A 56,316-nucleotide genomic window follows, 5' to 3' on the forward strand; every position below is an offset into this window, starting at 1 on the left:
TCGGAAAGCCGTGTGCGGGAGAACTGCATGCACGGTTTGAAGCGGCGGGGACTGGAAACGGAGCATCAGCCACCGCGCCAGTCCCCGACCCTACTCTCAGCGTTTGGTGGTGCTGTTGAACAGCGAGCGCGACCAGACATAGCCGACCAGGCTGATGCCGGCGCACCAGGCGAGCGAGATCCAGCCGTTGTCGCCGATCGCCGAGCCGGAGAGCAGGCCGCGCAGCGTCTCCGTCATGGGCGTGAAGGGCTGGTTCTCGGCGAACCAGCGCAGGCCCGGAGACATCGAGTTGGCCGGCACGAACGCGGAGCCGAGGAACGGCAGGAACTGGACCAGCAGCGGCTTGTTGCTCGCGGACTCGACGGTCTTGGAGATCAGGCCGAGCGCCGCCGACAGCCAGGTCACCGCGAACGCGATGGCCGCGAGCAGGCCCGCGGCGGCCAGCCACTCGAGCGGGCTCGCGTCCGAGCGGAAACCGACGGCGAGCGCGAACCCCACGACCAGGACGATGCTCACCATCGTCTGGATGACGCTGCCGACGACATGGCCCGTCATGAACGACGAACGGGTGATGTTCATGGTGCGGAAGCGGTTGATGATGCCCTCGGTCATGTCGGAGCAGACCGCGATCGAGGTCGACATCGCCCCGGCCGCCACTCCCATGATGATGATGCCGGGCGTCAGATACTCCAGGTAGGCGTCCCGGCCGCCGCCCATTCCGGCGCCGATCGAGTCCCCGAAGGCGTACACGAACAGCGACAGCATCAGGATCGGCATCATGGCGGCGCCGAGCGACACGCTCGGATAGCGGAGCGCGTGCTTGAGGTTGCGCCGCAGCATCGTCATCGAGTCGTGCACGGCGTAGGTGAGGGTGCTCATCGCAGGGTCTCCTTGACGTGAAGCGGGGTGCCGGTGCCGGACCTGGTGGCGCCGTCGCCGGTCAGGGCGAGGAACACGTCGTCGAGGTCGGGGGTGTGCACGGAGAAGTCGGCTGCCCTGACGTCGGCGGCGTCGAGGCGGTCGAGCAGGGCGCGCAGCGCGTCGAGACCGCCGTCACCGGCCACGCGCAGCGCGAGGTCCTCGTCGTCGCGGGCGGCGCCGGGGAAGGCGTCGGCCGCGCGCTCGTACTCGGCGGGCTCGGTGAACCGCAGCCGTACGTGACTGCCGGGGATCTGCGCCTTGAGCTCGTCGGCGGTGCCCTCGGCGACGATCCGGCCGCCGTCGAGCACGGCGATCCGGTCGGCCAACTGGTCCGCCTCTTCCAGGTATTGCGTGGTGAGGAAGACGGTGGTGCCGCCCGCGACCAGCGAGCGCACCGTGTCCCACATGGTGCGGCGGCTGCGTGGGTCGAGGCCCGTGGTCGGCTCGTCGAGGAAGATCACCTGGGGGTCGCCGACCAGCGTCATGGCGAGGTCGAGCCGGCGCCGCATACCGCCGGAGAAGGTCGCGGCCCGCTTGCCCGCGACATCCGCGATGTCGAACCGCTGAAGCAACTCCTTGGTACGGGAGCGTCCTTCGCGCTTGCCGAGGCGCAGCAGGTCGGCCATGAGGAGCAGGTTCTCCTCGGCGGTGAGCAGGTCGTCGAGCGCGGAGAACTGCCCGGTGACGCCGATCGCGGCGCGTACCCCGTCCGGTGAGGTGGCGACGTCGTGGCCCGCGACCTGGGCCTGCCCACCGTCGGCGGCGATGAGCGTCGACAGAATCTGCACGGTGGTGGTCTTGCCGGCGCCGTTGGGCCCGAGCAGCGCGAACACGGAGCCGGCCGGGATGCGCAGATCGATTCCGTCGAGCACGGTCTTGTCGCCGTACGACTTGCGCAGACCGATGGTGGAGACGGCGGCGGGCGGGTGCGGATCGTCGCCCTGCCTGGGCATGGGCATGACAGAGGAAGGCATGGAGCTCTCCCGTTCGGAGGATGGGTGAATGAGGGGCCCGAAGAGACAGGGAAGGGGGCCGGAAGAGAGAAGGCGGGAGCGGGAACGGTGGCGGCGCGGGGACGAGAGGGCTCAGGACTTGGCGCGGAGGATGTCGATGTTCCCCCAATTGCTCCGTGCGCGGACCGTGACGGTCCCCTCGGTCCGCTCCGGGGCCTCGGACGCGGCGACCATGTTGCGTACCTGCCCGCGGTTGGAACTGACGTCGAGCCAGGCGGCGGTGCCCGCACGGATGCCGACCTCGATCGAGCCGTTGGAGGTCTCCAACTGGATCTCGCCGCCGCTGACTTCGGCGAAACGAAGATGCCCGTTGGTCGTGGTTCCGGTGACCGATGCCCCGGCGCGCGCGATGTCGACGCCGCCGTTGGCGCCGCTCACCCGCAGCTCGCCGGTCACGGTGCCGACGGTCGTGGCGCCGTGCGAGTTCTTCAGGACGGCGGGCCCGTCGACCGTGCCGACGCGCACGTTGCCGGTGCTGCTGGTGATCTCGGCCATGCCCTCGATCCGGTCCACGGTGATCAAGCCGTGCGACGAGGTCAGCTTCAGCGGGCCGGTCGTGTCGAGGCGGACGTCGCCGGCCGAGGTCTTCAGGGAGACCTCGCCGAGCCGGCCCTCGGCGAGCACCTGGGTCCAGGAGCAGGTCATGTCGACCTGCGAGCCCGTGGGCAGGCCGACCGTCACATCGACGGCGCCGCTGGAACCGACCAGGTGGCGTTGCTTCGTCCTGACCGTCAGGACGCCGCTCGCGTACGCGACCTCGGTCTGCTCGGCGGCCCGTACGTCCCTGTCCTTCTTCGGGTCGAGGGGCCGCACCTCGACGACCGTGTCGGGGCGGTCGCCCGCGGTGAACCGGATGGAACCGGCGGTCACGTTGGCGGTGACCGAGATCGGTTCGGGAGTGTCGAAAGAAGGCATGGCTGTACCGTCCTCGTGAGTCCTTGAGCCGTCCCCGCAGGTGGGGCTCGGTGTGGGTGAAGTGGTCCGGGTGCGGGCGCGGCTAGCGCACCCAGCCCGTGAAGCTCTGTCCCATCGTGCGGGCCTTCTCCGTCGTGCGCGGCCGCGTGCCGCCGTCGACCGCGGCCGACACGGCCCGCACCAGCCACGCGTTGACCGACAGGCCTTCATGGTTCGCGGCCTCCTCGGCGCGTGCCTTGAGGTGGGCCGGCAGGCGCAGATTGACGCGGGCGGTGCCGCCCGCGTCGCCTTCCGCGGGTGCCTGCGCCCTGAAGGGTTCGACGGGCGCCTCGGCCGCTTGCGAGGGGGTGCCGTAAGACGGCGGCAGCGTCACCACGAAGTCGGGGTCCAGCCCGCGCAGCCGTACGTCGACCGAGCCGGGGGCGAGTTCGCGGGTGATCTCGTCCATCGCGGCGGAGAGCACATTGAGCATGGTCAGACGCGTCGCCGACTCCAGGGGAGCGGTGAGCCGCTCGGCCAGCTCACGGGCTTCTTCTCCGCCGGCTTCGGCGGCCACCGCGAGTTCGCGGCGCAAGGTGTCGACATACGGAGTGAGGTCCATGACGTCATGGTGGCACCAGTCTGGCGCCATCCGCAAGTCCAGATGGCGCTTTGGGTGGGGCGGTTTTGAAGGCGGCAGCTCTGACCTGCTGAAATGCTGGTGAGTCAACCTGAGTCACAGTGGCGCCCTGGGTGTCCGTACGCCATCCGGGGGCACGAAATGGCGCCGGGTGGCGCCATGTGACACCGGATGGCGCCAAGGGGGCGTCATCTGGTGTCATCCGGTGTCATGTGGCGCCACGTGCTGCCGTGTGCGTCGCGAGGGGGTGCTCGGTCCCGGCCTCGCGGCGCGCCGCAGGGTCGATGCCGCCGCTCCTGGCGCTCTTCCGCGTCTTCGGGTCGCCGGAGGGTGATGTGTGACATAGTACTGATGTGAGCCAGCCTTTTGCTTGCGATGTAGTAGTCGTCGGAGCCGGAATGGTGGGCGCCGCCTGCGCCCTGTACGCGGCTCGCGCGGGCCTCGACGTCGCCGTGGTGGACCGCGGCCCGGTGGCCGGCGGTACGACCGGCGCGGGTGAGGGAAATCTGCTCGTCTCCGACAAGGAACCCGGACCCGAACTCGGTCTCGCCCTGCTCTCCGGGCGTCTGTGGGCCGACCTCGCCGAGGAACACGCGGAGGCGATCGAGTACGAGGCCAAGGGCGGCGTCGTCGTGGCCTCCACGCCCGAGGGCCTGGCCGCGCTGGAGTCCTTCGCGGCGGGCCAGCGGGCGGCCGGTGTCCTGGCCGAACCGGTCGCCGCCGATCAACTGCACGACCTGGAACCGTACTTGGCTCCGGGGCTCGCGGGGGCCGTCCACTATCCGCAGGACACCCAGGTGATGCCCGCCCTGGCCGCCGCGCATCTTCTACGGGCCTCGGGGGCGCGGCTGCTGACCGGGCGCACCGTGACCGAAGTGCTGCGAGCGAGGGACGGCTCGGTCCGCGGTGTGCGCACCGACAGGGGCGATCTGCGGGCACCCGCCGTCGTCAACGCGGCCGGCACCTGGGGGGCCGGGGTGGCCTCCCTCGCAGGTGTCACCCTCCCCGTCCTGCCGCGACGCGGATTCGTCCTCGTCACCGAGCCGCTGCCGCGCCGGGTGCGCCACAAGGTGTACGCCGCGGACTACGTCGCCGACGTCGCCAGTGATTCGGCCGCCCTCCAGACGTCGCCGGTGGTCGAGGGGACCGCGGCCGGCCCGATCCTGATCGGCGCGAGCAGGGAACGGGTCGGCTTCGACCGGTCGTTCTCGCTGCCCGTCGTACGGGAACTGGCCGCCGGCGCCACGCGGCTCTTTCCCTTCCTGTCGCAGGTGCGCGCCCTGCGGACCTACCTAGGGTTCCGGCCCTACCTGCCCGACCATCTGCCCGCCATCGGCCCCGACCCCCGGGCGCCCGGTCTCTTCCACGCCTGCGGGCACGAGGGGGCGGGCATCGGACTGTCCACCGGGACCGGACACCTCATCGCGCAGGTCCTGGCGGGCCGGACACCCGACCTCGACCTCGCGCCGTTCCGGCCCGACCGCTTCTCCGAGGAGGCCGCGTGAATCCCCTGGACCTCGTACGGGCCGAGCCCGGCCCCGCGTTCACCGTCACCCTCGACGGCCGGGACATCGAAGTGCTGCCCGGGCGGACCGTCGCCGCCGCGCTGTGGGCCGAAGGAGTCACCTCCTGGCGCACGACCCGTGACGCGGGCCGGCCTCGCGGTGTCTTCTGCGGCATCGGCGTCTGCTTCGACTGTCTCGTCACCGTCAACGACCGCCCCAACCAGCGGGCCTGCCTGGTGCCGTTGGCGCCGGGCGACAGGATCCGCACCCAGGAAGGCACCGGCCACGATGACTGACGGACGCCACCTCGCGGTGATCGGCGCGGGCCCGGCCGGTCTCGCCGCGTCCCTCGCCGCGGCGGCACGCGGCATCCACGTGACACTGATCGACTCGGCCGCGGCGGCGGGCGGACAGTTCTACCGCCGGCCCGTGAGCGGTCTCGGCGCCCGGCGGCCCCGGGCACTGCACCACCAGTGGCACACATGGGAACGGCTGGAACGGGGGCTCGCCGAACACTTGGAAGCGGGCACCGTCGAGCACTTGACGGACCATCATGTGTGGCTGGTCGAACGGACCGAAGCGACGTTCGCCGGTGCCAGTGCCGGTGCCGGTGCTGGCGCTCGTGCCAGTGCCGGCGCTCGTGACGGTGACGGTGAGGAGGTTGAGGCCGGGCCCGGGGCCACCCGTCACGGCACCTCCGCCGAGCGCGCGGACACCGTCCCCGTCACACGGCCCGGATTCACCGTCCACGCCCTCCTCGGCCCCCTCCAGGAGCGCTCCGTCGCCGTGCGCGCGGACGCCGTGCTCCTTGCCACCGGTGGATACGAGAAAGTGCTGCCCTTCCCCGGCTGGACCCTGCCCGGAGTCGTGACCGCGGGCGGAGCCCAGGCCATGCTCAAGGGCGGTCTCGTCGTGCCGGGTCGGACGGCCGTCGTCGCGGGAACCGGACCGCTGCTGCTGCCCGTGGCGACCGGACTGGCCGCCGCCGGGGTCGAGGTCGCCGCGCTGGTGGAGTCCGTCGACCCGAGAGGTTTCATCCGCGGGGCAGGCGCGCTGGCGGCTCAGCCCGGCAAGCTCGTCGAGGGAGCCCGCTACGCAGCACAACTCCTGCGCCACCGCGTGCCGTTCATGGCTCTGCACACCGTCGTCGAAGCCCATGGCGAGGAGCGGCTCGAAGCCGTCACCGTCGCGGCGCTCGACCCCGGCGGTCGGGTGCGGCCCGGATCCGGGCGCCGCATCCCCTGCGACACGCTCGCCGTCGGCCACGGGATGATCCCGCACACCGATCTCGCCGAAGCGCTCGGCTGCCGCGTCGACGGGGCGAAGGTCGCCGTGGACGACGAGCAGCGCACCGACGTGCCCGGCGTCTGGGCCGCGGGTGAGACCACCGGCATCGGCGGCGCCGCGCTCTCCCTGGCCGAGGGACACCTCGCGGGCCGGTCGATCGCCGCCCGCCTCTCCGGCGCCGAACCCGACCCGCGCGCGGCCGCCCGAGCCGTCAAGTCCCGTACGAGAATGCGGTCGTTCTCCGCCGCGCTCGACGCGGTGTACGCGCCGCCCGCGCACTGGGCGGACCAGGTGACCGACGACACCGTCGTGTGCCGCTGCGAGGAGGTCACGGGTGGCCGCATCCGCGAGGCCGTCGCCGACCTCGGGGCGGGCGACGTACGGACGGTCAAACTGCTCACCCGCGCCGGGATGGGGTGGTGCCAGGGCCGGATGTGCGAACCCGCGGTCGCCGGACTCGCCGGCTGCGAACAGACGCCCGCACGAAGGCTGTTGGCACGCCCCGTACCACTCGGCGTGCTCGCCCGCGCCGGCACGGACGACGACCGAACACCGGGCGAGGGCTCACCTCCCGTCCGGCGGTGACCCGCGTCCACCCGCCTCGACGCGGGCGCCAGTCAAATGTCACACCCTATTGAGAGGGGATGTACCTCATGACCGTCACCCCGGACAGCCGTCCCTGGCGCGGAGTCCTCGTCGCCACCGCGCTCCCGCTGAACGACGACCTCTCCGTGGACTACGACCGGTACGCCGAGCACTGTGCCTGGCTCGTCGAGAACGGCTGCGACGGCGTCGTACCGAACGGTTCACTCGGCGAGTACCAGGTGCTCACGCCCGAGGAGCGCGCCAAGGTCGTCGACACCGCCGTCGCCGCGATCGGCGGGTCCCGGGTGATGCCCGGCGTAGCCGCGTACGGCTCCGCCGAGGCCCGCCGTTGGGCCGAACAGGCGAGGGACGCGGGCTGCGGAGCCGTGATGCTGCTGCCGCCCAACTCCTACCGCGCGGACGAGCGTTCCGTCCTCGCCCACTACGAAGTGGTCTCCCGGGCGGGCGTCCCGGTCGTCGCGTACAACAACCCGATCGACACCAAGGTCGACCTGGTGCCCGAACTCCTGGCGAAGCTGCACGCCGCCGGTTTCATCCAGGGTGTCAAGGAATTCTCGGGCGATGTGCGCCGCGCCTACCGCATCGCCGAACTCGCCCCGGAACTGGACCTGTTGATCGGCGCCGACGACGTCCTTCTCGAACTCGCCGTCGCGGGCGCCAAGGGCTGGGTGGCCGGCTACCCGAACGCACTGCCCCGCGCGAGCGTCGAGCTCTACCGCGCGGCGATCGCCGGTGACCTCGACACGGCGGGCAAGCTCTACCGCCGGCTGCACCCGCTGCTGCGCTGGGACTCCCAGGTCGAGTTCGTCCAGGCCATCAAGCTGTCCATGGACATCGTGGGCCGCCACGGAGGTCCGGTCCGGCCGCCGCGCGTCCCGCTGCTTCCCGAGCAGGAGGCCGCCGTACGCCTGGCCACGGACGGGGCCGTCGCCGCCGGTCTCGCCTGAGCCGAGCCGTCACCGATCTCCGTACCGCTGCCGACCCCGCCTGCCGACCCCCGACACCACCCAGGAGTTCCATGCGCAGCAAACTCGTCCTGCACGCCGTCGACTCGCACACCGAGGGCATGCCCACCCGGGTGATCACCGGCGGGATCGGCACGGTCCCGGGCGCGACGATGAACGAGCGGCGGCTGTACTTCCGCGACCACCGCGACGACATCAAGCAGCTCCTGATGAACGAGCCACGCGGCCACGCGGCCATGAGCGGTGCCATCCTCCAGCCGCCCACCCGCCCGGACTGCGACTACGGCGTCATCTACATCGAGGTGTCGGGCTATCTGCCGATGTGCGGCCACGGCACGATCGGCGTCGCGACGGTGCTGGTGGAGACCGGCATGGTCGAGGTCGTCGAGCCCGTGACCACGATCCGGCTCGACACCCCGGCGGGTCTCGTCGTCGCCGAGGTCGCCGTCGAGGACGGCGCGGCCAAGGCGGTCACGCTCAAGAACGTGCCGTCCTTCGCCGTCGGCCTCGACCGCGAGGCCACGCTCGCCGACGGGCGCACGGTGACGTACGACCTGGCCTACGGCGGGAACTTCTACGCGATCCTGCCGCTGGAACAGTTCGGCCTGCCCTTCGACCGCTCCCACAAGGACGAGATCCTCGCGGCGGGACTGGCGCTGATGGACGCGGTCAACGCCGGGGGCGAGCCCGTGCACCCCGAGGACCCGTCCATCCGCGGCTGCCACCACGTCCATCTGTACGCGCCCGGGGCGACGGCCCGCTTCTCGCGGCACGCGATGGCGATCCACCCCGGCTGGTTCGACCGCTCACCCTGCGGTACGGGCACGAGCGCGCGCATGGCCCAGCTGCACGCCCGTGGTGAACTCCCGCTGGAAACCGAGTTCGTGAACGAGTCCCTCATCGGGACCCGGTTCACCGGGCGGCTGCTGGGCACCACCGAGGTCGCCGGAATGCCCGCCGTGCTGCCCAGCTTCACGGGACGCGCCTGGATCACGGGGACGGCCCAGTACCTGCTCGACCCCTCGGACCCGTTCCCGGCCGGTTTCGTCCTGTGAGCGGCCCAGGTCCGGGACGTAGATACTGGTAGTCCGAGTAACACGTGATATGGCACAAGACCGGTGCGGCGGGACGACGACGCACCGGTCCGTACGACCCGTACGAGGAGACCCCGATGGCCGACCGGCGCAGCAGCGCACCCTCTGCCGCTCCCGACCTGCCCACGCTGGGCGGCAGGCGGAGCAGCTTTCGCGAGCGCGTGGCCGACGCACTGCGTGCCGCGCTGATCGCGGGCGAACTGCGGCCCGGCGAGGTCTACTCGGCGCCCACGCTGGCGGCCCGTTTCGGTGTCTCGGCGACTCCGGTCCGCGAGGCCATGCTCGACCTGGCCAAGGAGGGGCTGGTCGACACGGTCCCCAACAAGGGGTTCCGCGTCACGGCGGTCTCCGAGAAGCAACTCGACGAGTACACGCACATCCGCTCGCTCATCGAGATCCCCACCGTCGTGCGGCTGGCCACCACGGCGGACCCCGTCTCGCTGGAGGCGCTGCGTCCGGCCGCCCGGGAGATCGTGACCGCGGCGGCCGCCGGTGACCTCATCGCCTACGTGGAGGCGGACATCCGCTTCCACCTCGGCCTGCTGGCCCTCGCCGGCAACTCCCATCTGGTCGAGGTCGTCGGCGACCTGCGCAAGCGCTCGCGCCTGTACGGGCTCGAAGCCCTGGCCGAGGCGGGCCGCCTGGAGGCCTCGGCCAGGGAGCACCTGGAACTGCTCGACGCCCTCCTGGAGCGCGACGAGCGCGCCGTGCACGCGGTGATGACGCGCCACCTGGGCCATGTCCGCGGATTGTGGGCGGCGCCCTGAGGGATCCGGCGGCGCGAGCGTGAAGTGGCCGAACTTTTACGCAAGCAGCTTGCATTTCTTGCGCTATTCTTGCGTGTATGACGCGACGACTTGCTCAGGTGGCGAAGAAGGTCGGGGTCAGCGAGGCCACGGTCAGCCGGGTGCTCAACGGCAAGCCCGGAGTCTCCGACTCCACCAGGCAGGCGGTCCTCTCCGCCCTCGACGTCCTCGGCTACGAGCGGCCGACCCAGCTGCGCGGCGAACGCGCGCGGCTCGTCGGCCTCGTCCTTCCCGAGCTGCAGAACCCGATCTTCCCGGCCTTCGCCGAAGTGATCGGCGGGGCGCTCGCCCAGCTCGGCCTCACTCCCGTGCTGTGCACCCAGACCAAGGGCGGCGTCTCCGAGGCCGACTATGTGGAGTTGCTGCTCCAGCAGCAGGTCTCCGGCGTGGTGTTCGCCGGCGGTCTGTACGCGCAGGCCGACGCGCCGCACGACCACTACCGCCAGCTCGCGGACCGCAAAATTCCGGTGGTGCTGGTCAATGCGGCCATCGAGCACCTCGGCTTCCCGTGCGTCTCCTGCGACGACGCCGTCGCCGTCGAGCAGGCCTGGCGTCATCTCGCCTCGCTCGGCCACGAGCGGATCGGGCTCGTCCTCGGCCCCGGCGATCACATGCCCTCGGGCCGCAAGCTCGCGGCGGCCCGCGCCCTTTCACCGGGGCTCCCCGACGAGTACGTGGCGCGGGCGATGTTCTCGCTGGAGGGCGGTCAGGCCGCGGCCACCCGGCTGCTCGACCAGGGGGTCACCGGCATCATCTGCGCCAGCGACCCGCTCGCGCTCGGTGCCGTTCGGGCCGCTCGCCGCAAGGGGCTCAGCGTCCCCGGCGAGATCTCCGTCGTCGGGTACGACGACTCGGCGTTCATGAACTGCACCGAACCCCCGCTGACCACGGTCCGCCAGCCGATCGAGGCCATGGGGCGTGCCGCGGTGGAACTGCTGAGCGCGCAGATCGGCGGCAGCAGTGTGACCGCCGAAGAGCTGTTGTTCGAACCGGAGTTGGTGGTGCGCGGGTCGACCGCGCAGGCGCCCCGCGGCTGAATGCTTGGCCCAGGTGCCCAGGTGCCCAGGTGCCCAGGTGCCCAGGTGCCCAGGTGCCCAGGTGCCCAGGTGCCCAGATAGGGGCCGGGCCCGAGGTGCGCGGTTGAGGCACCCGCGAGCGACGTCGGCGGCCGAGACCGGTTGTCGGAGTCTGCAACCACCTGCCACGACACCCCCAATCGCTGTCAAATAATTACAGATTCTGCGCGACATCTTGCGGACAGATGTCGGCGGTGCTTGAGTGTGCGGCGCCAGAACACGGCGGCACGCCCGCCGTGGGCCTTCCTCGCTCCAGCCCGAAGGGGTCCACCAATGAGAAGTACCGGGTTCCGCCGTACCTTCGTCACGCTCATGGCGTCCTCCGTCGCGCTCACCGCCGCCGCCTGCGGTTCGAGCGGAGACGACGCGGCCAATGGAAAGACCCGCATCACGGTCAACTGCGAGCCGCCGAAGAGCGCCAAGGTCGACCGCTCGTTCTTCGACGCCGACACCAAGGCGTTCGAGAAGGCCAACCCGGGCATCGACGTCGCCATGCACGACGCGTTCCCGTGTCAGGACCCCAAGACCTTCGACGCCAAGCTCGCCGGCGGTCAGATGGAGGACGTGTTCTACACGTACTTCACCGACGCCAAGCACGTCGTCGACGTCAACCAGGCCGCCGACATCACGAGTTACGTCAAGGACCTCAAGAGCTACGGCACCATCCAGCAGCAACTGCGCGACATCTACACCGTGGACGGCAAGATCTACGGCGTCCCCCGCACCGGCTACTCGATGGGCCTCATCTACAACAAGAAGCTCTTCCAGCAGGCCGGCCTCGACCCGAACAAGCCCCCGGCCACCTGGGACGAGCTGCGCGCGGACGCCAAGAAGATCGCCGCGCTCGGCAAGGGCACGGTCGGTTACGCCGACTACAGCGCCCAGAACCAGGGCGGTTGGCACTTCACCGCCGAGGTCTACTCGCAGGGCGGGAACGTCGTCTCCGAGGACGGCAAGAAGGCGACCGTCGACACCCCCGAGGGCAAGGCGGTCCTGCAGAACCTCAAGGACATGCGCTGGGGCGACAACTCCATGGGCAGCAAGCAACTGCTGGTCATCAACGACGTCCAGCAGATGATGGGCTCCGGCAAGCTCGGCATGTACCTCTCCGCGCCCGACAACATCCCGATCCTCGTCAAGGAGAAGGGCGGCAACTACAACGACCTCGCCCTCGCGCCCATGCCCGGCGGAAAGGGCACGCTCATCGGCGGCGACGGCTACATGTTCAACAAGAAGGACACCCCGGAGCAGATCAAGGCCGGCCTCAAGTGGCTCGACCACATGTTCCTGACGCCCGGATCCGGCTTCCTCGGTGACTACGCCCGCGCCAAGCAGAACAACGCCCCGGTCGGCCTGCCCGAGCCGCGTCTGTTCACCGGCGCCGCGGACGCCAAGGACCAGCAGGTCAAGAAGGCCAACGCCAATGTGCCCGTGGACAACTACCAGGCCTTCCTCGACGGCAACCAGAGCCTGCAGATGAAGATCGAGCCCCCGCAGGCCCAGCAGATCTACTCCGTCCTCGACGCCGCGGTGTCCGCGGTCCTCACCAAGAAGGACGCCGACATCGACCAGCTCCTCAAGGACGCCTCCGGCAAGATCGACTCCATCCTGGCCCGAGGCTGACACCGTTCATGAAGACCGCATCGAAGCCCCCCGCAGCGCTCCCTCCGGCCGCCGTCGGCGTGCCGGAGGTGCCGCGGTCGGCCGGGCGCCGGACCGGGGGATCGTGGCGCCGGCGCCTGGCCGACCAATCCCGTGCGTACGCCTTCCTGATCGGCGGCCTGCTCTGCTTCGCCCTGTTCTCCTGGTACCCGGCGATCCGCGCGGTCGTGATCGCCTTCCAGAAGTACACGCCGGGCAGTGGCGGCGAGTGGGTCGGCACCGCCAACTTCACCCGGGTCTTCCACGACCCGGAGTTCACCGCCGCCTGGCGCAACACCCTCACCTTCACGCTGCTCGCCCTGCTCATCGGCTTCGCCGTCCCGTTCGTGATGGCGCTGGTGCTCAATGAACTGCGGCACGCCAAGGCCTTCTTCAGAGTCGTGGTCTATCTGCCGGTGATGATCCCGCCGGTGGTCAGCGCCCTGCTGTGGAAGTGGTTCTACGACCCCGGAGCGGGCCTCGCCAACGAGACGCTGCGCGCTCTGCACCTGCCGACCTCGAACTGGTCGAACGGCGCCGACACCGCCCTCGTCTCGCTGGTCATCGTCGCCACCTGGGCCAACCTCGGCGGCACCGTCCTCATCTACCTCGCCGCGCTCCAGAGCATCCCCGGCGAGCTGTACGAGGCGGCCGAGCTGGACGGCGCGAACATCCTGCAGCGGATCCGACATGTGACGATCCCTCAGACCCGCTTCATCATCCTCATGCTGATGCTGCTTCAGATCATCGCCACCATGCAGGTCTTCACCGAGCCGTTCGTCATCACCGGCGGCGGCCCCGAGGACAAGACCGTCACGGTGCTCTACCTGATCTACAAGTACGCCTTCCTCTACAACGACTTCGGAGGAGCCTGCGCGTTGAGCGTCATGCTGCTCGTCCTGCTCGGCGTCTTCTCCGCGCTGTACCTGCGGTTGACCCGCTCGGATGGGGAGGACGCATGAGCACCCGCACCCTGGTCTCCCCGCTCGCCCTGGCCCGCCCGCGCGGCAGAGCGGTCTACTGGACGGTCTTCAGCGGTGTCGTCGTGCTCTTCGCGCTGGCCTTCCTCTTCCCCGTCTACTGGATGGTGACCGGCGCCATGAAGTCGCCGGACGAGGTGACGCGCACCCCGCCGACCCTCCTACCGGACCACTGGCACCTCGGCGGCTACGCCGACGCGTGGGACCTGATGGACCTGCCCACCCACCTGTGGAACACCGTCGTCCAGGCGACTGGTGCCTGGCTGCTCCAGCTCGTCTTCTGCACGGCCGCCGCGTACGCCCTGTCCAAACTGAAGCCGGCCTTCGGCAAGGTGATCCTCGGCGGCATCCTCGCCACCCTGATGGTCCCCGCGCAGGCCCTGGTGGTCCCCAAGTACCTGACCGTCGCCGACCTGCCCGTCCTCCACACCAGCCTGCTCAACTCCCCGCTCGGGATCTGGCTGCCCGCCGTCGCCAACGCCTTCAACCTCTATCTCCTCAAGCGCTTCTTCGACCAGATCCCGCGCGATGTCCTGGAGGCCGCCGAGATCGACGGCGCCGGACGGCTGCGCACCCTGTGGTCGATCGTGCTGCCGATGTCCCGGCCCGTCCTCGGAGTCGTGTCGATCTTCGCCCTGGTCGCCGTCTGGCAGGACTTCCTCTGGCCGCTGATGGTCTTCTCCGACACCGACAAGCAGCCCATCAGCGTGGCTCTCGTCCAGCTGTCGCAGAACATCCAACTGACCGTGCTCATCGCCGCGATGGTGATCGCCAGCATCCCCATGGTCGTGATGTTCCTGGTGTTCCAGCGGCACATCATCGCCGGAATCAGCGCGGGCAGCACCAAGGGCTGACGCCTGTACGTGACTTCCTCGAACGAAAGGCAACGTACCGTGGGACAGCCCCGCCCTGCCCGAAATCAGTCCGAGTGGTGGCGCTCCGCCGTCATCTACCAGGTGTACGTCCGCAGTTTCGCGGACGGCGACGGCGACGGCACCGGCGACCTCGCGGGCGTCCGCGCCAGACTCCCGTACCTCGCCGAACTCGGCGTGGACGCCCTGTGGTTCAACCCCTGGTATCTCTCACCTCTGGCCGACGGCGGCTACGACGTCGCCGACTACCGCGCCATCGACCCGGCCTTCGGGACGCTCGCCGAGGCGGAGAAACTCATCGGCGAGGCCCGCGAACTGGGTATCCGCACCCTGGTCGACATCGTGCCGAACCACGTCTCCGACCAGCACCCCTGGTTCCGGGCGGCCCTGGCCGGCGGCCCGGAGCGCGACCTCTTCCACTTCCGCCCCGGACGCGGCGAACACGGTGAACTCCCGCCCAACGACTGGCCGTCCCAGTTCGCGGGCTCCGCCGAACCGGTGTGGACCCGGCTGCCCGACGGCGACTGGTACCTCCACCTCTTCACCCCCGAGCAGCCCGACCTCAACTGGGCGCACCCGGCCGTCCGCCAGGAGCACGAGGACATCCTGCGCTTCTGGTTCGAGCGGGGAGTGGCGGGCGTCCGTATCGACTCGGCCGCCCTGCTCGCCAAGGACCCGGACCTGCCCGACTTCGTCGAGGGCCGCGACCCGAACCCGTACGTCGACCGCGACGAACTCCACGACATCTACCGCTCCTGGCGGGCGGTCGCCGACGCCTACGACGGCATCTTCGTCGGCGAGGTCTGGCTCCCCGACTCCGAACGCTTCGCCCGCTATCTGCGCCCCGACGAACTGCACACCGCCTTCAACTTCTCCTTCCTGTCCTGCCCCTGGGACGCCGGACGGCTGCGCACCTCCATCGACGAGACCCTCGCCGAGCACGCCCCGGTCGGGGCCCCCGCCACCTGGGTGCTGTGCAACCACGACGTGACCCGCACGGTCACCCGCTACGGCCGCACGGACACCGGCTTCGACTTCACCGCCAAGGCCTTCGGCACGCCCACCGACCTGGCTCTCGGCACCCGCCGGGCCCGCGCCGCAGCCCTGCTCTCTCTCGCCCTGCCCGGCTCGGTGTACGTCTACCAGGGCGAGGAACTCGGTCTGCCCGAGGTGGAGTTGCCGCTCGACAGCATCCAGGACCCGATGCACTTCCGCTCCGGCGGCGCGGATCCGGGCCGCGACGGCTGCCGGGTCCCGCTGCCCTGGGCCGCCGACGCCCCGTACGCCGGATTCGGCGGCGACCCCTGGCTGCCGCAGCCCGCCGACTGGCCCGCGTACGCCGCCGACCGCCAGGTGGAGGACCCCACCTCGCTGCTGAGCCTCTACCGAGCCGCGCTCCGCGTCCGCCGCACCGAACCGGGCTTCGGCGACGGCCCGCTCAACTGGCTGCCCGCACCGGAGGGCGTCCTCGCCTTCGCCCGCACAGACGGTCTGCTCTGCGTCGTCAATCTGGCCGACGCCCCGGTCGAGCTCCCGGAGCACTCCCGTCTCCTGCTCGGCAGCGGCCCGTTGGGCGCCGACGGCTTCCTTCCGCCGGACACGGCGGTCTGGCTGCGCGCCTGAGACCGCCGGACCGCACACCGCTGTCCCCGCCTCCCACGATGAAGGGATCGGCACATGCAGGGCGCCAGAACTGTCAGGCGCAGTCCATTGGCAACTGTCAGGCGCATGCCACTGGCATGCGCCGCGGCCGTCGCCGTGGCCGCCGGGATGCTCAGCGCCACCACGGCTCAGGCCGCGGGGGCGGCCCTGCCCTTCACCTCGGTCGAGGCCGATTCCGCCACCACTACCGGCACCAGGATCGGTCCCGACTACACGCAGGGCACCCTCGCCTCGGAGGCCTCCGGACGACAGGCCGTACGCCTCTCGGCGGGCCGGCGTGTCGGCGTGTCGGCTCACAGGGACACTGCTTCGACCCGGCGACCGGCAACACGGTGACGGTCGCGCTGCCGGCCGGCACGGGCCTGCGCTACCTCCGGCTCAACGTCACGGCCAACACCGGCTGGCCGGCAGGCCAGTTCAGCGAGGTGGAGGCGTATCCGTCCTCGTGACGGACTCCCCGCCCTTCGCCGCCTGGATCTGCTCGTACACATGGGTCCGCAACTCGGCGAAGCGCGGGGCGACCCGGGTGTGCAACTGGTCCCGCTCCTCGGGAAGATCGACCTTCAGCTGCTCCTGTACGACGGTGGGGGAGGCGGAGAGAATCAGAACCCGCTCGCCCAGGTAGACGGCCTCGTCAATGTCATGGGTGACGAACAGGATGGTGATCCCGCGCTGCCGCCACAGCCGGCGGACCAGGTCCTCCAGATCGGCGCGGGTCTGGGCGTCGACCGCCGCGAACGGCTCGTCCATGAGCAGGACTTCGGGTTCGTACGCCAGGGCCCGCGCGATGGCGACGCGCTGCTGCATCCCGCCCGACAGCTGCCACGGATAGGCCCCCGCGGCATCGGCCAGGCCGACGGAGTCGAGCGCGTCCGCGACCAGTTCCCGCCGCCGCGCCCTGCTCAGATCCTTCTGCTTCAGCGGGAGTTCGACGTTCGCGCCGACCCGCATCCAGGGGAACAGACTGCGCCCGTACTCCTGGAACACGAACGCCATGCCGGGCGGCGGGCCGCTCACCCGCCGGCCCCCGAGCAGTACCTCGCCCGAAGTCGGCGTGAGCAGGCCGCCCACGCACTTCAACAGCGTGGTCTTGCCGCAGCCCGACGGGCCGACGAGACAGACGAGTTCACCCGCCTCCACCGTGAAGGTGAGATCGCGGACCGCCTCCACCCGGCGCCCTGACCCCTCGTAGACCTTCCGCAGGCCGGATACGACCAAAGACGCGTGCATGGACCGCCCTTTCGCGAGCGTCACGGGGACCGCCGGGAGGAATCGCGCAGACCGTGGTACCAGCCGAGCACCCGGCGCTCGACCAGTTGAAAGACGACCGAGAGGAGAAAACCGAGCAGTCCGAGGACGAGAATCCCGGTCCACATGTCGGGGATCGCGAACCCGCGCTGGAACTGCACGATGGTGAAGCCGAGTCCGTTGCTGGCCGCGAACATCTCGCTGATGACCATCAGGATGATCCCGATGGACAGCGCCTGGCGCAGACCCGCGAAGATCTGCGGGCTCGCCGAACGGAGGACGACGGCGCGCATCCGGGCCGGTCCGGTGATGCCGTACGAGCGGGCCGTCTCGGACATCACGGAGTCGACGGCGCGCACTCCCTCGACCGTGTTGAGCAGGACCGGCCAGACGCAGCCGCTCGCGATCACGACGATCTTCATCGTGTCGCCGATGCCCGCGAACAGCATGATGACCGGAACGAGGACGGGCGGCGGCACCGCCCGCAGGAACTCCAGGACCGGTTCGCACACTGCCCGCACCTTCCGGTACGAGCCGATGACGGTGCCGAGGGCGACCCCCACGACCGCCGCCGACGCGTAGCCGGCGAACAGCCGCAGCAGGCTGGGCACCAGGTCGGCGCGGAGCCGCGCGCGTGTCCAGACGTCCGGGAACGTCCTGAGGATCGTGCGCAGCGGCGGCCAGTAGACATCGGTGCTGCCGTCCGAGGCGAGCCACCAGACGACGAACAGCAGCGCGGGGAGCGCGACGACGAACAGCGCTCGCAGCAGGAGGCCGCCCCACGCGTTCGGCTTCGTCCGGCCGGCCGGGATGTCCGTCACACCGCCACCTCCCCGCGTACCGACTGGTGCCAGGCCAGCGCGTGCCGCTCCACCGACCGTGCGCCCACGTTGATCAGCAGCCCGAGCAGACCGGTGACCACGATCAGCGCGTACATCTCGGGCACGGCCTGCGAGGTCTGGGCGACCGCGATGCGCGCGCCCAACCCCGGTGCCCCGATGACGAGTTCGGCGGTCACGGTGAGGATCAGCGCAACGGCCGCGGCGAGCCGGACCCCCGTCATGACATACGGGAGCGCCGTCGGCCACAGCACATGACGGACCCGGGCCCAGGCGCCGAGACCGTACGAGCGCGCCGTCTCCTCGGCCACCGGGTCGACGTCCCGCACGCCGTACATGACCTGGACGAGGACCTGCCAGAAGGACGCGTACACGACGAGGAGGAGCACCGACCGCAGCTCGGTGCCGTAGAGGAGGACGGCGAGCGGGATCAGGGCCACGGAGGGGATGGGGCGCAGGAACTCGATCGTCGAGGCGGTCGCCTCGCGCAGATACGGCACGACCGAGACGACCACGCCCACCACGATGCCCGCGCCGACCGCGATCACCAGGCCCAGCGCCCAGCCCGTGAGCGTGTCGCCGAGATCCGTCCAGAAGGTGCCGTCGGTGATCTCGTCGCCGAACGCCCGCGCGATCCGGCTGGTCGGCGGGAAGTACCGCTCCTCGACGATGCCGAGCCGCGGCACCACCTCGCCGAGGGCGAGGAAGGCCGCGAGCCCGGCGGCACCCAGTGCGGCGTTCACGGCCCGTCCGGCGGGGCCGCCGCCACGCGGCTGCTTCTCCTTCACGGCAGCAGCTTGTCCAGATCGGGTGTCGCCTTGAAGAGCCCGTCCTGCTCGCCCAGCTTCTCCAGCGCCTCGATCGAGGTCCGGTTCGCCTCGGCCGGCCACTTGGGCAGGGTCACCTTCGCCAGCACGGCCGCCGGGATCTTCGTGTACGTGGTGACGATCTGCCGGACCTCGTCCGGGTGGGCGTCGGCGTAGGCGAGGGACTCCGCGGTGGCCTCCTGGAAATTCTTCACCACGTCGGGGTGCTGCGTCGCGTACTGGTTCGAGGTGAAGTACATGGCGACGGTGAGGTCCTTCGCCACGTCGACCAGGGACGAGGCGATCTCGGTCGCGCCCTGGCTCTTGACCGTCGCGAGCGCGGGCTCGACCACCATGGCGGCGTCGATCTGGCCGCTGTCGAGGGCCGCGGGCATCTGGTCGAAAGCGAGCTCGACGAACTTCACCTTGGACGGATCGCCGCCCGCCTTGCGCACCGACTCGCGCACGGCCGTCTCATTGATGTTCTTCAGCGTGTTGACGGCGACCTTCTTCCCCTCCAGGTCCTTCGCCGTCGTGATGGCGCTGCCCTTCTTGACCGTGATGGCGCCGAAGTCCTTGCCCGCCACGCCCGTCGATGCGACACCGTTCGCGATGGCCTTCACGGGAACGCCGTTGGACTGGGCGATCATCAACGACGTCACGTTGGAGAACCCGAACTGGAACTGGCCCGAGACGACACCCGGCACGATCGCCGCGCCGCCCTGCGCGAGCGTCATCGACAGTTTCAGACCGTGTTTGCTGTAGAAGCCCTTCCTCTGGCCCAGATAGACCGGGGCGACATCGACTATGGGGATGACCCCCAGTTTGACGGTGGTGGTACCGCCGGACGAAGAGTTCTTGTCCGAGGCGCCACCGCCGTCGGACGAACCGCAGGCCGACGCGGCGACCAGGAAGGCTCCGACCGCGATACCGGCGAGCAGACGACGCATGGCTCCTCCTGTGCAGACGAAAGGGTTCCGACAGGTTGTGCGCACACCGCACAATGGTGCTCAGCGCGAAGGTAGAACCCCGTCCGTGCCGGGTCAATGGCCTTGGCTGACAATATTGTTGACAGTTATCGAAGTGCGCTCTCGACTCGCGCGGAGAGCGCTCCGTGAGTCCCTCTGGAGGCGACGATGCCTGCAGCAGACCGAGCGCCCCACTTCGTCCGGTCCTTCGAACGCGGACTCGCCGTCATCCGCGTCTTCGGCGCTGACCGACCGGAACTGACACTCAGTGAGGTCGCGCGCGGCTGCGACCTGACCCGCGCGGCGGCCCGCCGCTTCCTGCTGACCCTGGTCGATCTCGGATACGTCCACACGGACGGCCGGGTCTTCCGGCTCACCCCGCGCGTGATGGAACTCGGCTACGCCTATCTCTCCGGCTTCACCCTCCCGGAGATCGCCCTGCCGCATCTGAAGCAACTCGCTGAACGGGTGGGGGAGTCGAGCTCGCTCTGCGTCCTCGACGGCGACGACATCGTGTACGTGGCGCGGGTCCCGACCCGGCGCATCATGACAGCGACGATCACCGTCGGCACCCGCTTCCCGGCCCTTGTCACCTCCGTGGGCCGGGTGATCCTCGCGCACCTCACGGACGAGGAGATCGACGCCCGGCTGAGGCGAGCCGATCCGCACCCCCTGACCGCGCGCACGATCGTCTCGCCGGAACTCCGCAGGGCGGAACTCGCTCGGGCGCGGCGCCAGGGATACGCCATCGTCGACCAGGAGTTGGAAGAGGGCCTGCGCTCGGTCGCCGCCCCGGTGCGGGACCGGGACGGCACCGTCGTGGCGGCCGTGAACATCCCCGTGCACGCCAGCCGCAACAGCCTCGAATCCGTCCGCCGCGACCTGCTTCCCCACCTGCTGGAGACGGTCGCGCGGATCGAGCGGGACCTCGCGGTCAGAGATCCAGTACGAGCCGTTCCCCGCGACAGCGGGACACGCAGATGAGCATCGTCCCGCCCGCCTCCCGCTCCTCATCGGTGAGCACCGAGTCCCGGTGGTCCGGGGTTCCTTCGAGCACCTCCGTCTCGCAGGTCCCGCAGGTGCCCTCGGTGCAGGAGAAGAGCACCTCGACACCGGCGGCGCGCACGGTGGCGAGGACGGAGACACCAGGGGTGACGGTCACCGTGCGCCCGGACCGCTCCAGCACCACCTCGAACTCCGTCTCCCCGCCCGCCTCCTGCACCTTCGGCCGGAACCGCTCGACGTGCAGCGGCCCGGCCGGGCAGCGCGCCTCCACCGCGTCGAGCAACGGCCCGGGGCCGCAGCAGTAGACGAGGGTGCCTTCGGGAACCTCGTCCAACACGGGGGCGAGGTCCAGCAGCCCGGCCTCGTCCTGCGGAGCGAGGGTGACCCGGTCCCCGTACCGCCCCAACTCCTCGGTGAACGCCATGGAACCGCGGGTCCGGCCGCCGTACAGGAGCGTCCACTCGGTGCCCGCCGTCTCGGCCGCGGCGAGCATCGGCAGGATCGGGGTGATGCCGATACCGCCCGCGACGAACCGGTAGCGCGGGGCGGGAGCGAGCGCGAAGTGATTGCGCGGACCCCGGACACGGACCTTGTCTCCCTCGCCCAACTGTGCGTGCACATGGGCCGATCCACCTCGTCCGTCCGGCTCGTGCAACACCGCGATCCGCCACGCCCCGCGGTCCGCCGGGTCACCGCACAGGGAGTACTGCCGCTCCAGTTCCGGCCCGAGCACGACATCGATGTGGGCACCCGGTTCCCAGGACGGGAGTTGGGCGCCGAGCGGATGCCGCAGTGTCAGGGCGAGCACGCCGTCGGCGACGAAGTCCCGCCGTTCGACGACGAGTTCGGCTTCGTACACGTTCATGACTCCTTTCCCCGCGATCCGTTGATGCTCCCGCTCCCGTGCCTGCTCCAATGCTGCCCCTGGCCGGTGGCCCGTGGCTCGTGCCCCTCGGGATGGGCGAGCATCCACTCCCACATGGCGACCGGGTCCTGGGCGGTGTGCTCGGCGCCGCAGTGGCAGGTGCCGTGCAGCACATCGGTGCCCGGGAGCCAGTCGACGCGATAGATCTCGCCGGTCGGGCCGGTCACCGCGCCCTCTCCATCGGCTTGTCGCCCTCCTCGACCAGGCGGGCCAGGATACGGCGGGCCGCGAGACCGCCGGTGTCGATGTTGATACTCAGCTCCTGGTAGCCGGTGCGTTCGGTGGCGAGGGTCTTCTGGAGGAGGTTGAGCGCGTCGACGTCCTGCATCACGACGGTGTGGTTGAAGTCCCGCAGGAAGGTGGTGACTTCGTCGTCCGAGCGGGCGAAGTCACGGGAGACGGCCCAGAAGTCGTACACCTTGCCGTCGTCGGACGGCGTGATGGCGTACGTGATCTCGGTGTGGAAGGCGTTCGGGTCACTGCCGTCCGGCTCCGGCAGGACGCCGACCGGCGCGATCCTGCTGTGCAGCAGATAGAGGCACGGCGCGTGGTACTCGATGTCCTGCCAGCGCGTGATGCGACCCTCGATACCCGTCGAACGGGCGTAGAACGGCGGACACTCGGCGTCGTCCATGTGCCGGGAGACGCGTACGACACCGGCGCCCTCGTCCACCTCGGTGGCGATCGGCGTCTCGGCGACCTCGGGCGTGCCGATGTAGCCGCCGTGCAGATACGTCTCGTGCGAGAGGTCGAGGAGATTGTCGACGAGGAGTCCGTAGTCCGCGTCGATGGGTTCCATGCCGCTGACCGTCGTCCAGTCCGGCGAGTCCATGTGCGGGGCGCGCGGGACGGCCTCCGGGTCGGCGAGCGCCGGGTCGCCGATCCAGACCCAGACGAACAAGTCCCGCTCGACGACGGGGTAGGAGGCGACCCGTGCGGTGCGCGGTATCCGTTTCTGCCCCGGCACGTACACGCAGGTGCCCGTCGTGTCGTACGTGAACCCGTGGTACCCGCACACGATCCGGTCACCGTCGAGCCGGCTCTCCGAGAGCGGGAAACGCCGGTGCACACAGCGGTCGGACAGAGCGACGGCCGCCCCGTCCTCCTCGGCCCGATAGAGAACGAGCGATTCACCGAGCACCGTCCGCCCGAGCAACTCCCGCCCCACTTCATATGTATAGGCGGCGACGTACCACTGGTTCCTGGCGAAGGCGGTCGTGTGAGGCATGGTGGCTGATTCCCGTCTCTGTGGCGTGGTGACATCGTCCGCAGAGGCTTCGCGAGGCCGCAATACTGCTTCCGTCTCGCGGAAGCGGATTTCGAAGTCGCCTGCTCATAGGGGCTGTTGGCGTGCAGGAGCAGGTTCCGACCAACGGTGAAGGCATCGGCCCCGATCAATGTCGTCGATCGCGCCATGTGCCGCTCCGCGCATGGACTGTGTACCGATATGTTCGAGTATGAAGTTTTGCACCTATTTTTCTGCTTGTAATTGGCTGGTACAGCGGCACTTCCTGCATCGTCGCAGTTCATAGGTGTTCGGTCTCGGGATACATGGGCGTCGGGTCGAATCCGGGTCGAATGGGCCCGTTTTCCGTCCCGAGGAGGTGTTGATGCAGATCAGCGCTGTAGTGAGACCTGTCGGCGGTCGCCCTGCAATGGCTTGGTGGCGTTGGCCAATGACTCACTCACCGCTTTCGGACACTGCTTGCATCTCGGGTGGTGTTCCCGTTCTCCTGCCTGGACATGGCCAGGCAGGAGAACGGGACGGCTGGGCGGACGAACGTCATCGTGAAGCGGCGCAGCGGACTCATAATCCGTCGGCCGTGGGTTCGAGTCCCACCCGCCCCACTCTTGGCTACGCGGGCAGAACCGTTTGACCTGCATTAACTCTGCCGCCTCCGTCCGAGCGAGCAGGCGGGTGAGCTTGTTGCCGTGGCACCCGCCGCCCTTGCCGTTCCCGCAGCCGTCGCCGTGTCCGGGGTTGTCGATCTGGCTGGGCAGCGTGCGGGCCAGGCGTTGGGAGGTGCTGCCGTCGGGCTCCTGCGCGGCGGATCCCGAGAGGGCGTGCCACCTGACGTTGGCCCAGTTAGGGCCTGTCCGGCGGATCATGGGCGGCCATAACCGGATCGGTGCTGCGGTGACGCCTGCCGCCTACAGTGCCCGCATCGCCGACTGGGCCCTGCGCCGCATCGCCGACACTGGACGGCAAACACCGACCCTGGGCTCGGGACGGCGCGGGGGAAAGTTGGGTCAACTGCCTTCAGAGGCTACGCCGCGACGGTGCCAATGGGCCTTCACTTCACCGGTCACACTTGCGGTCATGACGAATCCCAACGGGGTGAGTGAGCCGCCCGTCCGCATCCGCTGACCGCGTCGACCCTGTCCGTCCGGCTGGCCTTCGACGGACACACCCTGAGCATCACGCGCCGACTCTGGCCACTGCCCTGGGGGCGCACCAGACGCATCCCAATGCGCGACGTTATGGCCATTGAGGCATGGGCGCGCGAGAAGAACCCTGGCCTGGAGGGGGGAAGAAGATGCACCACCACCCGGTACGCCGCTACCTGCAGAGCAGCACTCACGGAACATCCGGATCAGGCGGCCCAGGAGTGCCACGGCCGATGACTTCCATCGGTTCCAGGACGCGGTGAACGAGGCGGTGGTCGATCACGCGCGCGGCATCATCGACGCCAGGGGGCCCGGGGCGCCTACCGGTCCGACGCACTGGGACGCCGAGTTCCAGGCCACGATCGCCCACGGTTGGGCACGCCCTACCCACTGGCCGAGGACCCCCGCTTTAAGAACCACACCCTGCTTCCCGACTGGGCCATGCGGAAATCCGGCCCGTACGTACTCCACCAGCTACGCCTCCGCGACGGCGCCCTCTTTGAGTGGCACCACTTCCTGCACGAACCACCCGCTCCCTCGTCCCCGCAGTGACCGCGTCTTCCTTCTCGCCGGCCGGCCGTTACACAAGGGACGAGGCCGTGGTCAGGGCGGTGGGGCCGGGGCCTCGTCCTTTTTCGGGACCCGCGGCCGGGACTTGCGTGCACGGGCTGCGTGCTGATGGGCCCGGCAGGACGTCGAATCGACACCGGCCATCGACCAGTCGATTCGCCCCGCCATGTCGGCGTCGGCCTGGACCGCCTGCAGGATCCGGTCCCAGGTACCGCCTGCCGACGAGCGGAACAGGACTCCGTTGGCCACCGTGCGGTGACCGTTCCACCGGCCTCCCCGCCCGCCCGACGGCGGCAGATGCGGCTCCGGCAGCGACCACTCGAGATGCGTCGGGTCCCCCCGACGCATGACCGAGCCAACGAGGAGCCGACCAGAAGGCCACATGATCCGCCGGACAGTGCCCAGCTAGCTAGTTCAGCGTGGCGGTGACGTCGAGGGTGTCGATGTGCCAGCCGGACGGCACCCGCCAGCCGTTTACGCGCAGCGTCGACGTGTGCTCGGCCTCGCCGCCGACTGGGATTAGGGTCGTCGCCGGCGCCGAGCCTGAAAGGCAGGGCGATGCGGTGGAGGGCGAAACGCTCGCCGGGGGCGAGGGCTGTCCGGCCGCACCGAGAGGAGAAGCTGGTCCGGACATCGCGGACACCAGGGCGCTGACCAGGGAGAATGGAGAACTCTCGCTGACGTGCCTAGGGTCAGCGGGTGGCTTTTATCGTGGTGTGTGAAGATGACGCGGCGGTCCGGGACGTCCTGAAGCGCGCACTCGAGCACGACGGCCATACGGTCGCAGTCGCTTCTACGGCGGACAGCCTGCTGCGGCACCTTGATCCGGTTCCTCACCTGGTCGTCCTGGATCTGGGGCTCCCAGACGCTGATGGCCGCGATGTCTGCTTGGCGCTGCGGGCACGTGGCGTTGATGCCCCGGTGCTGATGCTCACCGCTCTGGATGGCATGCATCACAAGGTGGGCGGCTTCGAGGCGGGAGCCGATGACTATATGACGAAACCGTTCGACATCCCGGAGTTGCTGGTGAGGGTCCGCGCCCTGCTGCGCAGAACAACCGCGACGACCCCACCAAGGGGCGTCGTTCTCGATCCGGCGAAACATGTCGTGATCAACGGTTCGACAAGCGAGAGTCTGACGCCGACCGAGTATCGGTTGTTGGGCAGGCTTATTGCTTCACAGGGCGACGCTGTACGACGCCACGCCCTCGTTGCTGCCGGTTGGCCGCATGGCGCGCTGGTCAGCGACAACACTCTTGACTCCTACATCCGCCGACTACGGACCAAACTCGGTGCGCTGGGCGTGTCCGACCGCCTGTCGACAGTCCGTGGGGTGGGCTACCGATGGGAGTGACGGGCTTCCGTGGGAGGGTCGTCGCGCTCGCGGTTCTGATCGCGACAGCGGTGGTCGCAGTGCTGGTGGTGGTCTCGCACGTGTTGTTGAGCCAGGTGACCGACGCCGACGCGAACGCTCTGGCGCATACGCGTGCCGAGGCAATGGCGGCGAACGTAACCGTACGAAGTGGCCATGTCGTGCTGATTGAGGGCCGCAACGAAGCCCTGGACACGGTCTCGTGGGTGTATTCCGATGGGCGCCTCATTGACGGGATCGTGCCGGGCAGCCTCCTTGACCGAGTCCAGGCGCTTGCCGGCTCCGGGCAGTCCCAAACCACCACGGTCGGCAATTACCTTCTGTATGCCCAGCCGATCCGGCTCGAAGGCCACCGCGTCGTGGTGGTCGTGAGGGTGGACCTGACGCCGTACGAGACGTCGGAGCAGCGTAGCCTGGCGATGTCGCTCGTGCTGGGTGGCATCTCGATCCTGCTCGCAGGCGTCGTCGCACACCTCGTGGTGGGCCGTGCGTTGCGGGTGGTTCACGAGATGGCCGCTCTTGCCGACAAGTGGGGTAATCACGAACCCGGGCGCCGATTCAACCTCGGCGTTCCGCACGATGAATTCGGGCAGCTCGGGCGAACTCTCGACCGCCTGCTCGACCGCGTGGACAACGCGCTCGCGGATGAGCGCCGGCTCACCGACGAGATCGCCCACGAGTTGCGGACGCCCTTGACGGTCCTGCGGGGCGAGGCGCAGTTGGCGCAACTCTCCGGTCACCATGTGGCGCCGGAGTCTGTTCTGACCGAGGTCGACCGCCTGAACAGGGCGATCACGACGATTCTGAGTGCCGCTCGGACGCGGATCGATGCGGGTACCCGCTGCGATCTCAGGGCGGCGGCGCGACAGGCGATCGGCGGCCGCTCCATCGAACTCGCCATCCCGACCAACGTCGATGTCGCCCTGGCAACAGAAGTGGTTGTGGCGGTCTTGTCACCCCTGCTGGAGAACGGCCTGCGGCATGCGAGTACGCGCGTTTGGGTCACGGCGCGCATCCAGCCCCAGGGGGTCGTGATCGACGTTCTCGACGACGGTCCGGGGTTCGATCCGGCAGAGGTCGACCGGGTCTTCGAAGCCGGTGTGACCAGCGGCAACGGGCACGGGTTGGGGCTGGCCGTCGTAAGGCGTCTGGCCGCGTCCGCGGGGGTGGCAGTCCGCGCGATCGCGGATGGTCACGGTCGCGTCGAGGTGACCTTTCCCACGCCAGAGGCGATTGCGTAGTCAGGTTGTGTGCAGGTTGGTCGAGCCAGCCTCGTCGCATGACAACCACAAGCGAGGCCAGCACACGCCGCAGAGAGCGGCTGATGCTGAACAAGGTTCCCGAGGTCACCGTCTGGTTCTGGGTGATCAAGATCCTTTGCACCACCGTCGGTGAGAGTTTCGCTGACTGGATCAACATGAAGCTGGGCGTCGGCCTGGTGAACACGGCCTGGATCTTCACCGCCGTGTTCGTGGTGGTTCTGGGCGTCCAGTTGAGGCTGAAGCGGTACGTGCCATTCCCGTACTGGCTGACCGTGGTGGTTGTCAGCGTCACAGGCACGCTCTACACCGACATCCTGACCGACCAGCTCAACGTGCCGCTGTGGATCAGCTCCGCCGTCTTCTCGGTCTTGCTCGCCGTGGTCTTCGGCGTGTGGTGGATGCGCGAGCGCACCCTCTCGATCCACTCGGTCACGACGCTGCCGCGCGAGTCGTTCTACTGGCTCGCCGTTCTCGTCACCTTCGCGCTCGGCACCGCGACCGGTGACTGGACCCTTGAGCTCACCGGCTGGAGCCCGGGAGTCTCGGTCCTGCTGCCGCTCGGCCTCATCGTGGCGATCACGCTGCTGTGGAAGTTCGGCGCGAACCCGGTGCTGTCCTTCTGGCTCGCCTACATCATGACCCGCCCGCTGGGCGCCAACATCGGCGACTGGCTCGGCTCCCCCAAGGTCGCTCAGCCGGGCGAGCCGACCGGCCTCGCGCTGGGCACCTTCGCCACCAGCCTGATCTTCCTCGGCCTCATCCTGGCGACTGTCATCTACCTGACGGTGACGCGCTCCGACGTGACCGAGACCTACGACGCCACGCACGCCCCGCAGATCACCGCCGACCCGCGCAGGGAGCGCATCGGACTGGCGTGCTTCGGCCTCCTCGCCGTTGCCACCGCAGCCCTGCTGATCTGGGCGCACAGCCAGCCGCACGTCGGCCCGGCGCCGGAGGAGGACGCCACCTCTACCGTTCAGCTCGCCCCCGGCCAGGCCGTGAAGAAGTTCCCGCCCGCCAAGGTCGACGCTCTGAAGGCACTCGCATCGACCGCGCTCAAGGACGCCCGGTCGGGGAACGCGACCGGGGCACATGCAGCCGCCCAGTCACTGCGTGATCTCTGGGATGCCGACCAGGCCTCGTTGCAGCCGCTGGACAACACCGGCTGGACGTTCGTCGACGCCCAGATGGACAGCGTCCTGAAGACCTTCGGCATCGATCACTCGAACCCTCCGATGTCGCCGGCCCGGCAGGAGGCTGAACTCGCGACCCTCCTCACGGACATGCGCTGACGGACCTGATCGGTGGCGGCTCCCCTGGGGCCGTCACCGATCACGCTCTCGCTGTGCACGGGCTCAGTCACGCAATGGTCGTCGCCCCTACCTTCGACCAGGTGCTGGCTGAGCTGCTGTGCGTCATCGACGGGGGCACGTTCCTGCCGTACAACGTGGACCTTCGATGCCTCCATCATCACCACGGGTGCCGACCGGGCCGGAGCGTGGAAGCCTCCTTTGACGCCGACGCGGCTTCGCTGCCGCACCTGCTCACGGAGGACGAACTCGCCGCCGCCCGCAAGATCAAGCTCGACGTCGAGGGGAGTTCCCGCCCCAGCTGCGCCAAGATGTCGAGCTGGTCATTGAGGTCCCCCTCGGCTGCTGGCCAAGCAGGGCCAGGCCGTCGACGACCCGCACGGTCGGTCGAACAGCAGCGTGTGACACCGGATGCGGCTCCGACTGAGCCGCTCAGTGACGCACCCGGAACACCCAGGTGCGGTAGGACCAGAAGCGGAAGAGGGTCGCGCACGCGATCCCCGCGATCTTGAAGAGGTTGCTCTCAAGCGCCGAGTCCCAGCCGAAGCCGTACGTTGCGACGTACAGCACCCCGCTCTCAATGATCAGGCCGACGACGCTGAAAAGACAGAAGAGAGCGAACTCCGCGGCACGCCCCTGCGAGGCTCGGTGCCGATAGGCGAAATACCGGAAACCCAGGTAGTTGAAGACTATCGCCACGCTGGTCGCGATGACGCTGCATCGCACACGGGCAGAGAGGTCACGGCTCGGCTGAGATTGAACACGGCGAGATTCACCCCGACGCCCAGCCCGCCGACGGCACCGAACCTGACGACCTCCCGAAGCAGCGCGGAAAGCTCCGTGCGCTTCGTGTCTGCCTCATCCACAGTGTTCACCGGACGCGCAGTCCTCCAGAGATTCGGAGTCAGCTATTAAGCCGCCGGGGCGCCATGCAGCCGCGGCTGCGGAGGCCAATCCGCCCTTGGCGCGATCTTCCACAGCACCGTATCGCGGAGTCTGTGCACGACGTTGATGTCGCACCCGCGTTCCCGACAGATGTGGTTCGAGGAGCACCGTGGCCTTCGAGCGTAAGGGTGTGGAGATCGCGTTTTGGGTAGGCGGAGCGCCTGGCAACGCGGACCAGTGGTGCGTCGCGTTCTCGGCGAGCGCCATCTGCGATCCGGGGGACTACAGGGCGACGCTTCCTTAATGCAGTACTCGCGATGAATTTCCCTAGTCTCCATGAAGTAAGGAATTTCTGATCAGTGGAACCTGACCTCCGGCCGCTCCCTCCTGCAGGGCCGAGAAGGAGGTCGAAATGGGCGACAGTCCCACGAAGACGGGCGACATGCTCGTGCGGCGGTTCGTGCCAATCGTGCGGCGGTTCGCGCCGAGGCTGGGGCTGCCGCCTCAGCGGCAGCGGCAGTGGCGTTTCGGCGAAGCGGATGGGCGCGGCGCGGGCGCTCAGGGCGTCGGCGGTGACGGCCCGGCTGTGGCGGGAGAGTCTTCCGGTGAGCTCATTGCTCACCTCGTGTACGAATTGGTCCTGCTGACCCATTGGGACAGCGTGATCTGCATGGTCACGGCCGAACGGTCCGGCCTGCGCCGACGGGGCGGTGCATGGCGGCACTCGTCTCGGCTGGCCGTGCACGCCGGCGTGTGTCGGCCTTTGCCACTAGCCAGGGCGTCACACAGCAGGGACAGGTGTGCAGGCGCCGATGCGCGGCGGTCGCGCTCCTCCCGGCACCTGGCGCAGGTTGCCAGGTGAGCCCGCACGGCGCGCGCCTCGCCGGGCGCGAGGGTCTTGAGGGCGTGGCCGGTCAGTGGTTCATCGACCGGGCGGCACCCCTCGATGGCCGTCTTGTCGCCGGACTTCTCGGTCAGGCAGTGAGTTTCGGTCATGGCGAAACCTCCGTTCCAGGTCTCACCTTCGCCCAGGAACAGGCGCTCGCGCGTCGTCTCCGCGCAGCGATATCCGGCTACCACGGCCGCGGTACATGTCTCGTCGGCCTACTGCCGGGACGGATAGCGAAACACCCTTACGCGGGCACCTGTGGGTGAGTCGGTTCGGACGCCGGGCTGACCAGCCCGCACTGGTAGGCGATGACCACAAGCTGGGCACGGTCACGCACTGCCAGCTTGGTCATGGCCCGGTTGACGTGGGTCTTGGCAGTCAGCGGGCTGACGAACAGGCGCTGGGCGATCGCGTCGTTCGTCAGGCCCAGTGCCACGAGGGTCGTGACGTCGCGTTCGCGCGGCGTCAAGCCTTCCAGGCGCGCATGTACGGCTGCTGGGCATGGATCTGGCTGGGCCAGAAATCTCGTGATCAACGCTCGCGTCGCCGACGGGGACAGCAGCGCCTCGCCCTCTGCGACGGTGCGGACGGCGTCGAGAAGCTCTTCGGGCCGCGCCCCCTTGCCGAGAAAGCCGCTCGCACCCGCACGCAGGGCCTCGGCGACGTGCTCGTCATCCTCGAAGGTGGTCAGGACGAGCACCCTCACGTCCGCGAGGTCCTCGGATTCGCTGATGAGGCGTGTCGCCTCGATGCCGTCCATCTCCGGCATGCGGATGTCCATCAGGACCACATCCGGGTGCTCCGCGGCGGCCAGTTCGACCGCCTCGATCCCGTTGGACGCCTCGGCTACGGTCTCCATGTCGTCTGTGGCGTCGAACAGCATGCTGAAGGTGCCCCGCAACAGGGCCTGGTCATCGGCAAGCAGTACGCGAATCGTCATGCCCTTTTCTCCGATCCCGCTCGGGGCTGGGGGAGCCGGCTCGCAGCGGTAGTTCGGCGGTCACGGTGAAACCGCCCTCAGCGCGCGGCCCGGCATACAGCCTGCCCCCGATCGTGGCAGCCCGCTCACGCATCCCGATCAGCCCGTGACCGGCCCCCGGGAGAGGATGACGTGGTCCGGCGGACCCGTCGTCCTCCACGGTGATCGTCAGCCGTTCACGCTGGTAGTGCAGGAACAACCGGGCATGATCGGCTCCGGCGTGCTTGCGCACATTGGTCAGGGACTCCTGCACGATGCGGTACGCGGCCAGATCGACTGCCGGTTCCAGCGGTTCGGCCGTGCCCCTCAAAGCGTGGCTCACGGCCAGCCCGGCGCGTTCGAACGAGGCCAGCAGAGTCGGCACCTGCGCAAGCCCCGGCATCGGGTCACGAGGCGCCACTGGGTCGTCGGACTGCCGGAGCAGGCCAACGGTCACCCGTAGTTCGTCCAGCGCGGAACGGCTGGTGTCCCGGATGTCCTGAAGAGCCGTGAGGATTTGTTCCGGTCGCCGGTCCACCAGATGGACGGCGACGCCCGCCTGAGCGTTGATCAAGGCGATGTGGTGCGCGACGATGTCGTGCAGGTCACGTGCGATGCGGACGCGTTCGGCCGCGACACGCCGCTCTGCCTCCTGCTCACGGGTGCGCTCCGCGTGCTCGGCACGTTCCTCCACGGCGGCCACATAGGCGCGGCGTGAGCGCACCCCGTCCCCGACGGCGGCCGGCAGAGCTGTCCATGCCAGCACCGCCGCTTTGTCCGGATCCAGCCACGACGCCGGCGCGCCCGCCACGGCGGCACCGGCCAAGACGGCAGCCGAGACAGCTGCCATGCTCCAGGCGGTACGCCGGTTGGTCCGTACGGCCACGTTGTAGACGGACACCAGAACCGGGCTTGTCACCAGCGGGCTGTCTCGAACGCCGAGCAACTGGAGGGCCGCCCCGCAGCCAATGGTGACTGCCAGTACGCCAAACGGGCGGCGACTCCGCCACACCAACGAGGAGCAGCCGACGGCTGCCAGCGCCACGGTGGGCCACCGCAGCACGAACTGGTGCTGGTGCGGTGGGATCGAGGCAGCCACGACCGACAGCACGAACAGCACGGTCGAGCCCAACGCGTCCACCGCACGGATCCGGGCTCGCGCTTCCCGTCGCCAACCGTTGATCACCGCCATACCCCCACCGTAGGTTCGACGGCCAAACCGGGCATCGCCACGTCCTCCAAGGAGATCAGCACGATGACCGCACCAGACAATGCGCCCCTGCACGTCCTCGCGGAAGACACCCTCGCCGCGGCGAGTCCGGATCCGCTGCGCGCGAGGGTCAAGACGTTCGCCGACGCGCTCATGTCCGCGGAGGCCGACGCCCTCGGCAACGCCGAATACGGCCAGGTCAGCGACAAATGCGTCAACCACCACAACGGCTACCGCCCACGCGAGTGGGACACCCGCACCGGCACCGTCGAACTCGCCATCCCCAAGCTGCGCCAGGGCAGTTACTTCCCCCATCAGCTCCTCGAACGACGCCGGCGCGTCAACGGCCTCCTCCACGCCGGCCCCGCGCCCGCGAGAACCGGCCTTGCCATCGACCCCATGCGACAGCTGGATGACGCCGAGGGACGCGGCGAGTTTCTCGACCCTGCGGGTGGAGACGCCGAGCAGGCAGGCGGTGGCGACGACCGAGATGAGGGCCTGTTCGGCCCAGGCAGGGCGTCCAGGAGGGCGCTGGTGGCCTCGACGGCGTCGTTGGGCAGGCTGAGGGCGCGGGCGAAGACGTTGGTGGAGCCGCCGGGGACTGCGCGGGCGGCCGCAATCACCAGCAGTGCCGGCAAACACGCCCTGCCGTGCGTCATAAGGTTCGGCCATCGCTCCCGAGCCTCGTCGCCCGACTCTGTCGTGCGTTGCACGGCCTTACCTCATGCCGCGGCGTGCGCGCCCCTGTCGCGTTGTGACACGGCCAGGTAGCCGACGAAGCCGATGATCGCGGCCGTCCAGGCGAGGGTGACTGGTGCCAGGCCGAGGTCGAGGCCGCCGCGGGTGTGGGAGAGGGCCATCCAGTCGGCGAGGGAGGCTCCGAGGGGGCGGGTGATGACATAGGCGGTCCAGAAGGCGGTCACCGCGCCGAGGGCCCCGAAGCGGTGGGCCAGGGCAGGTACGCAGATGCCAGCTGCGAACAGGGTGACCGAGCCCAGGTAGCCGAAGCCGACGGTGGCGGTGAGATCGCCCGTGGCGGTGCCGAGAGCGAAGGTGGCGAGGACGGCCGCCCAGTAGAACGCCTCACGGCGGCGGGTCCGGATGGTGTGGATGGACAGGGTCCGCTCGCTCGCGTACCAGAGGGCGAAGACCGCGGCCAGTACGACGAGGAACGCAGGCGTCGAGACGGCGTACGGCACGCCGAGGCCCACGTGCAGGACGTCGGCGGCCATGGTGCCGAACACGCTGACCATCACGACGGCCATCCAGTACGCCCAGGCGACGTATCTGCGGAGCGTGAACTGCACAGCCAAGGAGACCGTCAGGGCGATGCCGCCGAGCACCACCGCCGGGATCGGGCCGAGCGTGCGGGCCAGGAGGTCCGACGCCGTCTCGCCCATGCCGGTGGTCAGCACCTTGATGATCCAGAAGTAGACGGTCACTTCCGGCACCTTGTTCGCCAACTGGCGTACGGGTGCCAGAGGCCGGTCGTCAAGGATGTGCTCTGCGGTCATGATCCGCACGATCGCACTTCGAGCATGAACGCAACCTGAACGGTGCGCGGGGCAAGCGGCGGCATGTGTACCGCACTACGACCCGGCAGACATGGATCAGTACCGGTTGATCTTCGCCTACGACGTAGGGTCTGCTCGTCCGGCGACGGTGTGAGCGGACGGCGGAGGTCGCTCGACCTCGCCGGCGCTACGCCGTTTGGGCCTCTCGTGTGGGCTGCAGCCCGAGATTCCCTCACCTTGGACAGGGTGAGGGAAACGACTCCTTCTCACCTGCCTCTAACCGACAAGCCGTACGGTGAGGTGGCCTCCTACGAGACGTAGGAAAAGATGGAGGCGTGACGACGAGAGGTGCAGGATGGCCGACGGCTCGAGCGTCACGGTGACCGGTGCCTCTCGCGCCGGCTTCCCACCGCGGACGGCCCGGCCTCGGCGCCGGCGGGGCGAACCTTGGCTCGCGGCCGTCGCGGGGGCTTTCACGCTCGCCCAGTTCTTCCTCGTACGACCGGATCTTGGTCTCGGCTGGGACGAGACGGTCTACGTCAGTCAGGTCAGCGGCCAGGTTCCCGCCGCCTTCTTCAGCGCGCCCCGGGCCCGTGGCATCTCTCTGCTTGCCGCGCCGATCGCGTCGTGGTCCGATTCCACCGCTCTTCTGAGGGTCTACCTGGCGGTTCTCTCCGGTCTGGGTCTCTACTTCGCCCTGCGCATCTGGCGAGCCCACGTCATGCCGCGCGTCCTGGCGCTGGCGGGTGCCCTGTTCGCCTCCCTGTGGGTGACCCTGTTCTACGGCCCGCAGGCCATGCCGACTACTGGGTCGCCGTCGGCGCCCTGGCCTGCGTCGGCTGCTTCCTGCGCGTCCGCGCGAACGCGGGGGACCGGTCAGCCTGGTGGGGCGTGTTCGCGGGCGCGGCACTGATGGCGTGGATGCGCCCGATGGACGCCGTCTACGTGGTGCTGCCCCTGCTCGTCCTCGCTCTTCGCCGCCCCCGCCTCCTCGCCGTACTGGCCGCCGGCCTGCTGGCCGGCGCTGGCGAGTGGGTGATCGAGGCATACATGAGTTACGGCGGCCTCGCGCAACGTCTCTCCGACGCCTCCCGCATCCAGGGCGGCCTCGGCTGGCACCTGGCGGTGGTCGACCAGTTGCACAGTCTCGGCGGGCGTACCCTCTGCCGCCCCTGCACCGGATCGGCCCCCAACCCGGTGGTGACCCTGTGGTGGTTCGCGCTGCCCGTCCTCGCCGCGCTCGGCGCGGTCACCGCCGTCCGCGCCCGACGCGCCCTGCCCGTCCTGCTGCCGCTGGCCTGCGCGGTCACGGCTGCCGTTCCCTACCTGTTCCTCATCGGCTACGCGGCTCCCCGCTTCCTGCTGCCCGCCTATGCCCTGCTTGCCGTCCCCGTCGCCCAGGGTCTGTCTCACCTGGTCACCACCCCCGCCGCCGGGACCGCCCGCACGCTCGCCGTCGGCCTGGTGACGGCTTGCCTGGCGGCCCACCTGGCCGTGCAGTACGTCGTTCTGGAGCACACCGTGCGCAGTTCTGCCGCCAACCGTGACGATTGGTCCCGCACCGCGTCCGCCCTCCACACGCTCGGCGTACGGCCGCCGTGCCTGCTCAGCGGCTACGAGGCGGTGCCGATCGCCTTCTACACCGGTTGCGGATCGGCACAGACCACGGGCCACGACACCAGCACCACGGCGGACGCACTGGCCCGGGCCGCCCACCGGGCCCCCGTTGCAGTCCTCGCCCTTCCGAGAGGCCGTCCGCCCGCCTACGCGCGCACCTGGCCCGTGGCACGGGCCGGCGTTCTCCACGCCTATGTCGCTCCGTTCGTCCGGCAGGGGCGGTGACTGTGGTGGCTGTGTCCGACAGCGTGCCCGCGACCGAGGGCAGGCGCCTCTATCTCCGGTTGGGGATCACTTTGTCGGTGCTGGCCGCCGCCGGCTGCGTACTCGCCGCGCACCGGGCCACGCTGGACAGCGGGACCGACCAACTGGCCGCCGCCGACGGGGAATGGCTGGTGCTCGCCTGCTTCGCCACTGTCGCCACGTGGGTGTGCGCGGCTGTGGCACAGCAGGGTGCGGTCGTCGAGCGGCTGCCGCGGGGGCGGCTGGTGGCAGCGCAGTTCGCGGCGTGCGCCGCCAACCACATCCTGCCCGCGGGAGCCGGGGCGAGCCTGGTCAACCTGCGGTTCCTGACCCGGTGTGGCCTCTCTACCAGGCGCTCGGCGACCGCGCTGGCTGTGAAGGCGGCCGTCGGCGGGACCGTCCGGTGCGTACTGGGTGTCGCCCTGCTCGTGGCGTCGCCGGGCGCTGTCCCACTCCCAGCGCGTCTCCCGCACCTGCTGGTCTGGGCGCCGGTGGCGGTGGCAGCCGTCGTGCCGGCGGTGGTGGCCAGCGGCCGACTGAGGCGGGCGGTCGGGCGGGCCGTGGCGGACGTACGGGAGGTGCATCGCTCCCGAGGGCGAGCCTGCGCGCTGTGGGGCGGCTCGGTCGCGTTCGCGTTGCTGCACGCGGGCGTGGTCGTCGCCGTGGTCCACGCACTCGGTCTCGCGTTGCCCACGAGCCATCTGGTGATGGCGTACCTCGTTGCCAGCGGGGCGGCGGCCCTGCTTCCCACGCCCGGTGGACTGGGGTCGCTGGACGCCGCGCTCGCCTTCGCGCTCACGGCCGCCGGAGCACCGGGGCATACGGCAATCTCGGCGGTCATCGGCTACCGCCTGCTGACCGGATGGCTGCCGATGGCACCGGGACTGCTGGTCCTGGGATTGCTTGCCCGCCGTTCGGCGCTCTGAGCCGGTGCGGTGCTCGCTGCCTCTCCCTGTCAGGTGACTGGCATGATTGGTGACCATCGAGGCGAGGGGCTCGAAGCGTGGTGCGGGCGGGCAGGAGGCGGTCCTGGTGGCTCTTGGGCAGCCGAACGTCCTTGCACGGTCGCCCTTCAGCCAGCCGCGCACGTCCCCGCCCTCAGTGACGCGGCAGCCTTTTCGTCGGCCGCCTTGCCTTGCGTGGCGATCCGGTCGGCGCGCCGGGTACCGGGCGGTGCAGGTGGTGGCGGGTGACGAGTTCGAGCGTCACCGCGACCGCGACGGACTGCACTGCCATGAGTGCGATCAGGACGAACAACTGCACCGCCCCGGCCATCACGGGACTCGCCCCTCCCATCAGCATGCCGACGAAAGCACCGGGGAGGGTGACCAACCCCACTGTCCGAGTCTGGTCGAGGCCCGGCAGGAGTGCCTCTGATGCCGCGGGGCGGGCGATCTCCATCCGTGCGTCCCGGTCCAGGAAGCCCAGGGCCATCGCGGCTTCCACTTCCCCATGGCGCTGGGCCAGTTCGTCCAGGGCACGACGTCCGGCGAGGACGGTCACGGTGAGTGCGCCGCCGATGAGGATGCCCGTGATCGGGATCAGCGCGATGCCCTGCAGCGGGACGAGCCCCGTCAGCAGCAGCGCCGCGACGACCGGCACCACACCGGCGGCGATCGGGGCGGCCGTGAGCCACCAGGTGTGGTCGCTGGTGATTCTCCGTCCGGCCGTACGCACCGCCACCGAGAACATGACGACAAGGAAAGCCAGCAGCCCCGGCACGGACCTGACGGCCCACGCGATGACCACCGACACGACGGCGAGCTGGGCCGCGGCCCTCAGTCCGGCGACGAGAATCTCCCGGGCCCGGCTCTTGTAGGGGTGCGGGTCCAGATGGAACCGCCCCGCGACCGCCGCCGCCCCCAGGAGCAGAGCGGCGAGGAGGACGCCGAGGGCGGTGTTGACCGGTACGAGGGATGCCGCACTCGACGTCACGTTCCCCACCTCAAGGAGCCGCTGCCTGGGCCGGGTGGTGCCGTGCAATTAGCCAGGCCGCGCCCTGTTGTCAACAAGGCAGTCTATGTCGACGCTGCGCGGGCCGAGCCCTCGCTCTTTTGCCGGATGATCACTGGCAGGCGCTCACATCCAAGCCTGACGTCAGCCGCTTCTCAATCCGCCGGATCCGGCGGCCGTTCCAGCCGGTATCCGTGCCCTCGCAGCGTGGTGATCTCCGGCAGGTGGACAGGACCGCTCCCTGCCCGCACTGCCTCGGTCAGTCTGCGTCGCAGGCCCGCCATCGTCACGTCGAGAGTCTTGGTGGGTCCGAACCAGTTCTCGTCCCACACCTCGGCCATCAACGTCTCCCGCGACACCGCCTCGCCGACCCGCTCGGCCAGCACCGCGAGCAGGTCGAACTCTTTGGCCCGCAGTGGGATTTCGACACCGTGCAGCGCGCATCGTCGGGCGGAGATGTCGACGACCAGATCGCCCAGCCGCACCGGCTTCCGGACCGGGGCAACCACTGCCTGCCGCCGCAGATGCGCTCGCAGCCGGGCGAGCAGCACGGTCATGCTGAACGGTTTGACGAGATAGTCGTCGGCCCCCGCATCCAGTCCGGCGATGACGTCGATGTCCTCGGTCCGTGCGGTCAGCACGACGATCAACAGATCGGGGAGGCGGGCCCGCAGATCCCGGGCCACGCCCAGGCCGTCCATGTCGGGTAGCCCCAGGTCCAGCAGCAGCACGTCGTACGGTGCCCGCGCGGCCTCGGTCAGCGCGCCCGCCCCCGTACGGCACCATGTCGGCGCGTAGCCATGGCCGCGCAGGCCGGCTTCCAGATGGCGGCCGATGGTGTCGTCGTCCTCGACGACGAGGACACGGGGGCGGTCCGGTGCGGCGGGCGTGCGCATGGACGACAGCCTAGGAGTGGACAGGGTGGCGAGCCCGTCGTGCGCGCGGGGAGTATTCACAGGTCGCGGAGCTCCTCCACGGCGGGGCGTCGGGTGTTGCGGATGCCGTTGAGGGCCGCGGCGAGGATGGCGGCGACGGCGGCAGTGCCGGTGAGTGCTAGGTACGTGCCGGGGACCGAGAGGCTGGCGGGTGGCGGATCGAAGACGCCGGTCAGGACCTTGACCAGCATCTGTGACAGGGCCCAGCCGATCAGGGCGCCTCCGGCGAGGCCGCCGGTGGCCAGCACCAGGGCCTCGGTGAGGACCATGCCGCGCAGCTGGCGGGCGCGCGCGCCGAGGACCGTGGCGATCGCGAAGGTGCGGCGGCGTTCGGCGAGCCCGAGGGCGAGGACGAGCCCACCGGCTCCCGCGGCCAGCAGCACCGCGAAGGCGAGTTCGATGCGCGTCAGGCCCGCCAGATCGACCGAGGTCAGGCTGGTGCCGACGGTGCCGCGGGTCTGGGTGAGGTCGGTGACGGTGGCACCGGTGCCGAGCTGCCGGCGCAGCTGTGCGGCGATCTGCTTCTGGTGGCTGCCGCCGGTGTCGAGGAGGAAGGCGCCCACCGCGTCGCTGCCGGTGGCCTTGGCGACGTAGGAGGCGTTGGCGACGAAGAAGCTGTCCTTGGGGGCGGTGGGGAACTCCTTGGCGATGCCCGCGTAGTGGAAGGGCACCGTGTGCAGGGCTTTGGTGCGCGCATCCTGGATGCGCAGGTTGACGGTGTCGCCGGGGGAGAGCTGGAAGTCGTTGACGGTCTCGACGCTGACCAACAGGTTGTCCGGGTGCTGGGCAAGGCGTTGCATCAGCTGCCGGGCGCCGCCGCCGGCGAAGTAGGCGTCCTGGAGTGAGGTGGCCTTGGCGATGGTGTCCGGGCGCACGCCGTAGAGGTCCTGCAGGTCGGAGCCGACATAGGCGAAGCGGTGCTGGAGGGGTTCGACGTGTCGTACACCTGAGATCTTCAGGGCCGCTCCGGAAGTGGGTGGGGCCTGGGCGCCGGGCGGTTCGGTGACGGTGACGTCGGCGCCGTTGGTGAGCCGGGCGTCGACCTCGGCCTGTTGCTGGTACGTGGCGTTGAAGACGGCGGTGGACACGGCGAAGGAGACGGCCAGGGCGAGCAGCACCACCGAGCGAGCGAGCGGACGTCGGCGCCGGGTCAGTACGGCCGCGGTGGTCCCGGCCAAGGTCGCGGTCAGCGGGCGGGCCAATCGGGTCAGACCGGGACGGCCACGTGTCAGGGCCAGCAGGGTCAGGCGCCACAGCAGCAGGGCCGCGCCGATCCACAGCAGGGCGGGGCCGAGGAAGGCCCAGTACGACACGGAGATGCTGGGGACCCCCTCAGGGGCGAGGACCAGGGCGTACTGGTTGCCGGAGGAGGCACGGAAGATTAGCCACGAGCCGATCAGGAGCACGAAGTCCAGGCCGTACCGCATCCACCAGGGTGACCGGGTGCGTCGTACGCTCTCCTGTTTGCGGGTGTCGGCGACGGTGACCGCGCGCAGGTCCCGCAGCGCGGGGATGAGAACGGCACCGGCGGCCACCGTGGCTCCCAGTGTGAAGGCGATCGCGTACCAGACGGTCCACGTCCCTGCGCTCGCGCCGAACGAGGCCGTACCGAAGGCGAGACGGCCGGTGAGCGCGGCGACACCCAGCCCCGCGAGGCCCCCGGCGAGGCCGATGAGGGCGGCTTCCACGCCCGCGAGGCCGGTGATCTGGCGGGGCCGCAGCCCGCGCAGTCGCAGCAAACCCTGTTCCTGGCGCCGCCGTTCGCCGCCGGCCGAGGCGACCGCCGCCGTCAGTGCGGCCGCCAGCACCGCGCCCGGCACGCCGAGGAAGAGGAAGAGGATCTGCGCGTACAGGGCGTCCTGGCGGGCGGAGTCGAGAGCGGCGCCGATGTTGTTGCCGACCAGGGCGGTGCCTGCGGAGCGGGCCTCCAGGTTGTGGGCGGCACCGGTGACCGAGGAGAAGGCGGCGGCGGGGTCGGAGGGCAGCCGGGTGTTGTCGCGGGCAACGTGGATCTGGGTGGTGACGGCAGTGGCACCGCGGGTGAGGGAGGCGAACCGGGCTGCGGGCAGCAAGATGACGTTGTCCGGGGGCGCGGTCGGCTGCGACTGGCTGGGGGCGCCGACGGTCTGGAAGAGGGAGTCGGCCTGGGGCAGGTCGACCACGCCGTCCACCTTCACCCGCCGCAGGCCGGCACCGGGAAGCTGGATGCCGATGGTGTCGCCCGGGGCGGCGTGCAGGTTGGAGGCGGTCTGCTGGGCCAGCAGGACGCCGGTGGAGGAGCCCGACAGCGTCCGGACGGCGTCCGGGAAGCGGCCACGGTAGCCGTCGGGCAGTCCGAGGGCGACACCGGGGCCGGTGGTCTGGGTGCTGCCCTGCACGCGGGCGGTGAAGCCGCTGGTGTGGGCGAAGCCGACCGGCAGCGCGGTGCGAGTGCCGGGAGTCTTCTGCACGAGGGACAGGACGGCGTTCGGGTCGGCGCCGGGCTGCACCTGGACCTGCCAGTCCACGGCGACCGAACGCAGGGCGCGCTGGGTCATGGTCGCCTTCGACGCGGTGAGGAAGGAGCCGAGCGCGGCGACGAGGGCGACCGCGAGCGTGACGCCGGCCAGGGCGGCCAGCAGTCGGCCGGTGCGGTGGCGGGCCAGCCCGCGAGCCCATGCGGCGATCATGACACCTCCTCGGGGGCGAGCAGCCGTCCGTCGCGCATGATGCGCCGGACGGTGAGCCGGGCGGCGACGGCTGGATCGTGGGTGGTGACGACGAGCGCCGCACCGGTGTGGTCGGCGGCCGTCAGCAGGGCGTCCAGGACGCGGGCGCCGGTGGCGCGGTCGAGGCGGCCGGTGGGTTCGTCGGCGAGGATCAGGCGAGGCGCCTGGGCCAGGACCCGGGCGGCGGCCACCCGTTGGGCCTGGCCGCCGGAGATCTCCTCGGGCAACCGTTCGGCGAGGTCGGCGGCATCCACCCTGGCGAGCGCGGCGAGGGCGGTCCTCCTTGCCTCGTCTTCCACGCGGTCGGTGAGGACCAGGGGCAGGGCGGTGTTCTCGACCACGTTCAGGGCGGGGATCAGGCTGTCGCCCTGGAAGACCAGGCCGATGTCGTACGGCCCGAGGGAGGCGGCGCGGGTGACGGTGCCGTGGGTGGGCTGTTCGAGTCCCGCGATCAGATGGAGCAGCGAGCTCTTGCCCGATCCCGAGGGGCCGACCACCGCGAGCCGGTCCCCAGCCCGGATCTCCAGGTCGGCGCCGTGCACGGCCACGACCGCCTGGGCCCCCCGGTCGAAGGTCAGGGCCGCGTCCGTGCAGCTGACGAGCACGTCATCCGATGACATCGTGCGCCTCCTCGCGGTCGTGCGGCGTCGGGGCACTGGTGGCCCTGCCGTCCGTCAGCGTGATCACCCGGTCCGCGACCCGGACCGCCTCCGCGCTGTGCGTGACGAGCAGCACCGCGCAGCCTTCCGCGGCCCGCTCCCGCAGCAGTGAAAGCACCAACTGTTCGGTCTCGCCGTCCAGTTCACCGGTAGGTTCGTCGGCAAGCAGGACGGCGGGCGCGTTGGCCAGTGCGACGGCGAGTCCTGCCCGCGCCAGCTCGCCGCCGGACAGCTGCCGGGGCAGGGCGTGCGCGCGCCCGGCCAGCCCCACCTGCGCCAGCAGGGTCTGGGCCGGGACGGGCACCCTGCGGCCCTGCGCCCGTTGCGGCAGGCGGACGTTGTCGCGCAGGTTCAGATGTGGCAACAGATTGCGGGTCTGCAGCAAGACGCCGATGTGCCGGGCGCGCAGCCGGGCCCGTTCCGTCTCGGGCTGGTGGCTGATCCGTACGCCGCTCACACGGACCTCGCCGCCGGAGGGCTCGTCGAGTCCGGCCAGGCACGCCAGCAGAGTCGACTTTCCGGCCCCGGACGGTCCCACGACCGCGACGGTCTCACCACGGCGCACCGTCAGCGACACCCCGCGCAGCGCGAGCGTCTCCTCCTCGCCGGCCCGGTAGAAGCGGTACAGCTCGCGGGCGGTCAGTACGTCGTCGGCCGAGCCGCCGGTGTCGTACGAGTCGACTGGCATCGCGCTCACCGCCACGCGAAGGAGTCGCTGACGATGCGCCAGGGATCGACGTTGTCGGCCTTGACCGGCCCGGACAGGGTCAGGTCCACCTCGTGCCCGGCGCGATAGAAGGCATACCGTTCGAACGCGTCCCGCACCACCTTGCCGGTCACCTGATCCTTCGCCGAGTCGCCCTGGTAGGTCAGCAGGACCACGCGGCCGGAGTGCCGGGTCACCTCCGACACCTTGGGTGCGGCGAACTTCGGTACCTGGGAACGCAGTTGAGGTACGACGGTGTCGGTGACGGAGCGGGTCGTAGGCGTGCCGGCGGCGGAAACCGCCGTGATCTTCACAGTGTTGAGCTTGTCCGTGAACACGGTGGTGCTGCCCTGGCCAGTGCGGGCCCAGCCCTCGGGCACCTTGACCGTGAAGCCGGTGAAGGAACCGCCGGTCGGCCGGTAGGCGACGAACGCCTGGTTGTCGGGGATGTCGCCGGGAGGGTTCGACTCGGTGGGCGCCGCGTTGTTCTGCCCGCCGCTGCCGCCTCCGCCTCCGGAGGAGGAACCGGCCGTGGGAGCGGCCGGGGACGTCGTCGAGCCGGCGCCCGAACCCGAACCCGTCCCGGAACAGCCCGCAGTCACCGCTGCCACGAAGGCCAGTCCGACGACCGCGTACGTTCGTGTGCGTGCTGCCATGGCCACTGCCCTCCAGGGGAGTCCTCGGACCGGACGGTCCACAGCACCGACGCTAGGAAGAGGCCGGTTAACGCCCTGCTCGCCGCGGGTTAGAGGACGGCAAAAGCGTGTGGCGCAGCGCGTCCGCCCAGGTGAACGGCCCGCATGATGGGGTCATGAGACAGCGCGTGGTGCGAGTCGCCCTGACCGCCGCTCTGGTCGCCGTGGTCCTCCTCGCCGTCCCGCTCGCCCTGGCCATCAGGTCGTCCCTGTACGCCGACCAGCGCGACACCCTGGAGCGGTCCGCCCTGGCCGGGGCCGTACGCGTGAGCCCGGACTACGCGACCGGCGACCCGGTGGAACTGCCCAAGCCCCCGGCGGGCGGGCAGATCGGTCTGTACGACCCGCAGTCGCGGTTGCGGGCGGGCAGCGGGCCCCACCCGGGCGACGCACCGGTCCGTCGAGCCCTGGGCGGAGAGGCCGTACGGGGCCACTCGGGCGGCGATCTGGTGGCCACCGTGCCCGTCTCCCACACCGAGCAGGTGATCGGCGTCGTACGGGTCTCGTCCCCCGCAGCCTCCGTGCGCGACCGCGTCCTCGTCGCGTGGGCGGTGCTGCTGGGGGCGACGGCGTTGGCGCTGGCCGTCGCGGTCGTCGTGGCCCGCCGCCAGGCACGGGCCCTGGCAGTCCCGTTGGAGGATCTGTCCCGCCACTGCCGAGCCGTGACCGAGGGCGACCTGAACGCCCGCGCCGCCACCAGCAGCATCGCCGAGATCGACCAGGTCGCCCGCACCCACAACGAGATGCTCCACAGCCTCTCCGAACTGCTGCGCCACGAACGCGACTTCACCGCCAACGCCTCCCACCAGCTGCGCACCCCGCTCACCGGTCTGCAACTCGCCCTGGAGGGGGGCCTCGCCCAGGACGATGACGCCGGGCTGCGACCCGTCCTGACCGAAGCACTGGCCACCACGCACCGCCTGCACCACACGGTGGAGGAGGTGCTGCGCCTGTCGCGTGCCAGGGAGGTGTCCCGCTCCGCCGCCGGGAAGATCGCAGTAGGGCAGCTGCTGCGGGAGGCCGAGGAACGCTGGCACGGCCTGTTCGCCCGGGACGGCAGACGCCTGGAGTGCGCCGCACGGGACACACCGACCGATGTCCTGGTCCCAGGCGCGCCCGTGTCGGAGGTGCTCGGCATCCTGCTGGACAACGCCCGCGTGCATGGGCGCGGCACCGTCCGGGTCGACGTGCGGGACCTGGAGAACGCCCTCGCCTTCGACGTGAGCGACGAGGGTGCCGTGGCGGGCGAGCCGGCCCGGCTATTCGACCGGGGGCACACCGGGGGCGGACAGGGAGCGGGCATCGGCCTGGCTCTCGCCCGGGACCTGGCCGTCTCGCTCGGCGGCAGGCTCGCCCTGAGCAGTGCTCATCCGGCCACTTTCACGTTGCTTATTCCTGTCGATGAGGACGAGGCACAGGGAGCGCCTGAGTGAGATGGCCTTCTTGCGTCGCGTTCTCGGTCGCAGCAGTCTCGGGGAATGCGCATTGCGAAGTGGCTCGGGGTGCGGTGTGGATCGGTTCCTGGTACCTGATGTACCTGGAGGTCACGCGCTGGCACCAAGTGAAGCCGTCGTTGGCGTTCAACTCGGACACAATCCTTGGGACGGGCGTCCGGCCGCGTCCCTGTCAGCCGCTGATCCTTCTGTACCTCGCCTGTGTGGCGGCTCCGCTGGTGGTCGTGGCCGGAGTGGTCACGCAGATCCGCGCACGCCGTGCCGCCAGAACCAGCCGTAGACCGTGACGACCCGCCCGCGCCGGGCCCGGTCCAGCGGGTCCTAGCCCCTGACAGCGGTCAGCACGTTCTCCTCGAAGGGGCCGCCCTTGACGGTGACCTCCTTCACGGTGCCGATGCCCTTGACGTAGTACTTGTTGTCCACGACGCCGGGCTCCAGCGGCGTCCATTCCTTCGTGCGCAGGGCCCCGGTGAATGTCTTGTACGGGACGGACACTCGGGAGGTCAGGTCCAGGACCTGGAAGCGGTCCTCGGCCTGGCCGGGGTAGTACTCCTGCTGTCCGGCGGCGCCGGGGACGGGGTGGGCGGGCAGGAAGATGCCGGGGCGGGCGCCGTCACGGCCGGCGTGCCAGGTGCCCTCGGTGGAGAGCATGTTGCCGTGGGCGTCGAGTTCGGCGGTGTCCTCGCCGAAGTACCAGACGTTGCCGGTGGCGTCCTGTGCGTAGTAGTCGCGGGTGGCCTCGTGGAGGGTGTGGCCGGTGTAGAGGCGGTCCTCGACGACGCGGCAGGGGATGCCGGTGATCTTCTCGGTCTCGCGGGTGGCGGTAAGGTACTCCGTTGACTTCTCACCGTCCTTGATACCGCTGTAGACCAGCGTCCGGCCGGCTGGCAACGGGAACCACGGGTTGTCGACGGTCGCCGAGAAGCTGCGGGGAGCCGGGCTGGGTTTCGTCGTGGGCGCCGAGGGCTGATGGCCCGAGCTTCCGGAACCGGACGAACAGGCCGTCAGCACGACCGCGGCCGTGCAGCCGGCGGTGACGGTGAGGACCAGTGCTCTGCGTGTCATGCCCTTGCTGATCATCGGGACTCCCTCGTCGAACTGTGGCTTCGAGCCTGCTCGCGAGTGGCTAAGGAGACCCTGAAACGGTCCCCGCGGGTCCCGTGGGGGTCCGCTCGGATGGACTCAGCGTCCCCTTAGCCGCCCGCACTACGCTGGACACAAGCAGAGCCTGCGCGAGGAGGCGCCATGCGGATTCTCGTGGTCGAGGACGAAGCACCCATGGCGGAGCTGCTGCGGCGCTGCCTGGCGGAGAACGGCTTCGCGGTCGACGTGGCCGCCACCGGCGAGGACGGCCTCTGGTACGCCGGGGAGACCGACTACGACGTGATCGTCCTGGACGTGATGCTGCCGGGCACCGACGGGTTCGGGGTGCTGCGTCAGATCCGCGCCGCCGGCCGGTGGGCGCCCGTCCTGCTGCTGACCGCTCGGGATGCCGTCGAGGACCGGGTGCGCGGTCTGGACCTGGGCGCGGACGACTATCTCGTCAAGCCCTTCGCGCTCGCCGAACTGCTGTCCCGGCTGCGCGCGCTGATGCGCCGGGGCGCCCGCGAACGGCCCGCCGTGCTCGCCGTCGGCGATCTCAGCCTCGATCCCGCTGCCCGCTCCGTGGCCCGGGACGGTTCGCCGATCACCTTGACGGCCAAGGAGTTCGCGCTCCTTGAGTGCCTGATGCGGCGGCCCGGACAGGTGCTGTCCAAGGCCGAACTCATCGAACACGTCTGGGACTTCACCTTCGACGCGGACTCGAACGTCGTGGAGGTGTACGTGGGCTACCTCCGGCAGAAGATCGACCGTCCCTTCGGACGGCAGTCGCTGCGCACCGCCCGCGGCGCCGGCTACTGGCTGCGAGACGACCGCAAGGACCATGCGGATCATGTGCACCCTGTTGGCTAGGCTCCCCGTCCGGCTCCGCCTGACCCTCGCCTCCTGCCTGGCGATGGCGGTGGTGCTGACCGCCCTGGGCGCCTTCCTCTACACACGGATGGGCACCGAACTGACCCGCGCCGTCGACCTCGACCTGAGGGCACGGGCCGCGGCCACCGTCAGCTCGCTGGCCCAGCGCGAACGGGCTCCGCTGGACGCGGGCCGTGGACTCATCGACCCCGACGAGTCGTTCGGCCAGATCCTCACGCCGCACGGCGACGTCGTCGAGACGACCCCGGCCGTCGCGGCCGCGCCCATGCTGCCACAGGGCACCACACGGACCGTCACCAAGCCGGTCCTTCTCAGTCGTCATGTCGTGGGCATCGACGACCCCGCCCGGCTGCTCGCTCTGCCCGTCCGTCTGCCGGGGACGGTCGCACAGCCCGCCGTCCTCGTCGTGGGCGCGCCGCTCGGCGACCGTGCGGAGGCACTGGACCGGTTGCTGCTCCTGCTCCTCATCGGCGGCCCGCTCGCCCTGGTGGCGTCCTCGTACGCGGGCTGGCTGCTGGCGGGCGCTGCCCTGCGACCGGTCGAGCGCATCCGCCGGGAGGCTGCCGCGATCTCCGAGGCCGAGCCCGAGCGGCGCCTGACCGTCCCGCCGACCGGGGACGAACTGGCCCGGCTCGCGCACACCCTCAATGCCATGCTCGCGCGCCTGCAGGAGGCGCTGGAACGTGAGCAGCGCTTCGTCGACATGGCCGGACACGAGCTGCGCACCCCGCTGGCACTGCTGCGGGCCGAGCTCGAACTGGCCACGGCACGCCCGCGCGAGCGCACCGAACTCGAAGCCGCCGTACGGTCCGCAGCCGCCGAGACCGACCGGCTCGTCGGTCTCGCCGAGGATCTCCTTGTCCTCGCCCGCACTCGAGAGGGCCGACTGCCGCTGCGCCGCGAGCCGGTGTCCCTGCCGCGGCTGCTCACGGACGCGGCCGAGGCGTTCCGTGCCCGCGCGACCGCCGACGGTGCGACGATCACCGTGGAGACGTCCGGAGCCCCCGAAGCAACCGCCGACGCCGATCCGGTACGGCTGCGCCAGGTTCTGCACAACCTCCTCGACAACGCCCTGCGCCACGCCGGCTCGTCGGGGCCTGGCCACATCGTCCTGAGCACCGAACGAGCGGACAGTGCCGTGAAGTTGTGCGTAGGTGACGAGGGCCAGGGTTTCCCGCCCGCCATGCTCGCCGGGCCACCGCCGGGCCCGTCGGCCGACAAGAGTGCCGGTGGGCTCGGCCTCGCCATCGTCGCGATGATCGCCGTGGCACACGGCGGCCGGTTGAGCCTGGCCAACCGGCCATCGGGCGGGGCTCTCATCACCATGTGCCTGATGGCCGCGCCAGTGCAGGGAAGCGGTGCCGATTGCCCGAGTGCTGCGGTCGGCTCGTGCCCGGGACCGGCCGAGGCAGCCAGCGAACGCGGAGCACACTCCTCGCCGAGCAGCGGCGCGGAGTCCACGCATCCGAGGCCGATGTAGAAGCCGGTCAGGCCTCCGCGCAGACTTCTGGCCGGAGTTGGGCAGGGCGGCTGCGTGGCCATCCGCGGACCCTCCACAACGGCTGATTCGCCCAGTCGTGCGATGGGCCCTTTCCTGACGGCTTGTGACGGCGAGGTCGCGGCTACGACTCACAGCGGGCGTGCGGGGCCGCCCAGGTGGATGTCACCTGGGCGGCATCGTGCCGGGTGGGGGTTCAGCCGGTCGGTCCTGCCGGGGTCGTGGTGGTCTTGAAGCCCTCGGTCTTGTTGGCCTGGAGGGCGAACTCATTGGTGAACGTCTTGCTGAGATCCACCGAGCCCTTGACGTCGCCGACCAGCTGTTCCGTCGCCAGGGAGGTCTTCGGGCCGCCGGCCGGCATGAGGCCGTCCGGGAGGAACTGGCCCTTGTCCTCGGTCAGGGCCTTGATGTAGTCGGCCTTGGTGACCAGTTGGTTGGACACGAATGATGACGGCAGCTTGTTCGCTATGTCGGCCGTGCTGTGGGTGTTGATCCAGTGCATGGTGGCGACGAGCGCGTCGACGACCTTCTGCACGGTGTCCTTGTGCGAGTTCACCCAGTCGGTGCGGGCGAGCACACTGGCCGCGGGGTAGGCGCCGCCCATCGCCGCTGTGGCGCCCTGCGTGGTGGCCAGGTCGATCGCGGACGTACCCACGCCCTTCTTCTCGATCGCTGCGACCGTCGGCTGTGTCGTCATGACGCAGTCGACCTTGCCGTTCTGTAGTGCGGCGATGGCGGTGGAGCCCGCGCCGACCCCGATCCGGTGGAACTGGCTGGTCTTGACACCCTTCTTGGCGGCCAGGAACTGGGTGAGCGTGTCGGTGCCCGAACCCAGGTCGGTGACGCCGAGGGTCTTGCCCTTGAAGTCGGCGCCCGAAGTGACGCCCGACTTCTTGGTGCACATCTCGCGCTCGCCCGGCGCGCCGGAGAGCTGGACGACGTCCTCGACCGCTTTGCCCTTGGCCTGGAACTCGATGGTGTGGTTGTACCAGGCACCTGCCATGTCCACCTGCCCCGAGGCCATGGCCTCTTCAGCGCCGACACCGCCGTCCTGTTCGGTGCTGAGCTGGACGTCGACGCCGTACTTCTTGTAGAAGCCCAACTGCTGGGCGAGCTGGTACGGCAGGTAGATCTGCTTGTCGAGGCCGCCGGCCATGAGCTTGACGGTCGGCGTGCCGCCGGAACCGCCGCTAGCCGTGCTGGCGCTGGAGTTGCCTGAACAGGCGCTGACTGCGCCGAGAGCGAGGACGGTGAGGAGAGACGCGGCGACGGCGACGGGTCGTCTGGACATGGCTGGCCACATTCCTTTTCTGGGTCGGAACAGGGGAGGGGAAGAGGGGTCAGAGGGCGTTAGACGCCTCGGTCGGGGCCGGCGGGCGCCAGGACAGCAGCCGGTGCTCGAGCTTGCCGATCAGCCACTCGGCGCCGAGCACGATGACCGAGATGACGAGCATCGTGGCGAACACGCCGTTGGGGTCGAAGTTGTTCTGCGCGGTCTTGATGACCAGGCCCAGGCCGCTCTGTGCGCCGAGCACCTCGCCGACCAGCGCGCCGACGATGGCGAAGCCGAAGGCGCTGTGCAGGCTGGCGATGATCCAGGTCAGCGCGGACGGCACGATGACGTGCCGGATGATCTGCATCTGCGAGGCGCCGAGCACCTTGGCGTTGGCGAGGATGTTGCGGTCGACCTCGCGGACGCCCTGGAAGGCGTTGAAGAAGACGATGAAGAACACCAGCACCGCGGCGAGCAGGATCTTCGGGAGTACGCCGATGCCGAACGCGACGATGAAGATCGAGCCGAGGACGATCCGCGGGATCGCGTTGACCATCTTGATGTAGGGGCCGAGCACGTCGGAGAGGTAGCGGCTCTGGCCGAGCGCCACACCGAAGATCACTCCGGTGACGGCCCCGAGGGCGAAGCCGGCGAGCGCCTCCTGGATGGTTGTCCAGACGTTCGAGTAGAAGGACCCGAACTCGGTGCCGTGCTGGAAGAGGTCGGCCAGCCGCTTGGCGATGCCAGACGGCTGCCCGAAGAAGAACGGGTCGACGATCCCCCAGGTGGTGAACGCCTGCCAGCCGCCGATGACCAGGACCGCGAGGCCGATACGACCGGCCCACACTTGGCCGGTGCGGCGCCGGAGGGCGCGTTTGGCGGCGGCCGCGCCCGAGGTCGGTGCGCTGCCTTTGACGGGAGTGGGCGAAACAGCGGACGTCGTGCTCATGCCGTACCTCCTGCGGTGCGTGCGTAGGCGCGCTCCACCTCCTCGCGCAGCGAGTCCCAGATCTGGTGCTGGAGTTCGATGAAGCGGGGCTGGAAGCGGATCTCCTGGACCGAGCCGCGCGGACGGGGCAGGTCGATGTCGAAGACCGCCTTGACCGATCCGGGGCTGGAGGTCATGACGACGACCCGGTCGGCGAGGGCCACGGCCTCGTCGAGGTCGTGGGTGATGAAGATGACCGACGGACGGATCTGCTCCCACAGGCCGAGCAGTTCGGTCGACATGATCGCCTTGGTCTGCACGTCGAGGGCGCCGAACGGCTCGTCCATGATCAGGATCCGGGGCTCGTTGATCAGCGCCGCGGCCATCGCCACGCGCTTGCGCATGCCGCCGGAGAGCTGGTGCGGGTAGCGGTCCTCGAACCCAGACAGACCCACCCGCCGCAGCCAGTCGCGCGCCGAGGCCTGGGCCTGCTGCTTGGGCACCCTGCGGAAGACCGGGCCCATCAGCACATTGCCCAGGACGGTCTTCCAGGGCAGCAGCGCGTCGGCCTGGAACATGAAGCTGACGCCGTCGGTGACGCCGTTCACCTCACGGCCGCCGACCTTGACCGATCCCTCGTTGGGCCGGTCGAGCCCGGACACCATGCCCAGCGTCGTCGACTTCCCGCAGCCGGTCGGGCCCACCACCGCGCAGAACTGGCCGGGCTCCACGGTGAACGAAACGTCCTGAAGTGCCGTGAACACCTCACCCGAGGGAGTCAGAAATCGTTTGGTGAGTCCGGAAATCTCGACTCGCGCGCTGTCCTGGCCGGCATTCTCGGCGACCGGGCTCACCGCCACATCGTTTCGCGAAGCCATCTGAGGCCGTCTCCTTCCCTGATCTCGGAGGTCGAGGAAGGCAGACGCTAGAGGCCGGCGGGTGTTACGTCGCTGTTTCATCCGTATCCCGCGTTAGCCGTGTTAGCCATGCTTTTGCTCGTTCTGCTCAGCCGCCGGGGGTGGGCAGAATGCCTGTGCCGGGAGCACAATCACGCCACCACGGGTACGGCGCAGGGGCCGCGCCCGGCAGCCGTACGACAGGCAAGAGACACCCGTGACACGCATCCGTATCCCGATCGGCCGCAGTGGGAAGGGGCGGCTCTCCGCGCGGATTCTGGCCAACCAGCTGGCCATCCTGGCGCTGACCGGGCTGATCGGTTTCGTGCTGTTCGCCTTCGCGCAGCGTGGCGAGATCGACCGTGCCTACGAGAAGCGGGCCCTGGCCATCGCCGAGACCACGGCCGCGGAACCGCAGATCCGCCACGCCATGCAGTACGGGGGCGGTGGCGACGTGGTGCAGACGGTGGCCGAGCGGATCCGGAAGGCGTCGGGCGCGTCGTACGTGGTCGTGCTCGACCTGCGCGGTATCCGCCACTCGCACCCCGACGCGGCGCTGGTCGGTGAACCGACGGGGGACCGGATTGTGGTGCTGGACGGCAGAACGCATGTCGGCACCGACCAGGGCGCGACCGGCCGTTCTGCCAACGGCAAGACTCCGCTGTACGGGCCGACCGGCAAGCTGGTCGGCGAGGTGTCCGCAGGGATCCCCGAGCACTATGTGCTGGGTGAGCTGTGGCGCGAGCTGCCCACCTTCGGCCTGTACAGCGCCATCGCCGTCGCGCTCGGCTCGACGGCCGCGTTGCTGCTGGCCAGACGGCTCAAGCGGACGACGTTCGGGCTGGAGCTGGAGGAGATCGCCGGACTGCTGCAGGACCGGGAGGCGATGCTGCACGGAATCCGCGAGGGAGTGGTCGCCTTCGACCCGGACGGCAGGATCACGCTGGTCAACGACGAGGCCCGCGACCTGCTCGGACTCGGCACCGCGCTCGGCAGCACGCTGGCGGAAGTCGTGCCCGACGGGCGGCTGCGCCGCGCCCTGGACGGCACCCTGGCGGGCGGCGACATCAGCGTGCTCACCGACGACCACTGCCTGGTCGTCAACCGGATGCCGGTGGCCCTGCACGGACGGGAACTGGGCGCCGTGGTCACCGTGCGCGACCGCACCGAGATGATCGGTCTGTTGCGCGAGCTGGACTCGGTGCGCGGGCTGACCGACGCGCTACGTGCACAGCAGCACGAGTTCACCAACCGTATGCACACGGTGGCCGGACTCCTGGACATCGGCGACCACGACGCCGCCTACGAGTTCGCCGTCGAAACGGCCGGTGCCGAGCAGGCACTGACCGAATCCGTACGGGAACGGATCGGCAACCCGCTGCTCGTGGGACTGATCGTCGCCAAGACCACGGTGGCCGCGGAACGTGGGGTGCGGATCGTCCTCAGCGAGGACTCCGCCCTCGGCGAGGACCCGCCGCATCTGCGCCGGCTGCTGACCATCATCGGCAACCTGCTGGACAACGCGATCGACGCGTCCGCGACCGGACCGGCGCCGTCGGGCGGTGCCGAGGTCTGTCTGTCGCTGATTGAGGCCGTGGACGCAGTGCGGGTGGAGGTGGCCGACACCGGCCCCGGCATCGCGCCGGACGCCGCCGAGTCCATCTTCGAGGACGGCTGGTCGACCCGCCCGGACCGCGGCACCGCCCGGCGCGGCCTCGGCCTCGCGCTCGTCCACCGGCTGGTGCAGCGGTACGGCGGCACGATCGCCGTCAGTGAAGGGCCCGGCGCCGTCTTCACCGTGATGCTGCCGGTGCCCGATACCGCGCCCGGCCCACGGGGCGCCCTGTTCACGACGGCTTCACCGGTGCTGGACCGCGTGGCGGGAGGCGATCGCTGGTGATCCGGACCCTGGTGGTGGACGACGACTTCCGAGTGAGCCGCATCCACTGCGACTACGTGTCCCGCGTCAAGGGCTTCGAGGTGGTCGGCCAGGCGGCGACGGTGGCCGAGGCGCTGGCCGCGGTGCGCGACCGCCACCCCGACCTGCTGCTGCTCGACATCTTCCTGCCGGACGGCAGCGGACTGGACGTGCTGCGCCGGCTCAGCGGCGACGAGGGCGGCGACCGCCCCGACGCCATCATGATCACCGCCGATCGGGACATTACCTCGGTACGGATCGCGATGAAGCTCGGCGCCGTCGGCTACCTGGTCAAGCCCTTCGGCGCGCCCGACCTCGCCGAGCGGCTCACCGCCTACCGGGAGCTTCAGCACCGTATGGACGCCCTGGGTACGGTCCCCGAGACCGACCAGGCCGACGTGGACGCTCTGTTCAGCGCCGCCCGGCCGCCGGCCGTGCCGCGCGTCCCCGCGAAGGGACACTCCGCGCCGACGCTTGCCCTGCTGCACCAGACCCTGCGCGGCGCGCACGACGCTCTGTCGGCTGCGGAGGCCGCCGAACGCACCGGCGTCTCCCGCGCCACGGCTCAGCGTTATCTCTCCTACCTGGTCAAGGAGGGCATGGTCCGCCTCGAACTTCGCTACGGGGCCACCGGCCGTCCCGAGCACCTGTACCGCATCACGCACTGAGCGGACGCTTTCGTTTGTTGAGCCCGTCGAGCGGACGGCTGGATGGGTCTTACACCAGGTGCGTGTCTCGCCACCGCGTTGATGCGGTTGCCTCCCGTCACCGGGGCGGTGTTCACGGTGACGCGGGGCAGGGCGGGTGCCGATGACCCTCTGTCCGCACGACCCGGCTCGCGGCTGTCTTCTGCAACAGCCCGTAGGCGAGCACCGGCAGGAGCAGGTGTGGTTTGTCGGGCAGCGTGATGGTGATCAGGACCGCGCTCGCGCTGCTGTTGTTCATGCCGCAGGCGAGCGTCAGCGAGGAGGAGGCGGGGCCGTCCAGATGCAGGAGCCGCGCGGCGGTCCGGCCCAACACGAAGGACAACAGGCAGACGAGCGCAGCCACGGCCAGTGCCGCGCCGAACAGGAGTGGGCGTGGGTGCGCGAGGAACGAGCCCAGGGCACCACTGGCGTTCACATATGTCAGGACGAGCGATCCGGCCAGCGCCACGGGCACGATCACGCGCAGAGCCCGGCTGAGCCACGCCATCGACAGCGCGAGTCGGAACAGGATGCCGACAGCACAGGGGAGGACCACGGTGACGAGCGTGAAGCCGCCGTGGACCGTGCGGCCCGTCTCTGCGAGCGTTTCCGCGTAGCCGTCGTCGAGGAGCGGCACCAACGTGGTGATGACCAGCGGGATGGTGAGCGGGCTGAGGAGCGTGGAGACGAGGACGAGTCCCACCATGGTGGGTTGGTCGCCGTCGCCCTTGCCGGTCCATACGGTGGCTCCGGCGGCCACGGGCATCGCCACGATCAGGATCATCGCGGTGATCAGTCCGCTGCCGCCGTCGCTGTCCGGGGTGCGGTGCAGTCCGAACGCGACGACGGGGATGACCAGGAGCGGGATCATGAGGTGGAGGACCATTCCGGCCAGCAGGGCGGTCGGCTTGCGGAGAAGGCGGCCCAGTTCGCGGACGGGAACCTGGACTCCGGCGGAGAAGAGCACCAGGGACAGCAGCAGCGGGGCGGTGCTCAGGGGCAGACCGGTGACGGTGCCCAGCGGCATGGTGTGGTCGCGGCGCAGCCACAGGCCGGGCCCGGGCAGGACGAGGGCGGCGACGTAGGACAGCACGACGGCCCGGCCCAGCCGACGGCGCAGCCAGGCCGTCACCCGGTCGGCAGGCGGTGCGGAGGCAGTCGAACGGTCCAAGGCGGCCTTCTTCCATGGCGGCGGAGGGGACGGGGGCGGAACGCCGCTATGCAGGAGCCGTGATCACGTGTCGTCATGGCACTCATGATGCTCGGGTGAGGCGGACGGGGCAGCCGGTGACGCACGGCAGTCAGGATGCGTTCAGGTATCCCGTGGCACGGTCGGGCCTCATGGCATACGAGACCTCACAGACGTCCACGCCCTCGGCGGCCGACACCCAGGTGTTGCCCTCCGGTCGCCGACTGGGCTGGAACAAGGTGCCCGAAGTCACCGTCTACTTCTGGGTCATCAAGGTGCTGTGCACGACCGTCGGCGAGACCGCGGCCGACCTGCTCAACGAGAAGGCCGGTCTCGGCCTGACCGGTGTGTCGGTGCTGATGAGCGCCCTGCTGGCGGTCATCCTGGTGGTGCAGTTCCGTACCACCGCCTACCGCGCGGGGGTGTACTGGCTCGCCGTCGCCCTGATCAGCGTCGTCGGCACGCTGATCAGCGACAACCTCACCGACAACATGGGCGTACCGCTGGAGACCACCACCACCGTCTTCGCGGTCATCCTGGCGATCGTCTTCGTGGTCTGGTACCGGCGCGAGCGGACCCTGTCCATCCACCACATCGACACCACGAGCCGCGAGTCCTCCTACTGGCTCGCCGTGCTGTTCACCTTCGCCCTCGGCACCGCGGCCGGTGACCTGGTCTCGGAGCGCATGGACCTGGGCTACTGGCTCTCCGCGGTCCTGTTCGGCCTGGCCATCGCCGCAGTCGCCCTCGCGCACTTCAAGCTCGACCTGGACGCCGTGTGGAGCTTCTGGATCGCCTACATCCTCACCCGTCCGCTCGGCGCGTCCATCGGCGACTACCTCTCCCAGCCCACCGGCGACGGCGGCCTGGGCCT

48 protein-coding genes, 1 tRNA gene and 6 pseudogenes (1 of these 55 only partly in view) are annotated in these 56,316 nt (G+C 69.9%); 26 read left to right on the plus strand and 29 right to left on the minus strand.

Annotated features, from left to right (window positions below; genetic code table 11):
* Nucleotides 1–96: 96 nt before the first annotated feature.
* The 4 genes from ACFYR3_RS36920 to ACFYR3_RS36935 all read right to left on the minus strand — a co-directional run bounded on the left by ACFYR3_RS36920 (nucleotide 97) and on the right by ACFYR3_RS36935 (nucleotide 3,450).
* On the minus strand, nucleotides 97–879 hold the full coding sequence (locus tag ACFYR3_RS36920; protein WP_389286357.1) for an ABC transporter permease: 783 nt from the start codon (nucleotides 877–879) through the stop codon (nucleotides 97–99).
* Nucleotides 876–1,895 carry an ATP-binding cassette domain-containing protein gene (locus ACFYR3_RS36925; RefSeq protein ID WP_389286359.1) on the minus strand — a complete coding sequence of 340 codons (1,020 nt, stop codon included), beginning with the start codon at nucleotides 1,893–1,895 and terminating at the stop codon, nucleotides 876–878. The genes ACFYR3_RS36920 and ACFYR3_RS36925 overlap by 4 nt, the downstream gene beginning before the upstream one ends.
* 111 nt (nucleotides 1,896–2,006) lie before the next feature.
* Nucleotides 2,007–2,849, minus strand: a complete 843-nt coding sequence (locus ACFYR3_RS36930) for a DUF4097 family beta strand repeat-containing protein (protein ID WP_355854658.1) — start codon at nucleotides 2,847–2,849, stop codon at nucleotides 2,007–2,009.
* An 82-nt stretch (nucleotides 2,850–2,931) separates the two neighbouring features.
* On the minus strand, nucleotides 2,932–3,450 hold the full coding sequence (locus ACFYR3_RS36935) for a toxin-antitoxin system HicB family antitoxin (protein ID WP_355854661.1): 519 nt from the start codon (nucleotides 3,448–3,450) through the stop codon (nucleotides 2,932–2,934).
* A gap of 371 nt (nucleotides 3,451–3,821) precedes the next feature.
* Between ACFYR3_RS36935 and ACFYR3_RS36940 the strand changes: the two genes are divergently transcribed.
* The 12 genes and pseudogenes from ACFYR3_RS36940 to ACFYR3_RS36995 all read left to right on the plus strand — a co-directional run.
* Nucleotides 3,822–4,973, plus strand: a complete 1,152-nt coding sequence (locus tag ACFYR3_RS36940; RefSeq protein WP_355854664.1) for an FAD-binding oxidoreductase — start codon at nucleotides 3,822–3,824, stop codon at nucleotides 4,971–4,973.
* A complete protein-coding gene (locus tag ACFYR3_RS36945) occupies nucleotides 4,970–5,269 on the plus strand; it encodes a (2Fe-2S)-binding protein (protein WP_355854667.1) in 300 nt (99 codons plus the stop codon). The genes ACFYR3_RS36940 and ACFYR3_RS36945 overlap by 4 nt, the downstream gene beginning before the upstream one ends.
* The gene (locus ACFYR3_RS36950) at nucleotides 5,262–6,845 is read left to right on the plus strand and encodes an FAD-dependent oxidoreductase (protein WP_389286362.1); all 1,584 of its coding nucleotides are present in this window, start codon (nucleotides 5,262–5,264) and stop codon (nucleotides 6,843–6,845) included. The genes ACFYR3_RS36945 and ACFYR3_RS36950 overlap by 8 nt, the downstream gene beginning before the upstream one ends.
* Before the next feature lie 68 nt (nucleotides 6,846–6,913).
* Nucleotides 6,914–7,813 carry a dihydrodipicolinate synthase family protein gene (locus ACFYR3_RS36955; RefSeq protein WP_355854673.1) on the plus strand — a complete coding sequence of 300 codons (900 nt, stop codon included), beginning with the start codon at nucleotides 6,914–6,916 and terminating at the stop codon, nucleotides 7,811–7,813.
* Nucleotides 7,814–7,884: 71 nt separating this feature from the next.
* Nucleotides 7,885–8,886, plus strand: coding sequence for a proline racemase family protein (locus ACFYR3_RS36960; protein WP_355854676.1), 1,002 nt, complete (start codon nucleotides 7,885–7,887; stop codon nucleotides 8,884–8,886).
* Between the two features lie 116 nt (nucleotides 8,887–9,002).
* Nucleotides 9,003–9,692, plus strand: a complete 690-nt coding sequence (locus ACFYR3_RS36965) for a GntR family transcriptional regulator (protein WP_355854699.1) — start codon at nucleotides 9,003–9,005, stop codon at nucleotides 9,690–9,692.
* A 77-nt stretch (nucleotides 9,693–9,769) separates the two neighbouring features.
* The gene (locus ACFYR3_RS36970) at nucleotides 9,770–10,768 is read left to right on the plus strand and encodes a LacI family DNA-binding transcriptional regulator (RefSeq protein ID WP_355854679.1); all 999 of its coding nucleotides are present in this window, start codon (nucleotides 9,770–9,772) and stop codon (nucleotides 10,766–10,768) included.
* A 312-nt stretch (nucleotides 10,769–11,080) separates the two neighbouring features.
* Nucleotides 11,081–12,430 (plus strand): ABC transporter substrate-binding protein, encoded by a 1,350-nt coding sequence (locus ACFYR3_RS36975; RefSeq protein ID WP_389286365.1) that lies wholly within the window; start codon nucleotides 11,081–11,083, stop codon nucleotides 12,428–12,430.
* Between the two features lie 8 nt (nucleotides 12,431–12,438).
* On the plus strand, nucleotides 12,439–13,410 hold the full coding sequence (locus ACFYR3_RS36980; RefSeq protein WP_389286367.1) for a carbohydrate ABC transporter permease: 972 nt from the start codon (nucleotides 12,439–12,441) through the stop codon (nucleotides 13,408–13,410).
* A complete protein-coding gene (locus ACFYR3_RS36985; RefSeq protein ID WP_355854950.1) occupies nucleotides 13,407–14,282 on the plus strand; it encodes a carbohydrate ABC transporter permease in 876 nt (291 codons plus the stop codon). The genes ACFYR3_RS36980 and ACFYR3_RS36985 overlap by 4 nt, the downstream gene beginning before the upstream one ends.
* A 39-nt stretch (nucleotides 14,283–14,321) precedes the next feature.
* On the plus strand, nucleotides 14,322–15,923 hold the full coding sequence (locus ACFYR3_RS36990) for a glycoside hydrolase family 13 protein (RefSeq protein ID WP_355854953.1): 1,602 nt from the start codon (nucleotides 14,322–14,324) through the stop codon (nucleotides 15,921–15,923).
* A gap of 54 nt (nucleotides 15,924–15,977) precedes the next feature.
* Nucleotides 15,978–16,262: pseudogene (locus ACFYR3_RS36995) on the plus strand (mycodextranase); the annotation flags it as partial.
* A 117-nt stretch (nucleotides 16,263–16,379) separates the two neighbouring features.
* On the opposite strand, the gene ACFYR3_RS37000 reads toward ACFYR3_RS36995, so the two are convergent.
* From ACFYR3_RS37000 to ACFYR3_RS37015, 4 genes are read right to left on the minus strand one after another with little or no spacing between them, the layout of a single operon-like run.
* A complete protein-coding gene (locus ACFYR3_RS37000) occupies nucleotides 16,380–17,192 on the minus strand; it encodes an ABC transporter ATP-binding protein (RefSeq protein WP_389286369.1) in 813 nt (270 codons plus the stop codon).
* Nucleotides 17,193–17,212: 20 nt separating this feature from the next.
* On the minus strand, nucleotides 17,213–18,022 hold the full coding sequence (locus tag ACFYR3_RS37005; RefSeq protein WP_389286406.1) for an ABC transporter permease: 810 nt from the start codon (nucleotides 18,020–18,022) through the stop codon (nucleotides 17,213–17,215).
* Nucleotides 18,023–18,027: 5 nt separating this feature from the next.
* Entirely contained in the window at nucleotides 18,028–18,837 is an 810-nt protein-coding gene (locus ACFYR3_RS37010) for an ABC transporter permease (RefSeq protein WP_355854959.1), read from the minus strand.
* Nucleotides 18,834–19,805 (minus strand): ABC transporter substrate-binding protein, encoded by a 972-nt coding sequence (locus ACFYR3_RS37015; protein ID WP_355854962.1) that lies wholly within the window; start codon nucleotides 19,803–19,805, stop codon nucleotides 18,834–18,836. The genes ACFYR3_RS37010 and ACFYR3_RS37015 overlap by 4 nt, the downstream gene beginning before the upstream one ends.
* A gap of 186 nt (nucleotides 19,806–19,991) precedes the next feature.
* Here ACFYR3_RS37015 and ACFYR3_RS37020 point away from each other — a divergent pair, with 186 nt between their 5' ends.
* Nucleotides 19,992–20,807 (plus strand): IclR family transcriptional regulator C-terminal domain-containing protein, encoded by an 816-nt coding sequence (locus ACFYR3_RS37020; RefSeq protein ID WP_355854965.1) that lies wholly within the window; start codon nucleotides 19,992–19,994, stop codon nucleotides 20,805–20,807.
* Here ACFYR3_RS37020 and ACFYR3_RS37025 read toward each other — a convergent pair.
* The 3 genes from ACFYR3_RS37025 to ACFYR3_RS37035 are packed head-to-tail and all read right to left on the minus strand — an operon-like array spanning nucleotide 20,758 to nucleotide 22,981.
* A complete protein-coding gene (locus tag ACFYR3_RS37025) occupies nucleotides 20,758–21,693 on the minus strand; it encodes a PDR/VanB family oxidoreductase (protein ID WP_355854968.1) in 936 nt (311 codons plus the stop codon). The two genes, ACFYR3_RS37020 and ACFYR3_RS37025, sit on opposite strands and share 50 nt — an antisense overlap.
* Nucleotides 21,690–21,920, minus strand: coding sequence for a hypothetical protein (locus tag ACFYR3_RS37030; protein WP_355854970.1), 231 nt, complete (start codon nucleotides 21,918–21,920; stop codon nucleotides 21,690–21,692). The genes ACFYR3_RS37025 and ACFYR3_RS37030 overlap by 4 nt, the downstream gene beginning before the upstream one ends.
* A complete protein-coding gene (locus ACFYR3_RS37035) occupies nucleotides 21,917–22,981 on the minus strand; it encodes an aromatic ring-hydroxylating dioxygenase subunit alpha (protein ID WP_355854973.1) in 1,065 nt (354 codons plus the stop codon). Before ACFYR3_RS37035 ends, ACFYR3_RS37030 begins: the two co-directional genes overlap by 4 nt.
* Before the next feature lie 541 nt (nucleotides 22,982–23,522).
* On the opposite strand from ACFYR3_RS37035, the gene ACFYR3_RS37040 reads away from it, so the two are divergent.
* Nucleotides 23,523–23,601: transfer RNA gene (locus ACFYR3_RS37040), tRNA-Ile, on the plus strand.
* 1,133 nt (nucleotides 23,602–24,734) lie between these two features.
* Here ACFYR3_RS37040 and ACFYR3_RS37045 read toward each other — a convergent pair.
* Nucleotides 24,735–25,059, minus strand: a pseudogene (locus tag ACFYR3_RS37045) (IS5/IS1182 family transposase); the annotation flags it as partial.
* Nucleotides 25,060–25,410: 351 nt separating this feature from the next.
* Between ACFYR3_RS37045 and ACFYR3_RS37050 the strand changes: the two are divergent.
* Genes ACFYR3_RS37050 through ACFYR3_RS37060 form a run of 3 tightly spaced genes read left to right on the plus strand, consistent with a single transcriptional unit; the run spans nucleotide 25,411 to nucleotide 28,636 of the window.
* Nucleotides 25,411–26,064, plus strand: coding sequence for a response regulator transcription factor (locus tag ACFYR3_RS37050; RefSeq protein ID WP_355854976.1), 654 nt, complete (start codon nucleotides 25,411–25,413; stop codon nucleotides 26,062–26,064).
* Nucleotides 26,055–27,323 (plus strand): sensor histidine kinase, encoded by a 1,269-nt coding sequence (locus ACFYR3_RS37055; RefSeq protein WP_389286373.1) that lies wholly within the window; start codon nucleotides 26,055–26,057, stop codon nucleotides 27,321–27,323. Before ACFYR3_RS37050 ends, ACFYR3_RS37055 begins: the two co-directional genes overlap by 10 nt.
* Nucleotides 27,324–27,361: 38 nt before the next feature.
* Nucleotides 27,362–28,636 carry a hypothetical protein gene (locus ACFYR3_RS37060; RefSeq protein WP_355854982.1) on the plus strand — a complete coding sequence of 425 codons (1,275 nt, stop codon included), beginning with the start codon at nucleotides 27,362–27,364 and terminating at the stop codon, nucleotides 28,634–28,636.
* A gap of 462 nt (nucleotides 28,637–29,098) precedes the next feature.
* Here ACFYR3_RS37060 and ACFYR3_RS37065 read toward each other — a convergent pair.
* The 4 genes and pseudogenes from ACFYR3_RS37065 to ACFYR3_RS37080 all read right to left on the minus strand — a co-directional run.
* Nucleotides 29,099–29,520: pseudogene (locus ACFYR3_RS37065) on the minus strand (GtrA family protein); the annotation flags it as partial.
* Between the two features lie 637 nt (nucleotides 29,521–30,157).
* The gene (locus tag ACFYR3_RS37070) at nucleotides 30,158–30,535 is read right to left on the minus strand and encodes a zf-HC2 domain-containing protein (protein ID WP_355855072.1); all 378 of its coding nucleotides are present in this window, start codon (nucleotides 30,533–30,535) and stop codon (nucleotides 30,158–30,160) included.
* Nucleotides 30,536–30,672: 137 nt separating this feature from the next.
* Entirely contained in the window at nucleotides 30,673–31,368 is a 696-nt protein-coding gene (locus ACFYR3_RS37075) for a response regulator transcription factor (RefSeq protein WP_355854988.1), read from the minus strand.
* A complete protein-coding gene (locus ACFYR3_RS37080) occupies nucleotides 31,340–32,671 on the minus strand; it encodes a sensor histidine kinase (RefSeq protein WP_389286408.1) in 1,332 nt (443 codons plus the stop codon). The genes ACFYR3_RS37075 and ACFYR3_RS37080 overlap by 29 nt, the downstream gene beginning before the upstream one ends.
* Between ACFYR3_RS37080 and ACFYR3_RS37085 the strand changes: the two are divergent.
* A pseudogene (locus tag ACFYR3_RS37085) lies at nucleotides 32,642–32,918 on the plus strand (transposase); the annotation flags it as partial. The gene ACFYR3_RS37080 and the pseudogene ACFYR3_RS37085 overlap by 30 nt on opposite strands.
* Before the next feature lie 190 nt (nucleotides 32,919–33,108).
* Here the strand turns inward: ACFYR3_RS37085 and ACFYR3_RS37090 are convergent.
* Together ACFYR3_RS37090 and ACFYR3_RS37095 are read right to left on the minus strand one after the other, a co-directional pair.
* Nucleotides 33,109–33,198 (minus strand): annotated as a pseudogene (locus ACFYR3_RS37090) (diacylglycerol kinase family lipid kinase); the annotation flags it as partial.
* A gap of 120 nt (nucleotides 33,199–33,318) precedes the next feature.
* Complete coding sequence (locus ACFYR3_RS37095) at nucleotides 33,319–34,110, minus strand: hypothetical protein (protein WP_355854991.1); 792 nt, start codon at nucleotides 34,108–34,110, stop codon at nucleotides 33,319–33,321.
* A gap of 355 nt (nucleotides 34,111–34,465) precedes the next feature.
* Between ACFYR3_RS37095 and ACFYR3_RS37100 the strand changes: the two are divergent.
* Together ACFYR3_RS37100 and ACFYR3_RS37105 are read left to right on the plus strand one after the other, a co-directional pair.
* A pseudogene (locus ACFYR3_RS37100) lies at nucleotides 34,466–35,952 on the plus strand (hypothetical protein).
* Between the two features lie 5 nt (nucleotides 35,953–35,957).
* Entirely contained in the window at nucleotides 35,958–36,896 is a 939-nt protein-coding gene (locus tag ACFYR3_RS37105) for a YbhN family protein (RefSeq protein ID WP_389286376.1), read from the plus strand.
* Between the two features lie 172 nt (nucleotides 36,897–37,068).
* Here the strand turns inward: ACFYR3_RS37105 and ACFYR3_RS37110 are convergent, their stop codons facing one another.
* From ACFYR3_RS37110 to ACFYR3_RS37135, 6 genes are all read right to left on the minus strand, one after another.
* Nucleotides 37,069–37,905 carry an ABC transporter permease gene (locus ACFYR3_RS37110; RefSeq protein ID WP_355854996.1) on the minus strand — a complete coding sequence of 279 codons (837 nt, stop codon included), beginning with the start codon at nucleotides 37,903–37,905 and terminating at the stop codon, nucleotides 37,069–37,071.
* Between the two features lie 173 nt (nucleotides 37,906–38,078).
* A complete protein-coding gene (locus tag ACFYR3_RS37115; RefSeq protein WP_355855077.1) occupies nucleotides 38,079–38,819 on the minus strand; it encodes a response regulator transcription factor in 741 nt (246 codons plus the stop codon).
* A gap of 56 nt (nucleotides 38,820–38,875) precedes the next feature.
* Nucleotides 38,876–41,527, minus strand: a complete 2,652-nt coding sequence (locus ACFYR3_RS37120) for an ABC transporter permease (protein WP_355854999.1) — start codon at nucleotides 41,525–41,527, stop codon at nucleotides 38,876–38,878.
* The gene (locus tag ACFYR3_RS37125) at nucleotides 41,524–42,186 is read right to left on the minus strand and encodes an ABC transporter ATP-binding protein (RefSeq protein WP_355855002.1); all 663 of its coding nucleotides are present in this window, start codon (nucleotides 42,184–42,186) and stop codon (nucleotides 41,524–41,526) included. The genes ACFYR3_RS37120 and ACFYR3_RS37125 overlap by 4 nt, the downstream gene beginning before the upstream one ends.
* On the minus strand, nucleotides 42,173–42,913 hold the full coding sequence (locus tag ACFYR3_RS37130) for an ABC transporter ATP-binding protein (protein ID WP_355855005.1): 741 nt from the start codon (nucleotides 42,911–42,913) through the stop codon (nucleotides 42,173–42,175). Before ACFYR3_RS37130 ends, ACFYR3_RS37125 begins: the two co-directional genes overlap by 14 nt.
* 5 nt (nucleotides 42,914–42,918) lie before the next feature.
* A complete protein-coding gene (locus ACFYR3_RS37135; protein WP_355855008.1) occupies nucleotides 42,919–43,587 on the minus strand; it encodes a hypothetical protein in 669 nt (222 codons plus the stop codon).
* Nucleotides 43,588–43,742: 155 nt separating this feature from the next.
* Here ACFYR3_RS37135 and ACFYR3_RS37140 point away from each other — a divergent pair, with 155 nt between their 5' ends.
* Nucleotides 43,743–45,059: a histidine kinase dimerization/phospho-acceptor domain-containing protein gene (locus tag ACFYR3_RS37140; RefSeq protein ID WP_389286379.1), complete on the plus strand. Its 1,317-nt coding sequence runs from the start codon at nucleotides 43,743–43,745 to the stop codon at nucleotides 45,057–45,059.
* Nucleotides 45,060–45,401: 342 nt separating this feature from the next.
* On the opposite strand, the gene ACFYR3_RS37145 is transcribed toward ACFYR3_RS37140, so the two are convergent.
* Nucleotides 45,402–46,160, minus strand: a complete 759-nt coding sequence (locus ACFYR3_RS37145; protein WP_355855014.1) for a hypothetical protein — start codon at nucleotides 46,158–46,160, stop codon at nucleotides 45,402–45,404.
* Nucleotides 46,161–46,325: 165 nt separating this feature from the next.
* On the opposite strand from ACFYR3_RS37145, the gene ACFYR3_RS37150 reads away from it, so the two are divergent.
* Nucleotides 46,326–47,033: a response regulator transcription factor gene (locus ACFYR3_RS37150; protein WP_355855017.1), complete on the plus strand. Its 708-nt coding sequence runs from the start codon at nucleotides 46,326–46,328 to the stop codon at nucleotides 47,031–47,033.
* Entirely contained in the window at nucleotides 47,014–48,534 is a 1,521-nt protein-coding gene (locus tag ACFYR3_RS37155; protein ID WP_355855020.1) for an ATP-binding protein, read from the plus strand. Before ACFYR3_RS37150 ends, ACFYR3_RS37155 begins: the two co-directional genes overlap by 20 nt.
* Before the next feature lie 214 nt (nucleotides 48,535–48,748).
* On the opposite strand, the gene ACFYR3_RS37160 is transcribed toward ACFYR3_RS37155, so the two are convergent.
* Genes ACFYR3_RS37160 through ACFYR3_RS37170 form a run of 3 tightly spaced genes read right to left on the minus strand, consistent with a single transcriptional unit; the run spans nucleotide 48,749 to nucleotide 51,631 of the window.
* Nucleotides 48,749–49,843: an ABC transporter substrate-binding protein gene (locus ACFYR3_RS37160; protein ID WP_355855023.1), complete on the minus strand. Its 1,095-nt coding sequence runs from the start codon at nucleotides 49,841–49,843 to the stop codon at nucleotides 48,749–48,751.
* Nucleotides 49,844–49,892: 49 nt separating this feature from the next.
* Nucleotides 49,893–50,774, minus strand: coding sequence for an ABC transporter permease (locus tag ACFYR3_RS37165; protein ID WP_355855026.1), 882 nt, complete (start codon nucleotides 50,772–50,774; stop codon nucleotides 49,893–49,895).
* Entirely contained in the window at nucleotides 50,771–51,631 is an 861-nt protein-coding gene (locus ACFYR3_RS37170) for an ABC transporter ATP-binding protein (RefSeq protein ID WP_389286383.1), read from the minus strand. Before ACFYR3_RS37170 ends, ACFYR3_RS37165 begins: the two co-directional genes overlap by 4 nt.
* Nucleotides 51,632–51,866: 235 nt before the next feature.
* Here ACFYR3_RS37170 and ACFYR3_RS37175 point away from each other — a divergent pair, with 235 nt between their 5' ends.
* Both ACFYR3_RS37175 and ACFYR3_RS37180 read left to right on the plus strand, forming a co-directional pair.
* Nucleotides 51,867–53,549, plus strand: coding sequence for an ATP-binding protein (locus ACFYR3_RS37175; RefSeq protein WP_389286385.1), 1,683 nt, complete (start codon nucleotides 51,867–51,869; stop codon nucleotides 53,547–53,549).
* Entirely contained in the window at nucleotides 53,546–54,235 is a 690-nt protein-coding gene (locus ACFYR3_RS37180; RefSeq protein ID WP_355855034.1) for a response regulator, read from the plus strand. The genes ACFYR3_RS37175 and ACFYR3_RS37180 overlap by 4 nt, the downstream gene beginning before the upstream one ends.
* 112 nt (nucleotides 54,236–54,347) lie before the next feature.
* Here the strand turns inward: ACFYR3_RS37180 and ACFYR3_RS37185 are convergent, their stop codons facing one another.
* Nucleotides 54,348–55,424, minus strand: coding sequence for a sodium-dependent transporter (locus ACFYR3_RS37185; protein ID WP_355855037.1), 1,077 nt, complete (start codon nucleotides 55,422–55,424; stop codon nucleotides 54,348–54,350).
* Nucleotides 55,425–55,594: 170 nt separating this feature from the next.
* Between ACFYR3_RS37185 and ACFYR3_RS37190 the strand changes: the two genes are divergently transcribed.
* Nucleotides 55,595–56,316: the 5' portion of a hypothetical protein gene (locus ACFYR3_RS37190; RefSeq protein ID WP_355855039.1), read on the plus strand. It continues 118 nt past the right edge of the window; 722 of the gene's 840 nt are visible here — the first part of the coding sequence; it begins with the start codon at nucleotides 55,595–55,597; its stop codon lies off the right edge, out of view.

Source organism: Streptomyces sp. NPDC005784, from assembly GCF_042871525.1.
GTDB lineage: Bacteria > Actinomycetota > Actinomycetes > Streptomycetales > Streptomycetaceae > Streptomyces.

Bases quoted from the DNA above. Each gene is read 5' to 3' on its own strand.
- ACFYR3_RS37035 (WP_355854973.1), bottom strand. From the start codon at position 22,981: ATGCCTCACACGACCGCCTTCGCCAGGAACCAGTGGTACGTCGCCGCC.
- ACFYR3_RS36930 (WP_355854658.1), bottom strand. From the start codon at position 2,849: ATGCCTTCTTTCGACACTCCCGAACCGATCTCGGTCACCGCCAACGTG.
- ACFYR3_RS36970 (WP_355854679.1), top strand. From the start codon at position 9,770: ATGACGCGACGACTTGCTCAGGTGGCGAAGAAGGTCGGGGTCAGCGAG.
- ACFYR3_RS37075 (WP_355854988.1), bottom strand. From the start codon at position 31,368: ATGACGATTCGCGTACTGCTTGCCGATGACCAGGCCCTGTTGCGGGGC.
- ACFYR3_RS37055 (WP_389286373.1), top strand. From the start codon at position 26,055: ATGGGAGTGACGGGCTTCCGTGGGAGGGTCGTCGCGCTCGCGGTTCTG.
- ACFYR3_RS37130 (WP_355855005.1), bottom strand. From the start codon at position 42,913: ATGCCAGTCGACTCGTACGACACCGGCGGCTCGGCCGACGACGTACTG.
- ACFYR3_RS37025 (WP_355854968.1), bottom strand. From the start codon at position 21,693: ATGAACGTGTACGAAGCCGAACTCGTCGTCGAACGGCGGGACTTCGTC.
- ACFYR3_RS36985 (WP_355854950.1), top strand. From the start codon at position 13,407: ATGAGCACCCGCACCCTGGTCTCCCCGCTCGCCCTGGCCCGCCCGCGC.
- ACFYR3_RS37150 (WP_355855017.1), top strand. From the start codon at position 46,326: ATGCGGATTCTCGTGGTCGAGGACGAAGCACCCATGGCGGAGCTGCTG.
- ACFYR3_RS36950 (WP_389286362.1), top strand. From the start codon at position 5,262: ATGACTGACGGACGCCACCTCGCGGTGATCGGCGCGGGCCCGGCCGGT.
- ACFYR3_RS36960 (WP_355854676.1), top strand. From the start codon at position 7,885: ATGCGCAGCAAACTCGTCCTGCACGCCGTCGACTCGCACACCGAGGGC.
- ACFYR3_RS37140 (WP_389286379.1), top strand. From the start codon at position 43,743: ATGAGACAGCGCGTGGTGCGAGTCGCCCTGACCGCCGCTCTGGTCGCC.
- ACFYR3_RS36925 (WP_389286359.1), bottom strand. From the start codon at position 1,895: ATGCCTTCCTCTGTCATGCCCATGCCCAGGCAGGGCGACGATCCGCAC.
- ACFYR3_RS37120 (WP_355854999.1), bottom strand. From the start codon at position 41,527: ATGATCGCCGCATGGGCTCGCGGGCTGGCCCGCCACCGCACCGGCCGA.
- ACFYR3_RS36975 (WP_389286365.1), top strand. From the start codon at position 11,081: ATGAGAAGTACCGGGTTCCGCCGTACCTTCGTCACGCTCATGGCGTCC.
- ACFYR3_RS37165 (WP_355855026.1), bottom strand. From the start codon at position 50,774: ATGAGCACGACGTCCGCTGTTTCGCCCACTCCCGTCAAAGGCAGCGCA.
- ACFYR3_RS37015 (WP_355854962.1), bottom strand. From the start codon at position 19,805: ATGCGTCGTCTGCTCGCCGGTATCGCGGTCGGAGCCTTCCTGGTCGCC.
- ACFYR3_RS37000 (WP_389286369.1), bottom strand. From the start codon at position 17,192: ATGCACGCGTCTTTGGTCGTATCCGGCCTGCGGAAGGTCTACGAGGGG.
- ACFYR3_RS37115 (WP_355855077.1), bottom strand. From the start codon at position 38,819: ATGCGCACGCCCGCCGCACCGGACCGCCCCCGTGTCCTCGTCGTCGAG.
- ACFYR3_RS36955 (WP_355854673.1), top strand. From the start codon at position 6,914: ATGACCGTCACCCCGGACAGCCGTCCCTGGCGCGGAGTCCTCGTCGCC.
- ACFYR3_RS37155 (WP_355855020.1), top strand. From the start codon at position 47,014: ATGTGCACCCTGTTGGCTAGGCTCCCCGTCCGGCTCCGCCTGACCCTC.
- ACFYR3_RS37125 (WP_355855002.1), bottom strand. From the start codon at position 42,186: ATGTCATCGGATGACGTGCTCGTCAGCTGCACGGACGCGGCCCTGACC.
- ACFYR3_RS37135 (WP_355855008.1), bottom strand. From the start codon at position 43,587: ATGGCAGCACGCACACGAACGTACGCGGTCGTCGGACTGGCCTTCGTG.
- ACFYR3_RS36965 (WP_355854699.1), top strand. From the start codon at position 9,003: ATGGCCGACCGGCGCAGCAGCGCACCCTCTGCCGCTCCCGACCTGCCC.
- ACFYR3_RS37070 (WP_355855072.1), bottom strand. From the start codon at position 30,535: ATGACCGAAACTCACTGCCTGACCGAGAAGTCCGGCGACAAGACGGCC.
- ACFYR3_RS36935 (WP_355854661.1), bottom strand. From the start codon at position 3,450: ATGGACCTCACTCCGTATGTCGACACCTTGCGCCGCGAACTCGCGGTG.
- ACFYR3_RS36920 (WP_389286357.1), bottom strand. From the start codon at position 879: ATGAGCACCCTCACCTACGCCGTGCACGACTCGATGACGATGCTGCGG.
- ACFYR3_RS37060 (WP_355854982.1), top strand. From the start codon at position 27,362: ATGACAACCACAAGCGAGGCCAGCACACGCCGCAGAGAGCGGCTGATG.
- ACFYR3_RS37160 (WP_355855023.1), bottom strand. From the start codon at position 49,843: ATGTCCAGACGACCCGTCGCCGTCGCCGCGTCTCTCCTCACCGTCCTC.
- ACFYR3_RS37095 (WP_355854991.1), bottom strand. From the start codon at position 34,110: ATGACCGCAGAGCACATCCTTGACGACCGGCCTCTGGCACCCGTACGC.
- ACFYR3_RS37020 (WP_355854965.1), top strand. From the start codon at position 19,992: ATGCCTGCAGCAGACCGAGCGCCCCACTTCGTCCGGTCCTTCGAACGC.
- ACFYR3_RS36980 (WP_389286367.1), top strand. From the start codon at position 12,439: ATGAAGACCGCATCGAAGCCCCCCGCAGCGCTCCCTCCGGCCGCCGTC.
- ACFYR3_RS37170 (WP_389286383.1), bottom strand. From the start codon at position 51,631: ATGGCTTCGCGAAACGATGTGGCGGTGAGCCCGGTCGCCGAGAATGCC.
- ACFYR3_RS37145 (WP_355855014.1), bottom strand. From the start codon at position 46,160: ATGATCAGCAAGGGCATGACACGCAGAGCACTGGTCCTCACCGTCACC.